Below are 57,671 nucleotides of genomic sequence, written 5' to 3'. Positions count from 1 at the left end.
CACCCCCGGGCCCGCCGACGGCGTCGCCGAGCTGGGCGACGCACTGCTGCGCCAGGTCGCCGGGGACGCCCGGACCATCAGCCACGCCCTGGACGACGCCTGGCGGGCCGCCGACCGGCTCCGCTCGGGGCGACGCCGGGGCGCCGACGGCCGGCCGCGGCGCCGCCCGGTCGCCCGGGACGTGGTCGAGCAGGACGGCGAACTGGTACTCGCCCGGACCGCCATCGGGGCCCGCCCCGACCCGAGCCTGTCGCTGCGGGTCGCCGCCGCCGCGGCCAGCGCCGGGCTGCCGATCGCCCGGGCCACCTGCGAGTGGCTCGCCGCGTACTGCCCGCCGCTGCCGACACCCTGGCCACCGGCGGCCCGGACCGCACTGATCACCCTGCTCGGTGCCGGTCCCGGGCTGGTCGGGACGTGGGAGACCTGTGACCGGTACGGGCTGGTCGACGGCTGGCTGCCGGAGTGGCCCCGGATGCGCAGCCTGCCGCAGCACAACCCGGTGCACCGCTACACGCTCGACCGGCACCTGGTGCAGGCCGCCGCCGAGGCGACCGGGTACGCCCGCGAGGTCGACCGGCCCGACCTGCTGCTGCTCGCCGCCCTCCTGCACGACGTCGGGAAGGGTCTCGGAGGTGACCACAGTGTCGTCGGGGCGCCGATCGCGGCCCGGATCGCGGCCCGGGTCGGACTGCCACCGGCCGAGGTCGCCCTGATCGAGAAGCTGGTCCGGCTGCACCTGCTGCTGCCCGAGGTGGCGACCCGACGGGACCTTGCCGACCCGGTCACCATCGCGGGGGTGGCCGAGGCGGTGCGGGACACCGGCACACTGAGCCTGCTGCACGCGCTGGCCCGGGCCGACGCGGTGGCGACGGGGCCGGCCGCCTGGTCGGACTGGAAGGCCCGGCTGGTCGGCGAACTGGTCCGCCGGGTGCACACCCGGCTCGACAGCGGCCGGCTTCCCGAGCCGCCGACCCCGGACCCGGCGTTGGTGGCGGGGCCGCTGCCGGCCGTACACCTGGAGGGGGACCGGGTGGCGGTGGCCGCGGCGGACCGGCGGGGACTGCTCGCCGCGGTGGCCGGCTGTCTTGCGCTGCACCGGCTGGAGGTGCTCGCCGCCGACGCCAGCATGGTCGAGGAGACCGCCCTGGTCGAGTTCCTGGTCCAGCCCCGCTACGGCACTCCGGCGGACCCGGTGGCGCTCGCCGCGGACCTGCGCCGGGCGGTTGCCGGCGACGTCTCGGTGACCCAGCGGCTGCGCGGACGCGCGCTGGCTGCCCGGGGCGGCGGCTCGCCACCCCGGGTGGTCTGGCATCGGGCCGCCGCCACCGACGCGGTGGTGCTGGAGCTGCGGGCCGCCGACGCGGGCGGGCTGCTCTACCGGGTCACCAGCGCCCTGGACGAGGCCGGCGCCCAGGTGCGGGCGGCCCGGATCTCCACCCTCGGCGGTGACGTCGTCGACGCCTTCTACCTGGTCGGAAGCTGGCCGGACGAGGCCGAGCGGAAACGGGTCGAGGCCGCCGTGCTGGCCGCCGCCGGGTAGCTGCCTACCGGTGGCGGCGTCGAGGTCGCTCCGGTAGCCGTCGAGGAACGGCCCTGGCTGGCAGCCCGAGCGTGCTCAGCACGTGCGGTGCCGGCCGATGCGACTACGTCAGCGGACGTAGTCGGGGCGCCGCTCGCGGGCGGATGGCGGCGAGGGCTCGACGCGGGATCGTCAGGGGTATGACGGAACATCCATCCAGCCCGGCCGGCGGACCGGGTGCCGGGCAGCCGCACCCGGTCGAGGCCCGCGGCCTCACCAAGCGGTACGGCCGGCTCACCGCCGTCGACGCACTCGACCTCACCGTACGCAGTGGTGAGGTGTACGGGTTCCTCGGCCCGAACGGTGCCGGCAAGACCAGTACGCTGCGGATGCTGCTCGGCCTCGTCCGGCCCACCGCCGGCACCGTCCGGCTGTTCGGCCGCCCACCCAGCGCACCCGGCCAACTGGCCCGGGTCGGGGCGCTGATCGAGGGACCGACGTTCTATCCGTACCTGTCGGGTAGGGAGAACCTCCGGGTGCTGGCCCGGTACGCCGGCAACCCACCCTGGCGGATTCGTACCGTACTGGAGATGGTCGGCCTGGCCGACCGGGCCGGTGACCGGTACGTCGGCTACTCGCTCGGGATGAAGCAGCGGCTCGGTGTGGCCGCCGCCCTGTTGAAAGATCCCCGGCTGCTGATCCTGGACGAGCCGACCAACGGGCTCGACCCGGCCGGGATGGTCGACATGCGGGCGCTGATCCGTCGCCTGGCGGCCGGAGGCTGCACCGTACTGCTCTCCAGTCATCTGCTCGGCGAGGTGCAGCAGATCTGCGATCGGGTCGGGGTGATCTCCGGCGGCCGGCTGGTCGCCGAGAGCGGCGTCGCCGAGTTGCGCGGCGCGACCGGTCTGCGGATCGTCGCGGATCCGCTCGCCGCCGCCGCCGAGCGGAGCCGGGCGCTGCTCGGGCCGGAGCGGGTCCGGGAGGTCGACGGTGGGCTGGACCTCGCGGTCGAGCCGGACCGGGCGGCGTGGCTCAACGCCGAGCTGGTCGGCGCCGGAGTCGCGGTACGCGAACTGCGCCCGCTGGAGCGGGACCTGGAGCAGGTGTTCTTCGAACTCACCGAGGCGGGGATGACGCATGTGGCCTAGCTTTGCGGCGGAATCGGTCAAGATGGTCCGTCGACCGGGGACCTGGCTGCTGCTCGCCGTCGCGGTGGTGCTCAGCGTCGTCTTCACCTACCTGGCGCCGTACGCCGCCTACCTCGACGGCTCCGGTGGTGTGCTCAGCGACCGGACGCTCGACCAGATGCTGCCGGAGCGGCTGGTCGGCAACTCGATCAGCGGCCTGCCGGTCTTTCTCGGCGCGATCTGCCTGATTCTGGCGGTGTTGACCGTCGGCGGCGAGTACGCCTGGGGCACCTGGAAGACCCTGCTCACCTCCGGACCGTCGCGGCTGGCGGTGTACCTGGGCAAACTGCTCGTGCTGGCCGCTGCCACGCTGGTGCTTGTGCTGGTGCTCTTCGCGGTCGGCGCGGTGTCCAGTGCGCTGATCGCGGTCACCGAGTCGCAGCCGCTGCACTGGCCCACCCTCGGTGACCTCGGTGTGGGGATCGGCGCTGGCTGGCTGATCGGCATGGTCTGGGCCGGGTTCGGTGTGCTGCTGGCGGTGCTGCTGCGCGGGGTGGCCCTGCCGATCGGTCTCGGCCTGGTCTGGCTGCTCGCCGTGCAGAACCTGCTGGCCGCCGTCGCCGCGCCGATCCTGGACTGGGTGGCGGAGATGCAGAAGGGACTGCCCGGCCCGAACGCGGGATCGTTGGCGGCGGCGTTGGGCGCCACCGCCGACACGCCCGGGATCGGCGCGGTCGTCGGCGCTGGCCAGGCATCAGTCACGCTCGCCGGATACCTGCTCGGGTTCATCCTGCTGGCCGGCGTCCTGCTGGGCCGCCGCGACATCCTCTGAGCATGTGGGACCCTCTGGGAAGATGATGATCCGGGGTCGGGACACGGACGGCGGGCCGCGACCGGTGGACGGGCCGCGCAGCCTCTCCGCCGACGTCGCACTCGCGCTGGGTCTGCTGGTCTTCGGCTATTTCGGGACGATCGCAGCGGCGGACAACTACCCGGGTGCCACCTGGCCGGACGCTCCGGCGTTCATCCTGATCGCGGTGGCGGCGCTGGCGCTGTCCGTACGGCGGCGGTGGCCGCTGGTCACGCTCGCGCTGTCCACCGTGGCGACCTCGGCGTACCTGGTGGCCAACTACCCGTACGGGCCGATCCTGATCTCGTTCTTCGTCGCGGTGTACACGGTCGCCCGTCACCTGCCGATCCGTCGGGCGGTGCTCGGCTGCGCCGCGGCCCTGGCGGCGCTGCTGGTGCACGTCTTCGTGTCCCTGCACGAGCCGGTGGGGCTGCCCGGCCTGCTGCCCGGGTCGGCGTGGGTCGTCGTGCCGTTCGCGGTCGGGGTCACAGTGCGCAACAACCGGGAGGCCGCTGCCCGGGACCGGATCGCCCAGGCCCGCAGGCTGGCCGACGACGAGCGGCTGCGGATCGCCCAGGAGGTACACGACGTGGTCGGGCACGGACTCGCGGCGATCAACATGCAGGCCGAGATCGCCCTGCACCTGCTGGCGAAGCGTCCGGAGCAGGCCGAGACGGCGCTGACCGCGATCAGCCGGACCAGCCGGCAGGCGCTGGACGAGCTGCGGGTCACCCTCTCGATCGTCCGCCGGGACGCCGCCGTCGAGCGCGCCCCGGTGCCCGGGCTGGACCAGGTGGCGGCGCTGGCCGCCCGGCTGCGCCAGACCGGGCTGGCGGTCACCCTGGAGGTGACCGGGGAGCGCCGGGCGCTGCCGGTGGTGGTCGACCTGGCCGCGTACCGGGTGGTGCAGGAGTCGTTGACCAACGTGTTGCGGCACGCTGGCGCCGCCACGGCGACGGTCCGGATCGGCTACCTGCCGGACGGGGTGACGGTCGAGGTGCTCGACACCGGGCACGGCGGGGCGGGGGCGGCCGCGCCGGGGGACGGCCACGGGTTGACCGGGATGCGCGAGCGGGTCGACGCGCTCGGCGGTGTCCTGGAGGTCGGGCCGCGTCCCGGCGGCGGGTTCCGGGTCTTCGCCTGGCTCCCGTCCGGGCAGGCCGGATGAGGGCGGCGGGCCGGATGAGGGGGAGCGGCGATGACCGATGAGCAGAGCGGGATGGCCGGGCGCAGCGAACCGATCGGGGTGCTGATCGCGGACGACCAGGACCTGGTGCGGCTGGGGTTGCGCGCCCTGGTGGAGAGCGAGGCCGACCTGCGGCTGGTCGGTGAGGCGGCCGACGGGCTGGACGCGCTGGCGGTGGCCCGGCGGGAGCGCCCGGACGTGGTGCTGATGGACGTCCGGATGCCGGGGATCGACGGCATCGAGGCGACCCGGCGAATCGTCGCCGACCCGGAGCTGGCCGGTACCCGGGTGGTGGTGCTGACCACCTTCGAACTCGACTCGTACGTCTTCGAGGCGCTCCGGCACGGCGCCAGCGGCTTCCTCACCAAGGACACCAGGCCGGCCGAGCTGCTCCGGGCGATCCGGCTGGTGGCCGGCGGCGAGGCGCTGCTCTCCCCGTCGGTGACCCGGCGGGTGGTCCGGGAGTTCGCCACCCGGCCGTCCCGGGTGCTCCGGCCGCACCCCCGGCTGGACACCCTGACCGAGCGGGAACGGCAGGTCGTAGGGCTGGTCGGCGAGGGGCTGAGCAACGACGAGATCGGCAGCCGGTTGCTGGTCAGCCCGGCGACGGCACGTACCCACGTCAGCCGGGCGATGGTCAAGTTGGGCGCCCGGGACCGGGCCCAGCTGGTGGTGTACGCCTACCAGTCCGGCCTGGTCCAGCCCTGACCGGGCGGTGCCGGAAGAATGACCGGGGCGGGCGAGGGGCGGCGGCGCTTCGGGCTCGCCGAGGCCGGGGCGGGCCGGCCCCGGCTGGGGCGGGGCGGAGGCGGCGGGGGACGTGGGCCGCTACCCTTGCGGTGGCCGGGCACCCGTGTCGCGGTCACGCCATGCTCGGGTAAATACGACAAACGGGATGCTGCGCCGTGTTTGACACTTTGAGTGACCGCCTGTCCGGGATCTTCACCAAGCTGCGTGGCAAGGGTCGCCTCACCGACGCCGACATCGACGCCACCGCCCGGGAGATCCGACTGGCGCTGCTGGAGGCCGACGTTGCCCTGCCGGTGGTCAAGTCCTTCATCGGCAGCGTGAAGGAGCGGGCCCGGGGCGCCGAGGTGTCCCAGGCGCTCAACCCGGCCCAGCAGGTAATCAAGATCGTGCACGAGGAACTCGTCGCCGTGCTCGGCGGCGAGAACCGCCGGTTGCAGTTCGCCAAACAGCCGCCGACCGTGATCATGCTCGCCGGCCTGCAGGGTTCGGGTAAGACCACCCTGGCCGGCAAGCTGGCCGGCTGGCTGAAGGGGCAGGGGCACCAGCCGCTGCTGGTCGCCGCCGACCTCCAGCGGCCGAACGCGGTCAACCAGTTGCAGGTGCTCGGCGGCAGGGCCGGGGTCGAGGTCTTCGCGCCGGAGCCCGGCAACGGGGTCGGCGACCCGGTCCAGGTCGCCAAGGCGTCGATCGAGCACGCCCGGCGGGCCGCCCGGGACATCGTCATCGTCGACACCGCCGGCCGGCTCGGTATCGACGCCGAGATGATGGCGCAGGCCGCCGCGATCCGGGACGCGGTCGACCCGGACGAGATCGTCTTCGTGATCGATGCGATGGTCGGTCAGGACGCGGTACGCACCGCCGAGGCGTTCCGGGACGGCGTCGGGATCACCGGCGTGGTCCTCTCCAAGCTCGACGGTGACGCACGCGGTGGTGCCGCGCTCTCCGTACGGCAGGTCACCGGCCAGCCGATCCTCTTCGCCTCCACCGGCGAGAAGCTCACCGACTTCGACGTCTTCCACCCGGACCGGATGGCCAGCCGGATCCTCGGCATGGGAGACGTGCTCACGCTGATCGAGCAGGCCGAGCAGGCCTTCGATGCCGATCAGAAAGAGAAGATGACCGCCAAGCTGATGGGCGGCGAGCAGTTCACCCTGGAGGACTTCCTCGACCAGCTCATCGCGGTACGCCGGATGGGCCCGATCGCCAACGTCCTGGCCATGATGCCCGGGATGGGGCAGATGAAGGACCAGTTGGCCGAGGTCGACGACAGGCATTTCGACAAGGTCACCGCGATCATCCGATCGATGACGCCCGGCGAGCGGACCAACCCGAAGATCATCAACGGCTCGCGTCGGGCCCGGATCGCGAACGGCTCCGGCGTCACCGTGATGGACGTCAACCAGCTGCTCAACCGCTTCTCCGAGGCGCAGAAGATGATGAAGCAGATGGGCGGCATGATGGGGCTGCCCGGCGGCCGGCGCAAGGCGACCAAGTCGCCGAAGAACAAGCGCAAGGGCACCAAGGGCGGCGGCCGGCCCCGGGCCGGCGGTCCGGTCGGCGGCTTCCCGGGCGGCATGCCACAGTTGCCGCCGGGGCTGGACCCGACCGCGCTCCAGGGCGGCCAGGGCCTGCCGCCCGGCTTCAAGCCGCCGAAGATCGACTTCAACAAGCTCGGCAAGCGTCCGAAGGAGAAGTGACCGCGGGGACGGACAGTATGTCCGTCGTCGGGGACGGCGGGCGATAGCCTAATCGCATAAGGTGACGGCGTCACCGGGAAGGAGTGGTCATGACCGCGGCGCCGATGCTGCCGGAGCGGCAGGAGTGGACGGTTGACGACCTCGGCGAGCTGCCGAAGGACCTTCCGTACGAACTGATCAACGGAAGGTTGATCGTGCCGTCCCCCACCCATCTGCACCAGGACCTCTGTGTTCGTATCCTGCTCGCACTCGAGGCGAACTGCCCGCCGGAGTACGTGGTCAGCATCGACCTGTCGATGCGGGTCGACCGGCGCAACGAACCCCGACCCGACGTGGTGGCGCTGCGCCCCGAACACGTCACCCGCAGCCCGGTCCCGGTGCGGGACGCCATCCTCGCGGTCGAGGTGATCTCCCCCGACTCCACCTTCCGGGACATGTACGACAAGGCGCGGGTCTACGGCCATGCCGGGGTGCCGACCTACTGGGTGGTCGACCCGCTGCACGAGCGGATGACGCTCACCGAGTTCGTGCTCGGCCCGACCGGTGAATACGAGCCGGCGGTGCACACCGACGACGTCTTCACCACCGAGCGCCCCTGGAAGGTGACCGTCGACCTGCCGGCCCTGACCACCCGCTGGGCCGGGCTGCGCGGCCGCGCCGAGTCGTAGGGCTCGGCCGGGTGGGGCCGGTCGCCGGGACGTGATCCGCACCGGGCCGGGCCGGGGGTGCGGCGGGTGGGTCGACCCCGATCGGGTAGGAATGTGCGCATGGCGCTGCACGTGCGAGGGGTCGTGCTCCCGGACGACGAGGTCCGCGACCTGTGGCTGGTCGGTGACCGGGTCACCTTCACCCCGGTGCCCGGGGCGGTGACGGTGGCCGATCGCGGGTTCGTGCTGCCCGGTCTGGTCGACGCGCACTGCCACCCGGGCATCGCCCCGGGTTCGGTGCCCATCACCTCTCTCGACCAGGCCCGGGAACTGGCCCGGATCGACCGGGACGCCGGAGTGCTGGCGATCCGGGACGCCGGCTCGCCGTTTCCCTACCCGGAGCTGGAGGACGAGCCGGATCTGCCGCGACTGGCCCGCGCCGGGCGGCACGTCGCGCCGCCGAAGCGGTATCTGCGGGGCATCGCGGTCGAGGTCGAGCCAGCCGACGTTCCGGCGGCGGTGACCGAGCAGGCCCGGGCCGGCAACGGCTGGGTCAAGCTGGTCGGCGACTGGATCGACCGCAACGTCGGCGACCTGGCGCCCTCCTGGGAGCCGGAGACCGTGGTCGCCGCGGTGGCCGCCGCGCATGCGGCCGGCGCCCGGGCGGCGGTGCACACCTTCTCCGAGGCCGCGGTCGAGGTGATGGTCCGGGCCGGGGTCGACTCGGTCGAACACGGTACCGGCATCAGCCTGGACCTCGTCGACGAGATGGCCCGGCGCGGCACCGCGCTGGTGCCGACGATGATCAACATCGACACCTTCGGCGGGATCGCCGAGCGGGCCGCCGTGAAGTTCCCCGGGTACGCCACGCACATGCTCGCGCTCCGGGACAACTTCCCGGCGGTGGTCGGTGCGGCGTACGAGGCAGGGGTGCCGATCTACGTCGGCACGGACGCGGGCGGCGGGATCGACCACGGGCTGGCCGCCGAGGAGATGCTGCTGCTGCACGAGCGGGCCGGGATGTCCGCGATCGACGTGCTCGCCGCCGCCTCCTGGCGGGCCCGGGACTGGCTCGGCTTCCCGGGCCTGGTCGAGGGCGGCCTCGCCGACCTGGTGGTGTATCCCACCGACCCCCGGACCGACCTGCGGGTGGTGCGCGCACCCCAGCACATCGTGCTGCGCGGCCGGGTGGTGCGCTGATCCGGCCCGTGCGGGCCGCGCCCGGCGAATGTGCCATTAGGCGGGGGCCCTGCTACGACAGAAAACGACAACGCGGGGCCCTTTCTTTCACCCGGGCCGGGCGCGGCGGCTCCGGCGTCGGCGCATAGGATGTGCCCTCATGGCACGCGTGCTCACTCCCCGTGCGGAGGACTTTCCCCGCTGGTACCAGGACCTGATCGCCAAGGCGCAGCTCGCCGACAACGGCCCGGTGCGGGGGACGATGGTCATCCGACCGGCCGGCTACGCCATCTGGGAGCGCATGCAGGCCGAGATGGACGCCCGGATCAAGCTGGCCGGCGCGGAGAACGCGTACTTCCCGCTCTTCATCCCGGAGAGCTACCTGCGCCGGGAGGCGCAGCACGTCGAGGGCTTCTCGCCGGAGTTGGCGGTGGTCACCCACGGTGGCGGCAAGCAGCTCGCCGAGCCGGTCGTGGTCCGGCCGACCAGCGAGACCGTGATCGGCGAGTTCATGGCGAAGTGGATCGACTCCTACCGTGACCTCCCGCTGCTGCTCAACCAGTGGGCCAACGTGGTGCGCTGGGAGCTGCGCCCCCGGGTCTTCCTGCGGACCAGCGAGTTTCTCTGGCAGGAGGGGCACACCGCGCACGCCGACGAGGCCGACGCGCGGGCGTACGCCCGGAAGATCCTGCACGAGGTCTACGAGGACTTCATGGTCGGGGTGCTCGGCATCCCGGTGCTGGTCGGGCTGAAGACCGCCCGGGAGCGGTTCGCCGGTGCCACCCACACCTACACCCTCGAAGGCATGATGGGCGACGGCAAGGCGCTCCAGATGGGCACCTCGCACGAGCTGGGGCAGAACTTCGCCCGCGCCTTCGACATCACCTACACCTCGGCCGAGCGCAGCGTCGAGCACGCCTGGACCACCTCCTGGGGCAGCTCGACCCGGATGCTCGGTGGCCTGATCATGTGCCACGGCGACGACAACGGGCTGCGGGTGCCGCCGAGGCTGGCGCCGGTGCAGGCGTACGTGATGGTGGTTAAGGCGGGCGAGGGGGTCGTCGAGGCCGCCGCCAAGCTCTGCGACGCGCTGCGTGACGCCGGGGTCCGGGTCGCCCTCGACGACCGGGTCGACACCCCGTTCGGCCGCCGGGCCGTCGACGCCGAGCTGAAGGGCTATCCGGTACGCGTCGAGCTCGGTCCCCGCGACCTGGCCGCCGGCAACGCGGTGCTGGTCCGCCGGACCAGCGGCGCCAAGACTCCGGTCCCGGTGTCGGACGTGGTCTCCGGGGTGCTCGCCGCGCTCGCCGCCGACCAGCAGGCGCTCTACGACGAGGCGCTGGCCCGGCGCGAGGCACACACCGTCTCGGTGGAGTCGCTGGCCGACGCGATCGAGGCGTCCGCCACCGGCTGGGCCCGGGTGCCGTGGTCCGCGGTCGGTGCCGAGGGGGAGGCGACGGCGAACGCCCAGGGGGTGACCGTGCGCTGCCTGCGCCGGGCCGACGGTTCGGTGCCGGACTCGGAGGACGAGCCGGAGCTGACCGCCATCCTGGCCCGCTCCTACTGACCCGCCGGACCCGACCGGATGCCCTTGCCCTCGTCGCCCCACTGCGCCCCGATGCGCTTCTCGCCGGGCCGCGTCATCGTGCACCGCAACGTGCGGCGGGGCCGGCTCGGGTGGGTCCGGCCGGCCCGGGTGGTCAGCGACGACGACCGCGGCCTGCTGCTCTGGATCGCCCGGGGCACCCAGGTGGCCAGCGAGGTCACCGCGGACGGCCGTGGCATGCGGGCGATGCCGTTCACCGAGTGGGTGGCCTCGACGTACCGGCTGGGGGTCAGCACCTGGGCCGGACCACCGGTGCTGAAGTTCCTGCCGGCCGGTGCGGCGCACTCGGTCTGGTTCTTCCGGGACGCGGCGGACGGGTTCGCCAACTGGTACGTCAACCTGGAGGAGCACGGCGTCCGCTGGGACGACGGCGACCTGGCCGGGGTCGACATGGTGGACCAGGATCTCGACGTGGTGGTCTGGCCGGACCACACCTGGGAGTGGAAGGACGAGGAGGAGTTCGCCGAGCGGCTCGCCGTCCCGGAGCACTACTGGGTGCCGGATGCGGCGGCGGTACGGGCCGAGGGGGAGCGGGTGATCAAGATTGCCGAGTCGGCCCGGTTCCCGTTCGACGGCACCTGGTGCGACTTCGTTCCCGACCCGGCCTGGACCCCGCCGCAGCTGCCGCCCGGCTGGGACCGCCCACCGGTGCGGTGAACCGTCCGAGCGCTGGCCCGAGCGGCGGCGCGGGCGGGTCGGCGCGGGCCGGTCGCCCCGGATCGCGCGGCGTGCCAGGCCGGCGCGGTGAACTCAGCCGGCCGTCGGCGTCGCGTGGGTGCAGCCGGCCGTCGGCGTCGCGTGGGTGCAGCCGGCCGTCGGCGTGGCGCGGGTTCAGCCGGCCGTCGGCGTCGCGGTGAGGGGGCGTGGCAGGTTGGGCTGGTGGGCGGCGGTGTAGGGGCGACACGACGCCCGGATGACCAGCTCGGTGGGTAGCCGGATGTGCGTGTCGCGCTCGACGCCACCGATCAGGTCGATGAGCAGGCGCAGCGCCTCCGCGCCCATCCGCTGTAACGGTTGCATGATCGTAGTCAACGGCGGGTTGACCAGCGCCGACTCCGGTACGTTGTCGAAGCCGATCACTGAGAGGTCGTCGGGTACCCGCAGACCCATGCTCCGGGCGACGTCGAGGGTGGAGATCGCGGAGAGGTCGTTTCCGGCGAAGACCGCGGTCGGCCGGTCGGGGAGTGCGAGCAGCTCGGCGGCGGTGCCGGCGGCGCTGTCAATCCGGAACCCGCCGACCCGCACCAGCCGCTCGTCCACCGGGACGTCGGCGTCGGCCATCGCCTTGCGGAACCCGGCCTCGCGCAGGCGGGCCGACTCGAGGTCGGAGCGTCCGCTGATGTGCCCGATCCGCCGGTGACCGAGCGAGAGCAGGTAGTTGGTCGCGAGTACGGCACCGGCGAAGTTGTCGGAGTCGACGGTGGGCAGGCCGGAGGGGCCGGTGTGCGGGTCGACGGCCACGACGTGGAAACCCTGGTTGGTCTCGACCACGGTCGGCGTGACGATCACGGCCCCGTCGATGAGCGTTCCGGAGAGCCGGGCCAGGGACCGCCGCTCCCAGCCGATGGAGGTGCGGTTGCCGTCCCCGCCGGAGTAGGCCAGCAGTTGGTAGCCCGTGCCGGCGACCTCCCGGGACGCCCCCTTCAGCAGTTCGGTCGAGAACGGTTCGAACTCGGCGACGAGGATGCCCAGTACGTTCGTGCGGTGACTGCGCAGGCTCTGCGCGCCTAGGCTGGCCTCGTACCCCAGCTGATGGATGACCTGCTGGACGCGTTCCACGGTCGCCTGCGCCACCCCGTAACGGCCATTTACCACCTTGGATACAGTCGCGACGGAGACGCCGGCCGCACGGGCCACGTCCGACATCTTGACACGCTGCGGAAACGCCACGTCGACGATGATAGAGGGCTGGGAGCGCCCCACGACAGGGGAGTCGAAAACGTTATCGACAACGGTTGACACCGCGATACGTGGCTGTAAAACTCGCCGTTCAGGTGAGTACCGCGACTAACTAGTCGAGGAGACATTCGATGGCGATGAAAGGCCGCGCGGGCACCGTCCTTGCGCTGCTTACGACCAGCGCACTCCTTGCTGCCGGATGTAGCGGCGGCGAGAGCGAGGCGCCCGCTGAGGAAGAGCTCTACAAGAACCCGGTGACCCTGACCTGGTGGCACAACGCATCGCAGGACGGGCCTGGCAAGACTTACTGGGAGAAGGTCGCCAAGGACTTCTCCGCGCTCCACCCGACCGTCACGATCGAGATCGAGGCGATCGAGACCAACCAGCTCCAGCGCACCCGGCTCCCCGCCGCGCTGCTGACCACCGACCCGCCAGACATCTTCCAGGCGTGGGGCGGCGGCGAGATGCGTGAGCAGGTGGAGGCCGACTACCTCAAGGACATCACCGAGTCGGCCAAGGCCGAGATCGAGAACATCGGCAGCGCGGCCGAGATCTGGGCGGTCGACGGCAAGCAGTACGGTTTGCCGTACCGGATGGGCATCGAGGGCATCTGGTACAACAAGGACATGTTCGAGAAGGCGGGTATCACCGCCCCTCCGACCACGTTCGAGGAGCTCAACGACGCGGTAACCAAGCTCAAGGCGATCAACGTCGTCCCGATCGCCCTCGGCGCCGGTGACAAGTGGCCGGCCGCGCACTGGTGGTACAACTTCGCCCTGCGTGCCTGCTCGGTCGACACCCTGAAGAAGGCATCCAACGAAACCGTCTTCGACGACCCGTGCTTCGTCAAGGCCGGCCAGGACCTGAAGGCCTTCATCGACACCAACCCGTTCCAGCCGAACTTCATCGCCACCCCGGGCCAGAACGACCCGACCAGCGCCAACGGCATGCTCGCCAACGGCAAGGCCGCGATGGAGCTGATGGGCGACTGGAACAAGGGCACCCTGGAGACCGTCGCCGAGGACAAGGCGGCGCTGGCCAAGTTCCTTGGCTGGTTCCCCGTACCGGCGATCTCCGGTTCCGCCGGTGACCCGAAGGCGGCCCTCGGCGGTGGTGACGGGTTCGCCTGCGCCAAGAACGCCCCGGCCGAGTGCGTCGAGTTCCTCAAGTACATCGTGAGCCCCGAGGTGCAGAAGGGCTACGCCGAGACCGGCACCGGCCTGCCTGTCGCCAAGGGTGCGGAGGGTGGCGTCGCTGACCCCGCCCTCAAGTCCATCCTGGAGGCCACCACCAGCGCGACCTACGTGCAGCTCTGGTTGGACACGGCCTTCGGTAGCACCGTCGGCAACGCGATGAACGACGCGATCGTCGCCATCTTCGCGGGCAGCGGCTCGCCCGAGAAGGTTGTCGAGGCAATGAAGGCGGCCGCACGGAAGTGACCTCCATCAACTCAACCCTGAACCCCGCCGGCGGCGCGTCCGCGCCGCCGGCGGGTGTCCGGCCCGGCCGGAGGCGAGCGTCCTCCCGCGGGGCCGGGAACCGACGCAAGTGGTACGAGATCATCGGGCTCACCACACCAGCGGTGATCGTCTACGTGATGTTCGTACTGGTGCCGATGGGCTTCGCGGTCTACTACAGCCTCTTCCGCTGGCGCGGGGTCGGACCGCCCACCGATTTCGTCGGCCTTGACAACTACGTCTTGGCCTTCCAGGACCCGATCTTCCTCGACGCGCTGCGCAACAACGCGATCATCGTGGTCGGATCCCTGGTGATCCAGGGTCCCATCGCGCTGGGCGTGGCCCTGCTGCTCAACCGTCGCTTTCGCGGGCGCACCATCTTCCGGCTGCTGGTCTTCGTGCCCTACGTGCTCGCCGAGGTCACCGTCGGCATCATGTGGAAGCTGATCCTGACCGACGGCGGGACGGCCGACGCGCTGCTGCGGTCGCTGGGGCTGGGCAACCTGGTGCAGGCGTGGCTCGCCGACCTCGACATCGTCATCTGGACGCTGCTTGCCATCCTCACCTGGAAGTACGTCGGTTTCGCCATCATCCTCCTGCTCGCCGGCCTGTCGAACGTGCCGCACGAGTTGACCGAGGCCGCCGCGATCGACGGCGCGAGCTGGTGGCAGGTCCAGCGGCACATCACGCTCCCGCTGCTCGGCCCGACGATCCGGATCTGGATGTTCCTGTCGATGATCGGTTCGTTGCAGGTCTTCGACGTGATCTGGGTTACCTCGGTGTCCTCGGTGCGGTCGCTCGGCGCGTCGGCCACCATGGCGACGTACATGGTGGACAACGGCTTCTTCGCCCGACTGTGGGGCTACGGCAACGCGGTGGCCGTGATCCTGTTCGCCATCTCCTTCGTCGCGGCGTTGCTGTTCCAGCGCTTCCTCCTCCGTCGCGACATCCAGGGCGCCATCACCACCAGAAGGGTGAACTGACCGTGGCCGCGAACGCTGTCCTGCCCCCACCGTCCAAGCGCCGGCCGGTGTCCTGGGGCAATCCGCTCACCTATGCGCTGGCACTCGCGGTCGCGGCCGTGTCGATCGCGCCGGTCGTCTACGTGATCGTCGGCGGTTTCCGCACCACCCCGCAGATCGTGGCGAACCCGGCGGGGCTGCCCGACCCGTGGGTGTTCGACAACTACGCCAGGGTGCTGACCCAGAGCGACTTCTGGGGGCAGGCGTTCAACAGCGCCGTGATCGCCCTGGGTACGACGCTCGGCGTCGTGGTGCTCGGTGTCTGCGCCGCCTACGTGCTCGCCCGGTACGCCTTCCGGGGGCGCGAGGCGCTCTACACCTTCTTCACGCTCGGCCTGCTCTTCCCGGCCGGCGCGGCGATCCTGCCGCTCTACCTCATGCTGCGCGACCTGAACCTGATCAACTCCTACTTCGCGGTGATCCTGCCGCAGGTCGCGTTCGCGTTGCCGCTCACGATCGTGATCCTGCGTCCCTTCCTGGCCGCCATCCCGCGTGAGCTGGAGGACGCCGCCGCGATCGACGGCACGGGGCGGCTCGGCTTCCTCTGGTTGATCGTGCTGCCGCTGTCGCGGCCCGCGCTCGTCACGGTGGGGATTCTCGCCTTCGTGACGAGTTGGAACGCGTTCCTCCTGCCGCTGCTCGTGCTCGGCGACGTCAGTCTGCACACCCTGCCACTCGGTGTGCAGAACTTCTCAAGCCAGTACACCTCCGACACGGCGGGAATTCTCGCCTTCACCTCGCTGGCGATGCTGCCGGCACTGCTTTTCTTCACCTTCGCCGAGAAGCAGATCGTCGGTGGCCTCCAGGGCGCGGTCAAGGGCTGACCGGAGGCGTACGGGCGGGCACGGAAGAGCCGCAGTCCGATCGAGGTCCGCGAGGCGCGCCCCGGGTGGGCGAAGTTATTCATGATCGACAGATCGTGGTCACCCGGAGCGGGTCTCGTCGGCGTTTTCGCCGGCCGGTGTGAGGTTCCCGGGCCCGGTCTGGCACAATAGGTCGCTGGTATCCGGCGCGCGTCCGGCGCCCTCTAACCCGGGCGTGTCGCCAGTCCATCGAGCAGTCCCCGGCTCAACCCCACTGTGCCGGTCGGCTCTCACCCGCGCACCGCCCGAGTCCGGGACGGTGAGAATCGCAACAGGAGCGAACACACTGTGGCCGTAAAGATCCGGCTCCTGCGGATGGGTAAGATCCGCAACCCGCAGTACCGCATTGTCGTCGCCGACTCGCGCACCAAGCGCGACGGCCGGGCGATCGAGTTCGTCGGGATCTACCAGCCGAAGGAGGACCCTTCGGTGATCCAGGTCAAGTCGGAGCGCGTGCAGTACTGGCTCTCTGTCGGCGCCCAGCCGAGTGAGGCCGTCCAGCGCCTGCTGGAGAAGACCGGCGACTGGCAGAAGTTCAAGGGCCTGCCGGCTCCGCCGCCGCTGCTGGTGGCGCCGGAGCGGGTCGACCGCACGGCGGCCTACGAGGCCGAGGCGAAGGCCGCGGCCGGGCTGACCGAGTCGGCGAAGCCGGCGAAGAAGGCGGCCAAGGCGGCGCCCGCGGAGGCCAAGGCGGCGCCCGCCGAGGCTCCTCGGACCGAGGCCCCCAACACCGAGGAGCAGGCCGGTGCCGTCTCCGGCGAGCAGGGCTGACGTGGCGCTCCGGCCGGCGCTCGAACACCTGGTCAAGGGCATCGTCGACCACCCGGACGACGTACGGGTCCGGATGGTCGACTCCCGGCGCGGCAAGCGCCTGGAGGTGCGGGTGCACCCGGAGGACCTGGGTACGGTGATCGGCCGCTCCGGCCGTACCGCGAAGGCGCTGCGCCAGGTGATCGGGTCGATCGGCGGTCGTGGGGTACGCGTCGACATCGTCGACTCGTACTGATCCGCGGGACCCCGATGCTCCTGATCGTCGGCCGGATCGGCCGTCCGCACGGCATCCGTGGTGAGGTGACCGTGGAGGTGCGGACCGACGATCCCGAGGCACGGTTCGCCGCCGGGGCGGTGCTGCGTACCGGCCCGGCGGCGGCAGCCGGCAGCGGCCCGGCGGCGCCGCCTCCGGTGACCGAGCACGGCGAGCTGGTCCGGGTGCCGGAGCGGCTCACCGTCGAGGCCACCCGGTGGCACCAGGGCAGGCTGCTGGTCACCTTCGACGGGGTTTACGACCGTGACGTCGCCGAGGCGCTGCGTGGCACCCTGCTCTGGGTGGAGAGCGCGGAGCTGCCACCGCCGGCCGACCCGGACGAGTTCAACGATCACCAGTTGATCGGTCTCGCCGTGGTCACCCCGGCCGGTGAGGCGCTCGGCGAGGTGGCACGGATCGACCACGCCCCCGCCTCCGACCTGCTCGTGCTCCGCCGCCCCGAGGGGGGCAGCGCGCTGATCCCGTTCGTCAAGGCGATCGTCCCGGAGGTGGACCTGGCCGCTGGCCGGGTGGTGGTGGACGCCCCGCCCGGCCTGCTGGACCTCTGAGCCGGGGATTTTCTGGTAGGAAGGGCCCCTTCCTACACGAGAAGCGATAAGAGGGGGCCCTTCCTCCCATGCGTGTCGACGTGGTGTCGATCTTTCCGGAGTATCTCGCTCCGCTGGGGCTCTCGCTGATCGGGCGGGCCCGGGCGACCGGCGTACTCGACATCGCCGTGCACGATCTGCGGACCTGGACCCACGACGTGCACCGTACGGTCGACGACACCCCGTACGGTGGCGGGCCCGGCATGGTGATGCGGCCCGAGCCCTGGGGCGAGGCGCTGGACGCCCTGGTGCCGCACGGCCAGGAGTCCGGTGCCCGCCTGGTGGTGCCCAGCCCGGCCGGGATCCGGTTCAGCCAGCCGATGGCGCAGCAGCTGGCCGCCGAGTCGCACCTCGTCTTCGCCTGCGGCCGGTACGAGGGGATCGACCAGCGGGTCCTCGAACACGCCGGCACCCGGATGCCGGTGACCGAGGTCTCGCTCGGCGACTACGTGCTCTTCGGCGGCGAGGTCGCGGTCCTGGTGATCATGGAGGCGGTGACCCGCCTGCTGCCCGGGGTACTCGGCAACGCCGACTCGCTCACCGAGGAGTCGCACGCGCACGGGCTGCTGGAGGCGCCGGTCTACACCAAGCCGCCGAGTTGGCGTGGGCAGGACGTACCGGAGATCCTGCGCTCGGGTGACCACGGCCGGATCGCCCGGTGGCGGCGGGACCAGGCGTTGGTCCGGACGGCCCGGCGCCGACCCGACATGCTCGCCGCGCTGCCGGCGGCGCAGCTGGACAAACAGGACGTAGCCGCCCTGGCGCAGGCCGGATTTCAGCCTCCGGCCGACGATATGGCAAAGTAGGGGGGTTGCCGCAGTCGCCCGTGCCGCGGACGGCTGCGAGGATCTCCGCCGGGGTCGTCGTGCCAGACTCCGCCGTGGAGATCAGAATCACCCATCCGCGCACCGACGACCGGTGCGCCGTGAGTCATCAAGGATGCAGCGATGAACACCCTGGACGCCCTCGACGCCCAGTCGCAGCGGACCGACGTGCCCGACTTCCGGGCCGGTGACACCGTCAAGGTGCACGCCCGAGTCATCGAGGGCAGCCGGTCCCGGGTCCAGATCTTCGAGGGTGTCGTCATCCGGCGCCACGGAGGGGGCCTGCGGGAGACCTTCACCGTACGCAAGATCAGCTTTGGCGTCGGGGTGGAGCGGACGTACCCGGTCAACAGCCCGGGTATCGACCGGATCGAGGTGGTCGTTCGCGGTGACGTGCGCCGGGCCAAGCTCTACTACCTCCGTGAGCTGCGCGGCAAGAAGGCCAAGATCAAGGAGCGGCGCGAGAAGCGGGTCGGCTGACCCCCGGCGGACCGCGCGGACGACGATCGCGGGGTGCCGACCGCGGCCAACGCCGACTACGCTGGCCGCACGGGCAGACGCGAGCCCCGGCGACCCCAGCGACTGCCGGGGTCGCCCGTCACCCCCCGCGCTTCCGCTCGCGGTGCCCGTCACTCAGGCACTGGGTGATGGCGCGGTATATCGGGACCGGGGAGTTGCGTGGTGCGTAGGTTGGACGACGAGAACGATGTCGAACCTTGGCGTCGCCGGCCCCGACGATCCCGCCGCACCCGCAAGCAGATGCCACTGTGGCAGGAGCTTCCGTTACTGCTGATCGTGGCGTTCTGCCTCGCGGTCCTGATCCGGACCTTCCTGCTCCAGGCGTTCTTCATCCCCTCGGGGTCCATGGAGGACACTCTGTTGATCGGTGACCGGGTCCTGGTCAACAAGATCGTGTACGACGTGCGCGACCCGGCCCGCGGCGAGATCGTGGTGTTCCGGGGTACGGCCGCCTGGGCTCCCGAGGTTCGCGAGGAGGTCGACCCGGGGTTCGTGGCCAAGCTGGGCCGCACCGTCGGCGACCTGGTCGGGGTGAGCCGGCCCGGCGAGAAGGACTTCATCAAGCGGGTGGTGGGGCTGCCCGGCGACAGGGTTCAGTGCTGTGACGACCAGGGCCGGGTCACCGTCAACGGAGTCCCGATCGACGAGCCCTACGTGCTGGAGAACTCCCCACTGGACGTTCCGCCCAACCGCCAGGAGTGCCGGTCGCGGCGGTTCGACGAGGTGGTGGTCCCGGCGGGCCAGATCTTCGTGATGGGTGACCACCGGCTGGTGTCGCAGGATGCGCGGTGCCAGGGGCCGGTGCCGATCGAGAACGTGATCGGCCGGGCCTTCGTGGTCGTCTGGCCGTTCGGCCACTGGAGTTCGTTGTCGGTGCCGGACACCTTCGACGACCTACCGAGACCGACCGCGGCCTCCGCACCCGGGGGGCCGCCGCCCTCCGAGACTCCGCAGCACCGCTCAGACACGGGAGAAACCGCCATTGCGATACCAATCTTGGGCTCTCTGCTCGTCACCGCGCGTTCCCGGCGCTCTCGCGGGACCCGGCATCGTAGGCTCCACCCGTGATTGACGAGCAGACGGACAAGCCCAAGCCCCGCAGTTCGTTCTGGCGCGAGCTGCCCATCCTGGTGGGCGTGGCGATCCTGGTCGCGGTACTGGTCCGGGCGTTCGTCCTGCAGACCTTCTACATCCCGTCACCGTCGATGGAGCACACCCTCGACATCTACGACCGGGTGCTCGTCAACAAGCTGGTCTACGACTTCCGGTCGCCGCACCGGGGCGAGGTCATCGTCTTCAAGGCACCCACCCAGTGGACCGGCAACCCGAAGGGTGAGGACTTCATCAAGCGGGTGATCGGGGTCGGCGGGGACCGGGTCGTCTGCTGCGACCCGCAGGACCGACTCATGATCAACGGGCAGTCGCTGGACGAGCCGTACATCTTCACCGAGAACGGGGTCCGGGATCCGGCGGCCGACGAGGAGTTCGACATCACCGTGCCGGAGGGGCGGCTCTGGGTGATGGGCGACCACCGCTCCGCTTCCGGGGACTCGCTGGAGCACTGGCAGCAGAGCCGCAAGGACATCCAGTTGGCGACGATTCCGGAGGAGTCGGTGGTGGGGCGGGCCTTCACCGTCTTCTGGCCGGTCGGCCGGGCCACCTTGCTCTCCGTACCCGATTCCTACGGCGCGATCCCGGATTCGCAGGGCTGACCGGCGCCCCCCCGCGGGTGCGCGCCCCCCCCGCGGGTGCGCGGCCCACGGCGGGTCGGGCGTCGGCGCGGCTAGGCTGACCGGGTGACCGTGTTCACCGCCCGGCAGGCCGCCCGGGTTCTCCTGGTCGACGCCGGCGGCCGGGTGTTGCTGTTCCACGGCTGTGATCCGGCCCGACCCCTCCACCGCTACTGGTTCACCCCGGGCGGGGGTCTGGACCCGGACGAGACGCCGGCGGCCGGTGCCGCCCGGGAACTCGCCGAGGAGACGGGGCTGCGGCTACGTCCGGCCGAGTTCGGCGAGCCGATCTGGCAGGAGATCACCGAGTTCAGTTTCGATGGCCGGTGGTACCGCCAGGAACAGCACTTCTTCGTCGTCCGGGTTTCGGCCTGGGTGGTGGACACGGCCGGGTTCGACGCGGTCGAGCGGGAGACGATCGATCTTCACCGATGGTGGTCGATCGACGAGCTGGACCGGGCCACGGAACGGATCTATCCGACCGACCTGCCCGAGCTGCTGCGCCGGGCTCTGGAAAGCGAGTAGCGGTGCTGAACCCACCCCGTACGGTGATCCGCCGCGAGGGCGGCATCTACGCCATGGAACGGGCACTGCGACGACGCGGCTTCCCGCACGTCGCCGGGGCCGACGAGGCCGGCCGGGGAGCCTGCGCCGGTCCGCTCGTGGCCGCCGCGGCGGTGCTGCCGGACGGCCGGCGCGGTGAGATCGAAGGACTGGCCGACTCGAAGCTGCTCACCCCGGCCACCCGGGAGCGGATCTACGCCGAGGTGGTGGCCCGGGCGCTGGCGTACGCCGTGGTGGTCATCCCGGCCGCGGAGGTGGACACCCGGGGGCTGCACGTCTGCAACCTGGCGGCGATGCGCCGGGCGTTGGCCTCCCTGACCCTCGTACCGGACTACGTGCTGACCGACGGGTTCGGGGTGGACGGGCTCGGCGTGCCGGGGCTGGCCGTCTGGAAGGGCGACCAGGTCGCCGCCTGCGTGGCGGCGGCGAGCGTACTTGCCAAGGTCACCCGGGACCGGATCATGGTGGAGCTGGACGAGCGGCACCCCGGATACGGCTTCGCCGAGCACAAGGGATACATCACCGCCGAGCACAGCGCCGCACTGGAGCGTCACGGTCCGTGCCTGGAACATCGCTTTTCGTACGTCAATGTCGCGACCGTCTCCGGTCGAATCGGTCGGCCGCCCCGCTCCCGGCGCCCCGCGCAGCTCGGTGAGATCGAGTCGATGGCGCAAGGGGGCCGGGCAGGGAGTACCGTCGGCGTGGCGTTGGGCGAGCGGCCTCGGCCGTCAGCGTTGGTGGGGGAAGATGTGGCCATGGAAGGCGGAGTGGGATGAGCGCGGAAGATCTCGAGAAGTACGAGACCGAGATGGAGCTGCAGCTCTATCGGGAGTACCGCGACATCGTTCGTCAGTTCTCCTACGTCGTGGAGACCGAGCGGCGGTTCTATCTGGCGAACCAGGTCGACCTGCACGTCCGCAACTCCGACGGTGAGGTCTACTTCGAGGTGGAGATGCACGACGCCTGGGTTTGGGATATGTATCGGCCAGCGCGATTCGTGAAAAATGTCCGAGTAATGACCTTCAAGGATGTCAACGTCGAAGAACTTGAAAAGCCGGACATCTCCCTTCCCGCTGATTCTGGATTCGGCGGCTGATCATCAGCGGTCACGACCGCCACGCCAAACTAGATCAACTTCGGTGGCCGGGTTCTAGCGGTCGTCGGTGACCACCACCTCCACCCGCTGGACCAGATTGTTCGCGAACCCGCCCCGGTTCCACGGCTGCTCGATCGGCTGGGTACGCCCGCGCGTCGGTGGCCCGCGCGCCGAGCGTGTACCGGCCCGGGGTCGCCGCCCACTCGTACCGCCAGCGGCGCCATGCCCAGCGTTGGTCGACGACCGGTCCGTCCGGAACGGGCTGCGGCGCCGGTCGCCCCGCCGATCCCGGCTCCGAACCGTCGCCCCGCCGCGGCACGACGGTGACCGGATCGAGGGTGGCGGGAGCCCAGCTGACGCCCCCGTCCGTGGTCACCTCGACGGCGGTCACCGGAGCGTATCCGGACCAGGCCCGGCCATCCAGGACGCACGGCCCGGGACGTACCACCCGGGTCCGGGACATGAAGTCCGGAAAGCCGGGCGGTTGAACCAACGCCCGGGGCTCGATCCGGGTCACCGGAGTTCCCGGGTCTTCGGCGGAGGTGCGGAACCGGTAGGCCACCGCGTTCTGGTAGCCGTCGAACTCCCGGTCCAGCACGGTGATCCTGGTCAGCCATTTGACGTGCGCCATGCCGTACCAGCCCGGCACCACAAGGCGCAGCGGTGCGCCGTGCTGGGGGAGCAGCGGGGAGCCGTTCATCTCGTACGCCAGCAGCACCTCCTCGCGCAGCGCATCGGAGACCGGTAGCCCACGCTGGTAGTCCTGCTCGACGCCGCGTTCCACACCGTGGTCGGCACCGGTGAAGACCACGTCGACCGCGTCCGCCGCGAGCCCCGCCTCACGCAGCAGCGGGGCCAGCGGCGTGCCGGTCCATTCGGCGGTGCCGACCGCCTCGGTGAGCCACGGCTGGCTGACCGGCCGGGGCGTCAGCAGGGCCCGACCGTTGCCGGCACACTCCAGGGTGACCCGCCGGGTGACCCTGGGCCGCTCGCGCAGGGCGGCGAGGTCGAGGGTCAGCGGGCGGTCGACCCGGCCGTCGACGACCAACAGGTGCCGATCCGCGTCCAGATCCGGGATGTCGTAGTGGATGAGCAGGTAGTGCAGGCCAGCCGGGGTGACGTCGTAACGGAGCGCCTCCAGCGGCAGCGCGTGGTTACGCGCGGCGAGGGCGAGTTCGTCGGCGCCGATACCCTCGTCGGGATCGGCCACCCGGGACGGCCGGCTGACGTCGTCCACATTGGTCACCGCTGCTCCCTTCGCGCTCATCTCCGCTCCCTTCGCCGCCCGGTGACGGACAGGCCCGCCTCCGGCCGTCCAGCCTAGGGGAGTGCCCTGACCGGATACCGAGCCGGCCCAGGTCACAGCCGGCCGGCCGAGCCTCGACAGGGCCGGCGGCCATGCCGGTTCCGTCCTGCCGCCCGTCCTGCCGCCCGTCCTGCCGCCCGTCCTGTCGCCCGGGTTTGTCGTCCGGTTTCGTGCCCGGGTTGGGCCGGCGGACATAGCAGATCATCGGGGTTTGCGGACGTTTTCCACAGCGGTGGTACTTGTGCACAGGACAGGGCCCGAGGCATTGCCGAGCCCGGCGGGTGTCGTGACACTGCACGACCATGACGAGTAGATGGCGCGGCGGGGGACCGGCGATCCTGCTTCCGATGTTGCTGCTGGTTCTGACGCTGCCATCGGCCCGGTCGGACGCCGCGCTCGACGAGACCGGGCAGGCCGTCGAGGCGGCGGAGATGCGAGAGCCCGGAGGATTCCGGTGGCCGCTGGACGGGGTACCGCGGATCGTCCGCCGGTTCGACCCGCCGCCGCAGCCGTGGGCGGCCGGGCACCGGGGTGTCGACCTGGCCGCCCTGCCCGGCGCCACGGTCCGGGCGGCCGGGCCGGGAGTGGTGTTCTTCGCCGGGATGGTGGCCGGCCGGCCACTGGTCAGCGTCGCCCATGCCAACGGACTACGCACCACCTACGAGCCGGTGCGGCCCGTGCTGTCGGCCGGGGATCCGGTTCGGGCGGGAGATTCTCTCGGTGTGCTCCTGCCGGGCCATCCCGGCTGCCGGGTCGCCGGATCAGCCTGCCTGCACTGGGGCCTGCGCCGGGGTGACGACTACCTCGATCCGCTGCTCCTGCTGGGCCTCGGCCGGGTCCGCCTGCTGCCGGTCGTGGCCAGCCGTCCGGCCGGAGCCGCCGGTCGGGTGCCGCTGCCCCGGACGCGCCGACGGTGCGCACGCCGGCGTCCGTGCTCCCGCCGAAATGCGGCGTCCGTGCGCGCGCTGCCGATCCGATGTCAGTGACGGCGTCCGGGTGCCGGCGTCCGCGGTGCCAACGTCCGGGTGCCGGCGTTCGGTGGGCCGTCCCGTGGTGGCGTCCGGCTTGTCGGTCAGGAGAGCGTCGCGAGCAGCGCGGGTAGGCCCTCGGCGAGGCGGTCGTACTCGTCCGCCCGGTTGTAGATCTGGCCGGACAGCCGCAACCAGCCTCGGTCCTGCCAGGGGTTGACGTTGACCTCCACGCCGAGTTCGTCGCCGATCCGCTGCCGCAGCGCTGTCGCGTCGGGAAAGGTGGTCGCGACGCCGGGCGGCAGGGGAAGGATCCGCATCGACACCGTCGGCCCGCCGGGGGCGATCAGCTCGGCCGGCGCGATCCCGAGAGCCCGGCCGACCACCCACTGCCCGTACCCGGCCAGTTCCGCGTTGTGTGCCCGCACCCGGTCCAGCCCTACCGTACGAAGGGTGAACACGCCCACCGGGGCGGCGAGCCAGGGGGTGTAGTCGAGCGTCGCCTGCCATTCCACCCGGCCGGGAAAGCCGGCCTCCTCCTGCCAGGAGACGGCCAACGGCTCGATCCGTGACCGCCAGCGGGGCGCCACCACCAGCACGGCGCTTCCCCTCGGGGCGTACGCCCACTTGTGCAGGTTGCCGACCCAGAAGTCGGCGCCGATGCTCTGTACCGGTGTCGACAGCATTCCGGGCGCGTGCGCCCCGTCGACCAGTACCGGGACGTCGCGCTCCCGGGCCACCGCGGCGATCGCCGCCGCCGGAAAGAGCCGGGCGGTGGCGGAGGTGAGGTGGTCGACGATGAGCAGTCTGGTGCGGCCAGGGCGGATCCCGGCCCGGACGATCTCGACGATCTCCTCGTCGGTGGCGGTCAGCGGCACGGCCAGGGTGCGCCGGACCGCGCCAGTGCGGCGAGCCTCGCGATCGATGGAGAGGGTGAAGGAGCCGTATCCGTGGTCGGTGTCGACCACCTCGTCGCCGGGCTGCAAGCCGAGCGACTGGAGCACGATGGCGGCTCCGAGGGTGACGTTGCCGACCAGGGCCGTCCCGTCCGGGTCGGCGCCGAGGAACTCGGCCAGGTGTCGACGGGCGTGCGTGATCCGCTCGACGAGTCCCCGGGTGAAGAAGCGCATCGGGTTCGCCTCGGTCTCGTCGCGGAGCCGCTGCTGAGCGCGTTGGACGCTGATCGGGACCGCCCCGTACGAGCCGTGGTTGAGGTGGGCGACGCTGGGATCCAGCGAGAACAGCAGTCGGGCGCCGGGGATCGGCACGGGCGGAGGCGGCCCGGCGGTGCTCATCCGGTGATCGTAGCCCGGTCCCGGGCCGCTCGTGGACAGCTGGGAATCAGGCCCGGGGATGTGCCTGGCGGTACGCCGCCCGCAGCCGTTCCACCGAGACATGGGTGTAGATCTGTGTGCTCGACAACGTGGCGTGTCCGAGAAGCTCCTGCACCGTACGCAGGTCGGCACCCCCCTCCAGCAGATGGGTGGCGGCCGAGTGGCGCAGCCCGTGCGGGCTGATCCGGGGCAGACCTGTCACGCGGGCGTAGTCGGCGACGATCCGGCGTACCACGGTGGGCTGTAGCCGCCCGCCGCGTACGCCGAGCAACAGCGCCGAGCCGCTGGCCGGTCCGGTCAGGCGCGGCCGGCCGGCCCGCAGCCAGTCGTCGAGCGCCCGCTGCGCCGGCAGCCCGTAGGGCACGGTGCGTTCCTTGGCACCCTTGCCCAGGACCCGGACCACCCGCCGGGCCGGGTCGACGTCCCCGAGATCCAGACCGCACAGTTCGCTGACCCGGATGCCGGTGGCGTAGAGGAGTTCGAGCGCCAACCGATCGCGCAGCGCTTCCGGTGAGGTGGCTTCGCCGGGGGCCTCCACGAGTTCGCTCGCCTGGTCGGCCCGGAGCACGGCCGGCAGCTCGCGGTGCGCCCGTGGACTGGCCAACTGTGCGCCCACGTCGGCGTCCAGCAGCCGGGCCCGGTGTGCCCAGGCGGTGAAGGTACGGGCGGAGGCGGCGCGGCGGGCCAGCGAGGCCCGGGCGGCCCCGAGGGTACGCAGCTTGGCCAGCCAACTCCGCAGCACGGTGATGTCCAGATCCCGCGGCTCGGCGCAGCCCATCCGGCCGGCGTGGTCGAGCAGCGAGACGACATCCGCGACGTAGGCCCGGACGGTGTGCGTCGACCGGTTCTCGACCGAGGCGAGGTGTTGGGCGAAGTCGTCGACGCTCTCCCGGAAGGGCGGTGTCAACGCCTCGTGCCGGCTGCGGGTACTGCGACCGGGCTGGCTGCGGGTACTGCGACTGGGCTGGCTCATCACCCGTGACGGTGGACCTCCAGCATCGACCACGTCAAGCTGGCCCGCCGTCGTCGCCCGCTCGTAGCCATCTTCACCGTACGGGCTGGTGCGACGGGCCGTGGCTGGGTCGGGTCGCCGCCGGAGCGAGTACGTACCCCTCGTCGCGGCGGACCACCAGGCGCAGCTGTTCCAGCAGGGAGAGCTTGCGCAGGGCGGTACGCAGGTCCAGGCCGGTCCGGGCGGCGAGGATGTCCGGGCCGATCGGGCCGCGTCGGGGGACCGACTCCAGGATCAACGCCGCCTCGTCGTCGAGCGCATCCTGTGGCCGGTCGGGGCCACGAACCGGCGGGGCGAGGTCGGCACCGATGCGTCCCACCTCCTCAAGCACGTGCGGCACGCCGGTGACCAGTCGCACCTCGGGATATTCCCGGAGCAGTTCGTGCGCCCCGACCGACATGGCGGAGGTGACCGGCCCGGGCACCACCATCGACGGTCGCCCCATCGCGATCGCCCGGCGCAGCGTCTGGGTGGCACCGCTGCGGGCCGCCGCCTCGACGACCAGGGTGCCGGCGGTCGCGGCGGCGATCACCCGGTTGCGGATGAGGAACCGGGGCCGCAGCGGCTCTGCCCCGGGAGGCCATTCGCTGACCAGCAGGCCGACATCGGCGATCCGGTCGAAGAGGGCGGTGTTGCCCACCGGATAGGGCCGGTCCAGCCCGCAGGCGAGTACCGCCACGGTCACGCCACCGGCGTTCAGGGCGCCCCGGTGCGCTGCCGCGTCGATGCCGAACGCACCGCCGGAGACGACGGTCCAGTCGCGTTCGGCCAGACCGAAGGCGATCTCGGTGCCGACGTGCAGCCCGTACGGGGTTGCGGCCCGGGATCCGACCACCGCCACCGATCGTTGCAACGCCGGCCCGAGTGGCCAGGCACCGCGCACCCAGAAGCAGAGCGGCGGTGCCGTCTCCTGGTCGACCCTGCGGCCGGCACCGGGCAGGGGCAGCCGGTCGAGACTCGGCAGCCGGGTAGGCCATTCCGGGTCGGTGGGAGTCACCACGCGCGCGCCGAGCCGCTCGGTCTGCTCGGCGGCGGCGAGCGCGACCTGCCACGGGTCTCCGGCGACCAACCGGGACTCGACCGTTGCCCGCAAGCGGTGGTCCGGAACCTCTCCGGTGAGCAGTCGGCGTAACGCCCCGGCCGCTCCGAACTGCTGTACCAGCCGGAACACCGCCCGGGTGCCGGGCTCGAAGAGCCAGGTCAGGGCGATGCGAGCCAGGCGATCTTCCTCCATTGCCACCCGCGCGTCGAGATCCTGGGCCGAGGTGACCGGGGGCGGGGCATCCATCTGGTCGTCCGGCCCCGGATCGGACCGGGACGGGTCGGTGGACGGGCCGGGGGTTGACAAAGCGGGGCGGGCTGGTCCGGTCATGCGATGCTCCCGGTGCGGAGTTGGGTCGCTTCGTGCACGTCATCGGCGTCGGGGCGTTGCCGACCGTCGAGGTCGGCGATGCTCCAGGCCACCCGGATCACCCGGTCGAAGCCCCGGGCGGAGAGCGCGCCGCTGTCGAGCAGCCGGCGCAGCGCGTACGTGTCGTTCGCCGGTAACCGCCACCGGGGGTGGCGCAGTTGCGGCCCCGGCACCTCGGCGTTGACCCGCCAACCACCGGCGGCCCAACGGTCAGCGGCGGCGGCGCGGGCCCTGCCGACCCGTTCGGCGACCACGGCGGACGATTCGACGGTCTGCTCGGCGGCCATCAGTTCCGCCGCGCGCAGCGGGCTCACCGTGACCTGTACGTCCAGTCTGTCCAGCAGCGGGCCGGAAAGCCGGCCGAGGTAGCGGCGGCGTGCCAACGGCGGGCACTCGCACGAGATGTCCCCGGAGGGTTTCGCGCACGGGCACGGGTTCGCCGCCACCACCAGTTGCACCCGGGCGGGATATTCGGTGCCGCCCCGGGCCCGGGTCAGTACGATCCGACCGCTCTCCAACGGTTGGCGCAGCGCCTCCAGGGCGCCTCGGGCATATTCGGGGGCCTCGTCGAGAAAGAGCACCCCACGATGGGCCAACGACACTGCGCCGGGCCGGGCCAGCCCCGACCCACCACCTACCAGCGAGGCGATCGTCGCCGTGTGGTGCGGGGCCTGGAACGGCGGTCGGCGCAGCAGCCGCCCGTCCGGAGGCAGCAGCCCGGCGATCGAGTGCAATGCGGTCACTTCCAGTGCCGCCTCGTCGTTCAGCTCGGGAAGGATCGAGGGCAGGCGCTCGGCCAGCATGGTCTTGCCGGCGCCGGGTGGGCCGAACAGGGCCAGATGATGACCGCCGGCCGCGGCGATCTCCAACGCGCGTCGGCCGAGCAGCTGTCCGGCGACGTCGGCGAGATCCGGGCCGGGTCGGGACGGCACCGCGGGCGCGGCCGGCGGATCGAGCAGCGGCGTGCCGTCCCGGACGAAGCTCACCAACCGGTGCAGGGTGTCGACCGCCCGGACCCGTACTCCTGGTACGACCGATGCCTCTGCGGCGTTCGCCAGGGGTACGACCACCCGGGTGATGCCGGCTCGGGCGGCGGCCGCGACCATCGGGAGCACGCCCCGGACCGGTCGAACCGTGCCGTCGAGTCCCAACTCGCCGAGCACGGCTACCTCGTCCAGCGGGGCGAGGGGCAGTTCGCCCGAGCCGCCGAGCAGCGCCGCCGCGATGGCGAGATCGAACGCCGAACCGTGCTTGGGTAGCGTCGCCGGCAGGAGGTTGACCGTGATCCGGCGGTTCGGCCAGCGCTGACCGGAGTTGACGATCGCGGCGCGCACCCGATCTCGGGCCTCGTTGAGTGCGGTGTCGGGCAGTCCGGAGAGCACGACGGTGGGCAGGCCGGTGGACAGGTCGGCCTCGACCTCGACGACGTGCCCGGCCACGCCGACCAGTCCCACGCAGAGCACCTTGGCATAACTCATCGATCGGACCTGGGAAAGCGGTCTCGCGGCATCGGCATGGGCTCGACCCTGCCCGGAACGGCCCCGGTGGGCGGGCCCGACAGAGTGGCCTGTGGACAACCGAGGGTCCTGTGGATGTCCGGACGATCAAGCTGCGACTGTGCTATGTGGCCGCCGTCGACGCTAGGTGGCCGCCGTCGGACGGTCACCCCTGATGGCGGCCGCTCTCCGACCGGGTGGTCGGTCGGCAGGCCCGGCTATCCGCCCGGGCCGAGGCGGCTCAGGTCCGCCGTTTTCCGGATGCCCCGGCCCGGTCGAGAAGCTCGTGCAGGAGCGCGACGACCTCGTCCGGGGCGAAGGACATCGCCTGCTCGCCCACCGTGACCTCGAAACTGCACCGTCTCGGGTCGGGGGCGGAGCGTACCCGCGGGAAGAGTTGGACGCCGTGCTCGGCGACCATCTCCGCACCGGCCCGTTCGACGTCCTGGCTCGACGCGGGGAGGTGGACGTGGAAGATCGGTGTCTGGGGCGGATCCGGCCAGGCCAGCGCCGTACCGTCGGTGTTGATCGCGGCGGCGATCGCGATCGCGTGCTCCCGGAACGCCGGCATCCGGGGCAGCAGGTTGTCCAGGCCGGCGAGACCGGTCAGCGCCAGTGGCCAGGCATCGTGGATCGCCCCACCCAGCCGGCTCCGCCACACCGCTGCCTCGGCGAGGGTTTCGGCGTCGGAGGCGAGTACGGCACCCCGGACGCCGAGCAGGGCCTTGTAGAGGGAGGTGTAGACGGTGTCGAACAGGCCGGCGATCTCCGCGAACGGCCGGCGGTAGTAGGTCTGCGCCTCCCAGATCCGGGCGCCGTCCAGATGCGCCGCCGCACCTCGGGCCCGGACAGCCGTGACCTGCTCCCGCAGCTCGTCCCACTCGGGTAGTTGCCCGCCGATGTCCCGCTGCGGCAGCTCCCAGACCACCGCGGCCAGCGGTTCCCCGATCGCCGCCAGAGCGGCGCCGGTCATCAGCCGGTGCCGGTCCCCGACGGGATGGAACCGCAGCCCGTGCACCGCGTGGTAGCCCCGCTGCTCCCAGACGTCCAGGTGGCTCTGCGGATGTGCGGCGAACGCGTGCCGGCCGCGACGCTCGGCATGGATCCGCAGCGCCACCTGCTGCGCCATCGTGCCGGTCGGGAAGAAGAGCGCCGACTCCGTGCCGAACAGGTCGGCGATCCGCCGCTCGAGCCGGGCGACCGGGGCGTCGGGGCCGCCCGGTGGGGTGTCGTCGTCGACCTGGTCGAGCATCTGCCGCAGCACCGCCCGGGGCATCCGGCGGATCGGTGCGTGCAGGAACAGGGACCGTCGGATCGACGCGGCGGGGCCGGCGTGCGGGTGGGACTCGGGTGGGGGCATGGAGCGAGTCTCGCCTTGTTGCCAATATCTTGCAATAAGGAGATCGTCGTACTCAGAACGCCGCCCGCAGGTGCTCGACGCGGGCGGGTCCGCTGCGCGCCGGGTACACCTCGACGACGTCGAACCGGATCTGCTCCGGATGCACCCCGCTGGTCCGCAGCCACTCGGCGGCCAACCGGCGCACCCGGCGTGACTTCCTGCCCACCACCGCCTCGGCGGGCGTGCCGAACGTGTCGCCCCGTCGGGTCTTGACCTCGCAGAAGGCGAGGACGTCGCCGTCCCAGGCGATGATGTCGATCTCGCCGTGGCCACACCGCCAGTTGCGGGCCACCACCCGCAGCCCTGCCTCGACCAGGTGCCGTACCGCGCATCGTTCGCCGTACGCGCCGATCGCCTGTCTCGCCGCTGTCATGACCGGACCCTGGCTCCCGCGGGCAACCGGGACAACCCGGAGGTGCCCGGGCTGTGGATATCCGAGGGTGCTGTGGATGGTCGGACGATCAAGCCCCTTGGCTGCTATGTCCACCTGGTGAGGACGGGAGCGGGCGAAAACGAGATCGCCAGGGGTGCCATCGAGCGGCGGAGTAACGCGGCCCGCCAGCGCCGGCCCCGGCCCGCCAACCGCATCGGCAGACGTCAGCGGCGACCGGCCGGCGGGCATCCCGCCGTCGACCGGCGGCGGACCGGCCGACTGGCGGACACCCCGGCAGGCCACATACGGTGCGTGGCCGTGGAGCAGCAACGCAACTTTCCGGAAGAGCAGACCTCCGGCTGGCGGGCCGACGACCATGGCTACCCCGACCAGCGCTGGCACGGCCTCGGCGAGGACCGTTACGCCGACGACGAACAGCCGGCAGCGCCGCCCCAGCGCGGTGGTCCGGCACCGGACGGCCGCTACGACCGATCCTTCGACGCCAGCACCGACCGGTACGCCGATCCAGCCCGGTACGGGGCATCGTCGCGTCCCACCGGTCCGGAACCGTACGCGGCGCCGGACCCGCGCGGCGGGAACCCACTGGACGGCGGCGGATACCCCGGCTTCGTACCGACGGGTGGCCCTGATCCCGCCCGGCCATCCCTGGACGTCCCGTTGCCGAGCTTCGGCGCCACCCCGACCGGCACCGGATCGGGGTATCCGCCCAGCCCCTGGGCTGCGGATCCGTCCGGGCAGCAGGCCGGCGCCACGGCACCCGGTGCGGCCGACGTCACCGGTCGGCACGATGCCGGCCCGTCCGGCCCGGACCAGGGTTGGGGCGGCGGCCGGCATGGCGCCGGGCCGGCCGGCCCGGCGCGGCCGGCTGGCGAGGTCGCCGATCCGGGAGGGCCGCCCAGGAGCGCCGACCATGGCCCCTCGCCGTTGACCGGCTACCCGATCGTCCAGCCGAGCCGCAGCGCCGATCCCGTCGCGTCGGTTCGCAGCAGCGCCGATCCCGTCCAGCCCGTCCGTGGCGCCGATCCGGTCCAGTCCGTCAGTGGCGGCGCTCCCGCCCAGTCCGTCGGTGGCGGCGCTCCCGCCCAGTCCGTCGGTGGCGGCGCTCCCGCCCAGTCCGTCGGTGGCGGCGCCCATGCCCAGTCCGGTGGTGGCGGTGAGGGCTGGCGGTCGGGCCCCGGCGGTGATCCCGCCCTCTCCGGCAGTGGTCATGAGGGCGGGCAACCGGGTCGTGGCGCCGACCAGACCGGCGTGCTGGACCAGCCGACGAACCTGGTGCCGCAGATCGACCCGCGTGCCGGCGTGGGTGGCGTACCGGGCGGTGCCGACCCGGGCCAGCGCGCCGAGGCGATCGACCCGGCGGGGCCGTACCGGTCGAGCACCGCCGGCGCCCCCGGCCAGCCGGCACCGGGGCTGCCCGGCGGACTCGGCCTCCCGCCCGGCGACGGCGTGTACCGGACCCGTCGGCCGGCACTGGCCGTGATCCTGGTGCTTCTCGTGGTGATTTTCGAGGTGCCGGCGGTACGCCTGCTTCTCGACGGAGCACTCGGTGATCCGGTCCTGCCGTCAGCGCTGCTCTCCGGGACCTTCCTGGTGCTGGGACTGCCGATTTTCGCCGTCGGCCTGTACGGTCTCGCCACCAGCGCCGCCGTCCTGGCCGATCCGGCTCGCGGATGGCTTCGCCCGCCGACCGGCTATCTCAGTATCGGCCTGGTGCTCTTCGTGGCGGCGGCGCTCGCGGCCGGCTGACGCCCGCCCGGCGGTGGGACGAGGAACAGGCGGGGCGTCGAAGGGGCGGGACGCGGAACGGGCGGGGCGTCGAAGGGGCGGGACGCGGAACGGGCGGAACGTCGAAGGGGCGGGACGCGGAACGGGTGCGACGCGGACTGGGCGTCGAGGCGGCTGGCCGCATCGCCCGGACCGGGGGTGACGACCGGGGCATTCGGGGACAGCGTGCCCGGATGAGGCCGCCCACCTGGGCATCCGCCGGTCAGGTTGACCGGATCTGGCGGTGAGCGATGGCGGGTGGGGGTTTGTGCGCTGGTGGGCGCGGCGGGGCGTACACTTGGCGATTGGCGACCGCCTCGCGCGGTCGACCTCGCGTGCCCTCTCCACGGTTCGTCCGTGGGGCGACGGCCCCCTGGTCCCGATTTCCCATCGGGTCCGCCATGGCCGGCGATCAGGCGCCAGGACGCCAGGCCGCCGGCCCGGCGTGACAACCAGGGACAACCGAGGAGTACCCCACCATGGCCGTCGTGACCATGCGTCAGCTGCTGGAGAGCGGTGTCCACTTCGGGCACCAGACCCGGCGCTGGAACCCGAAGATGAAGCGCTTCATCTTCACCGAGCGTAACGGCATCTACATCATCGACCTGCGGCAGACTCTCGACTACATCGAGAAGGCGTACGACTTCGTGCGCGGGACCGTCGCCGAGGGCGGCAGCATCCTCTTCGTGGGTACCAAGAAGCAGGCCCAGGAGGCGATCGCCGAGCAGGCGACCCGGGTCGGCCAGCCGTACGTGAACCACCGCTGGCTGGGTGGCATGCTTACCAACTTCCAGACGGTCTACAAGCGGCTGCAGCGGATGAAGGAGCTGGAGGCTCTCGGCGACCTGTCGGGCACCGCGCAGGGCTACACCAAGAAGGAGACCCTGCAGCTCTCCCGCGAGAAGGACAAGCTGTCGCGCACCCTCGGTGGTCTGCGGGACATGCAGAAGGTCCCGGCCGCGATCTGGGTGGTCGACACCAAGAAGGAGCACATCGCCGTCGACGAGGCCCGTAAGCTGGGCATTCCGGTCATCGCCGTCCTCGACACCAACTGCGACCCGGACGAGGTCGACTTCCCGATCCCGGGCAACGACGACGCGATCCGCTCCGCCGAGCTGCTGACCAAGGTGATCGCGGCGGCCGTCGGTGACGGGCTGATCGCCCGTTCCGGCAAGCGCCGGGGGACCGACGAGAAGCCCGAGCCGGGTGTGGTCGGCGCTGGCGAGCCGCTCGCCGAGTGGGAGCGCGAGCTGATCGAGGACAACGAGAAGAAGGCGTCCGGCGAGGCGGAGCGGAAGGCCGGCGAGCCGGCGGGCGTCGCCGCCGCCGAGTGATCTTCGTGTCGGGAACCGCCGGCTGATCGTCGCAGCCGGCGGGTCCCGAACCGCTACGAGTCACGGCGCGGATACGTACCGATCGGGGTAGTCCGCAGAAGCAAGTCCGCAGAAGCACCACGAATCAGCCGCGTTACACACCGAAGAGAGAGTCATGTCCAACTTCACCGCCGCGGACGTCAAGAAGCTCCGGGACCTCACCGGCGCCGGCATGATGGACTGCAAGAAGGCCCTCACCGAGGCCGAGGGCGACTTCGACAAGGCCGTCGAGATTCTGCGCGTCAAGGGCGTCAAGGACGTCGGCAAGCGGGCCGGCCGGACGGCCGCCAATGGCCTGGTGGCGCACTCCGGCAAGGCGCTGCTCGAACTCAACTGCGAAACGGACTTCGTCGCCAAGAACGCCGACTTCATCGCGTTCGCCCAGCTCCTGGTGGAGCACGGCGCGCAGGCCGGGGTCGCCGACGCCGAGGCGCTGCTCGGCAGCACGCTGCCCGACGGCCGGACCGTCGCCGACGCCGTGCAGGAGCAGTCGGCCAAGATCGGTGAGAAGCTGGTGCTCAACCGCTTCGCCGTCCTGGACGGGACCGTCGCGGTGTACCTGCACCGCAAGGCGCAGGACCTGCCGCCGCAGGTCGGCGTGCTGGTGGAGTACAGCGGCAAGGCCGACGAGGCGGGCGACGCCGACGCGCGCGCCGTCGCTATGCAGATCGCCGCGATGCGTCCCAAGTACCTGACCCGGGACGAGGTGCCGGCCGAGACCGTCGCCTCCGAGCGGCACATCGCCGAGCAGACCGCCCGGGAGGAGGGCAAGCCCGAGGCCGCCCTGGCGAAGATCGTCGAGGGTCGGGTGAACGCCTTCTTCAAGGACTACGTCCTGACCGAGCAGGCCTCGGTCGCCGACAACAAGAAGTCGGTCAAGCAGGTGCTGGCCGAGGCCGGCATCGAGGTGACCCGGTTCGTCCGCTTCGAGGTGGGTCAGGCCTGAGTCGTTACCGTGGGCCCGGGTCGCCGTGACCGGACCTGCGGTGGGAGTCGACACGGACGGGAGGCCGCAGGTGTACGTGACGGACACCGCGGCCTCCTCGTCACGTAGGGTCAGCAGCGGCAGGATGGCTGAACTGGGCGCCGGCGTACCGGTGTGGGAAGGCGGGTCGGATGACGCAGGTTGTGAGTGACCGGACCCTGGCGGCGGACGACCCGACGGCACCGCCTCCCGGGCGGCCCCGCCGGGTGGTACTCAAACTCTCCGGTGAGGTTTTCGGCGGTGGGGCGATCGGCGTCGATCCGGACGTCGTCCAGGCCATCGCGCGGCAGATCGCAACCGTGGTACGCCGGGGCGTGCAGGTCTCGGTGGTGGTCGGCGGCGGGAACTTCTTCCGTGGCGCGGAGTTGCAGAAGCGTGGCATGGACCGGGCCCGGGCCGACTACATGGGCATGCTCGGTACCGTGATGAACTGCCTCGCCCTCCAGGACTTCCTGGAGAAGGAGGAGATTGAGACCCGGGTGCAGAGTGCGATCACGATGGCCCAGGTCGCCGAGCCGTACATCCCGCTGCGCGCCATCCGGCACCTGGAGAAGGGCCGAGTGGTGATCTTCGGCGCGGGTGCCGGGATGCCGTACTTCTCCACCGACACCGTCGCGGCGCAGCGGGCGCTGGAGATCCGCGCCGACGTGGTACTGATGAGCAAGAACGGGGTGGACGGCGTCTATACCGCCGATCCGCGTACCGATCCCGGTGCCAGCAAGCTTGACAAGATCACCTTCTCCGAGGTGCTGCGTCGCGGTCTCCGGGTCGCCGACGCCGCCGCGTTCAGTCTGTGCGAGGAGAATGGCCTACCGATGCTGGTGTTCGGCGCGGAGGGCGACGACACCATCATCCGAGCGGTAGCCGGCGAGCCGATCGGTACGTTGATCACGACGTGAGTCGGGCAGGTTCCCGGGCCGGCGGTGGGGGCCCGGGTGGAGATTTCGGGAGCAGTAGCCAGCAGAGGGAGGCGAAGGAGCAGGTGATCGACGACACCCTCCTCGAGGCCGAGGAGAAGATGGAGCGCGCGGTCGAGCACGCCAAGGAGGAGTTTGGCGCAATCCGTACCGGGCGGGCCACTCCGGCGATGTTCTCCAAGATCATAATCGACTACTACGGCAGCCCCACCCCGCTGACCCAGATGGCCTCGGTCGGGGTGCCCGAGCCGCGGATGGCGATCATCAAGCCGTACGACGCGTCGCAGCTGCACGCCATGGAGAAGGCGATCCGCGACTCCGACCTCGGCGTGAACCCGAACAACGAGGGCACCCAGCTGCGCATCCTGCTGCCGCAGATGACCGAGGAACGGCGCCGGGACATGATCAAGGTGGCCCGGCACAAGGGCGAGGAAGCCAAGGTGGCGATCCGGAACGTCCGTCGGCGTGCCAAGGAGGAACTCGACCGCATCGTCAAGGACGGCGAGGCGGGCGAGGACGACGGGCGGCGTGCCGAGAAGGAGCTGGACGACCTCACCCACAGGTACGTCTCGCACGTGGACGAGTTGGTGAAACACAAGGAAACCGAGTTGCTCGAGGTCTGATGTCCCACGTCGACCCCTACGGCGGTACCGCGGAGCAGCGTGGCCGGCAGCGGCCGGAGCAACCACGTGGCCCGGAATGGTCCCGTGGCCCGGGGCAGCAGGACGGACCGTCGGGCCGACAGCGAGCGGCCGGCGACGACGACACCTGGGCTCGGGCGCGGCACGGCGGTGCCGCGCCCGACCCCTATGCGGTCGCGCCCGACCCCTATTCGGCACCGACGGACGCGTACCCGGCCGTGCCGAACGGTTATCCGGGTGCGGCGGAGACCCATCCCGCGGTGCCCCAGGGCAGTCCGGGGGCGGTCGACGGCTACCCCGGGGCCGGTCGGCGGGCGGGCGGGCCAGCCGGGCAGCGCGCCGACCGGCTGGCCGAGGGCGTACCGGACCCGTCGCTGGCCGAGGGCGTCGGTCCGGCCGGTCGGCCGGGCAGGCGCGGGAGTTGGCACGGCAGACCGGATCCGACGGTGGAGCGGCCGCCTCCCGGGCCGGCTGGTGGACCGGCGCGTTCCGAGGCCGGCCGGGCGACCTACCGCGACAGGCCCGACCGGCCCGATTGGCTCGACCTGTCCGACCGGCCTGACAGGCCGGACGAGGCCTGGGTCGGCGCCGAGCCGGCGGCGGACGCCCCGACCAACCCGGTCGGCTGGCCGTTGGTCGATCCGGTTCCGCAACCGGATCCCGAACCTGCACCCGAACCCGTGCCGCCGGTCCGAGCCGGCCGAGGGCGGCGTCGGGCGACCCGGTCCGGCAAGCCTGCCGGGCAGTCCCGGGCGGGCCGGAACCTGCCGGCCGCGATCGGTGTGGGGCTGGCGCTCGGTGCGGCGATCGTCGTGCCGCTCTTCCTGTTCCGGCCGGCGTTCCTGCTCGTGGTGGCGCTCGCGGTCAGCGTCGGCATCTGGGAGATGACCCAGGCGGTACGCCCCGCCGGGATGCGACCGCCGCTCGTGCCGCTGGTCGCCGGTGGGCTGCTGATGGTCGGACTCGCCTGGTGGGCCGGTCCCGACGCGCTCAGCCTCGGGCTGCTGGTGACCGTACTCGCCACCATGGTCTGGCGACTCGGGGACGGGCCGGCCGGCTACCAGCGGGACATGACCGCCGCCGCTCTCATCGCGGTCTACGTGCCGTTCCTCGGCGGGTTCGCGGCGCTGCTCGCCGCCGAGCCGGCCGACGGTGACCTGCGGATACTTGCCACCCTGGTCGCGGTGGTCCTCTCCGACACCGGTGGGTACGCCGCCGGAGTCGCCTTCGGCAAGCATCCGATGGCTCCCTCGGTGAGCCCGAAGAAGTCCTGGGAGGGCTTCGCCGGCTCGGTGCTGGCGGCCGCGGTGGGCAGCTCCCTGCTCCTGGCGTACCTGCTCGACGTGCAGCTGTGGTGGGGTGCCCTCTTCGGGGTGGCGGTCTCGGTCGCGGCCGTCCTGGGCGATCTCGCCGAATCCATGATCAAGCGGGACCTGAAGGTCAAGGACATGAGCAACCTGCTACCGGGGCACGGTGGACTGATGGACCGGCTGGACTCGATCCTCTTCGCGGTGCCCACCGCCTACCTGCTGCTGGCGATCTTCGCTCCGGCCGGTTGAGAGGTGAGATGAGCCTGCACATCCGCGCGCCGAGGGCCTGGTCAGGGGTTCGGCACCTCCGGCCAGGTGCGTTGTCGCGCGGACGTGGGAGACTGGACAGGCCATGACGAGCCTGCCCTTGATCCAGATTGCGCCGGACGATCCGACCCGGTCCCCGTCGCGTCGCGCGGCGATGCCGCCCCGACACCTCGCCGACCTCGATCTGCCCGGCCGGCAGGCGGCCGTCGCCGAGCTGGGGGAGCCCGCGTTCCGGGCCCGGCAGATCTCCACGCACTACTTCGGGCGGCTTGTCCGTGACCCGGCGCGGATGACCGACCTGCCCGCCGCGGTACGGGACCGGATCGCGGCCGACCTGCTGCCGAACCTGCTCACCTCGGTACGCGAGGTCGCCACCGACGATGGCGCGACCCGCAAGGCGTTGTGGCGGTTGCACGACGGCTCGCTGGTGGAGAGCGTGCTGATGGGTTACCCGGACCGGGTCACCGTCTGCATCTCCAGCCAGGCCGGCTGCGGCATGGCCTGTCCGTTCTGCGCCACCGGCCAGGCCGGGCTGACCCGCAACCTCTCCACCGCCGAGATCGTGGACCAGGCCGTGCAGCTCGCCGGGGTGGCCGCGTCCGGCGTGATCGCCGGGGCACCGTCCCGGCTGTCCCACGTGGTCTTCATGGGCATGGGCGAGCCGCTCGCCAACTACGCGCGGGTGGTTGCCGCCGTCCGGCGGTTGACCGAGCCCGCCCCGGAGGGGCTCGGCCTCTCACAGCGGCACATCACCGTCTCCACGGTCGGCCTGGTCCCCGCGATGCGGCGGCTGGCCGAGGAGGGACTCTCGGTGACTCTTGCGTTGTCGCTGCATGCGCCCGATGATGAGCTGCGCGACGAACTGGTTCCGGTTAACCAGCGGTGGAAGGTTGCCGAGGTGCTGGACGCCGCATGGCACTACGCGGAGCGCACAGGGCGTCGGGTGTCCATTGAATACGCGATGATCAGAGATGTGAACGACCAGCCATGGCGGGCCGACCTTCTCGGTCGGCTGCTGGCCGGCCGACTGACCCACGTCAACCTGATCCCGCTCAACCCGACTCCGGGAAGCCGATGGGACGCGAGCCCCAAGCCGGTGGAGCGGGAGTTCGTCCGGCGGCTCCGGGCGGCCGGTGTCTCGACGACCGTCCGGGACACCCGGGGGCGCGAGATCGACGGGGCGTGCGGCCAGCTGGCCGCCGCGGCGGTGACGCAGTGAGCGACCGGGTCGACAGGCTTAGTAGTGCCGATTGCGGCGCCGACGCGCGTGGCGGGGCGGCGGCGTGAGCGAGCGAAGCGAGCGAGCGAACCAGGAGACATAGTGGCGAGTCAGGGTCAGCGTTTCCGGCGCAAGGCGCTCCGGCGGGGCTACAAGGTCGATGAGGTGGACACGTTCCTGGATCGTGTCGAGGCCACGCTCGCCGGTGAGTCGCTGGGCGCGCCCGTTGCCGCCCAGGAGGTGCACGACGTCGTCTTCCGGGTGCGCTTCGGCGGGTACGACGAGTGGCAGGTGGACCTGCACCTCGACCGGGTGGAGCGGCAGATCGCCGAGCTGGAGGAGCGCGGCGGCGGTCGGGGCGGCGGCCCGCGGCTGACCGACCGAGGAGCCCCGGACCGGATGGGCCCGCCCGACCGGATGGGCCCGCCGATGCGTGACGACCGAGGGCTCCCGCCCGGCCAGCTTCCGCCGCGGCCGATGCCGGCCCAGGCAGGCCCGCCCAACGATCCCTACGGTCAGTACGACGAGCCGACCGGCACCTTCAGCGGCGGCTTCGGCGGCCAGCGGGGTGGGTTTGATCCGCAGCGTGCCGGGGCGGAGCCGCCGTCGCGTGGTGGTTTCGATCCTCAGCGGGGTGGGTTTGATCCGCAGCGTGCCGGGATGGAGCCGCCGTCGCGTGGTGGTTTCGATCCTCAGCGGGGTGGGTTTGATCCGCAGCGTGCCGGGATGGAGCCGCCGTCGCGTGGTGGTTTCGATCCTCAGCGGGGTGGGTTTGATCCGCAGCGTGCCGGGGCGGAGCCGCCGTCGCGTGGTGGTTTCGATCCTCAGCGGGGTGGGTTTGATCCGCAGCGTGCCGGGGCGGAGCCGCCGTCGCGTGGTGGTTTCGATCCTCAGCGGGGTGGTCCGCCGGAGCCTCAGCGGGGTGGGTTCGACCCGCAGCGGGGTGGGTTCGACCCGCAGCGCGGCCCGGGGGCAGCACTTCCTCCGCGCGCACCCGGCGGCCCGGCTGCTCCGGGTGGTCCCCCCGGCGGCTTCGGGCCGGACGAGCGCTTCGACGGTTTCGACACGGGTCGGCCCGGCCGGGCCGACATGACGGCCGAGATTCGGATGCCGGACCGGGACCAACGTGGTCCGGGGCGCGGCATGGGCGATGCCCTACCGCCGATGCCGGGGCCGGCCGGCGGGCCGCCGATGGGAGGGCCACCGGCGGGCGGCCCGGGGCTCGGCGGTCCGCCGATGATGGGTCCGCCCGGTAGCGACATGGCCCGGATCGATCACATCCGGCGCTCTTTCCAGGTACGCCGGTTCGGCAGCGGCTACGACCCGGACCAGGTCGACCGGTTGTTCGAGGGGATCCTCGGCAGCATGGCGGGGCGGGGCCCGATGCCGGTCAACCCGGCCGACCTCGACACCACCCGGTTCGGGCTGGTGCCGGGCGGCTATTTCGAGGCCGAGGTCGACGCCGCGCTCAAGGAGGTCAAGGACCTGCTACTGGGCCAGTGATCCGCCTCGGCGGCCAGTCGCGCATCCGGCCGGGGTCAGGAACGCAGGCCGTTGCGGCGCAGGATCGCGTCGCCGACGACGGCTAGGACCAGGGCGGCGGCGATCGCTCCGAGCCAGATCTTCGCGATGCCGCTGACCTCGTTGTTGTTGAACATCATCGACACCAGCACCGCCGCGGAGAGGATCGCGCCGATCCGGCCCGCCCTGCGGTGTCCCGGCTTGCGTTGGTCGGGTGACGTCACCGGCTCGCTTCCAGCCACTTTCCGGTCCTTCCTCACGATCGGATGCTGGTAAGTCTGGCATGTGCCGCCGGGGACACGGCGCACGGGCCGGCCCTTCCGGCACGCTTCGGCTCCGGCCGGGAGGCTCCGGCGCGATCGGGTGGCGCAACCCGGCGTCGCGGGTAGACCGGTACGGGGCCTCCGGTAGCGTTTGGGCGTAGGCCTTCGATCGCCGGTGGCGAGGGATGGGATTGTCGATGTCTAGGGGGACTGTGCGGTGCGTTTGACCGGTACGGGACACGCGAGTATGCGGATCGACACCGGTGCGGGCAGCATCCTGTGCGACCCGTGGGTCAACCCTGCCTACTTCGCCTCATGGTTCCCTTTCCCGGACAATTCACAGCTTGACTGGGAGACCCTCGGCGACGTCGACTACCTCTACGTCTCCCACCTGCACCGGGACCACTTCGACGCGGCGCACCTCAAGCGTTTCGTCTCGAAGAAGGCCACCGTCCTGCTGCCGGAGTACCCGACCTCGGAGCTGGAGGACGAGCTGCGGGAGCTGGGCTTCACCAGCTTCCTGCGGACGAAGAGCGACGAGGTCGTCGAGCTGGACGGCGGCCTGAAAGTGATGATCCAGGCGCTGACCAGTCCCACCGACGGCCCGATCGGTGACTCCTCGCTCTGGGTGGAGTACGACGGCGTACGCCTGTTGAACCAGAACGACGCCCGCCCCACCGACCTCGGGGTCTTCGCCGAGCTGGGGCACGTGCACGCGCACCTGCTCCAGTTCTCCGGCGCGATCTGGTACCCGATGGTCTACGAGCTGCCCAGCGCCGCGAAGACCGCGTTCGGCAAGCAGAAGCGGGACCGGCAGATGGACCGGACGATCCGCTACATCGACGACCTCAAGGCGTCCTGGGTGTTCCCGATCGCCGGGCCGCCGTGCTTCCTCGACGACGAGCTGTGGCAGTTCAACGACATCCACGGCGACGAGGGGAACATCTTCCCCGACCAGCAGGTCTTCCTCGACCACTACACCGGGCTCGGCTACGACAACGGGGTGATCCTGCTCCCCGGCACCGTCTCCGAGATCGGTACGGACAGCGTGCACACCACCCACCCGGTGCCGGACGTGCGGGAGTTCTTCGCGGGTAAGGAGGAGCACCTGCGGGCGTACCAGGAACGGTCCCGGCCGGTGATCGAGGCGGCGAAGGCGTCCTGGCGGCACCCCGAGATCGACGTTCTGGCCGAGATGAAGCGCCGGATCGAGCCGCTGCTGGACGAGTCGATCTACCTCGCCAAGGGTGTCGGCGGGCCGGTCCGGTTCGACCTGGTGGGCTACGACGGGGAGAGCGTCGAGTCGATCCTGGTGGACTTCCCGGGCAAGGAGGTCCGGCCGTACGCGGACGAGAAGGTGCGCTACCGGTTCCGTACCGAGCGGGCGCTGATCGAGCATCTGCTGCACATCGAGGAGGTGGACTGGGTCAACTCGCTCTTCCTCTCCTGCCGGTTCTCGGCGGCCCGGATCGGCCAGTACAACGAGTTCGTCTACGCCTTCTTCAAGTGCCTCTCCGAGGAGCGCCTCCAGTACGCCGAGGGCTGGTACGACGAGCACGAGCGGGCCACCGACGCCGAGGATGTCACCATCGGCGACTGGGTGGTGCAGCGGCGCTGCCCGCACCTGAAGGCGGACCTGACCCGGTTCGGCATCGTCGAGGACGGCCAGCTCACCTGTCAGTTGCACGGTTGGCGGTTCGACCTGGCCAGTGGGCGCTGCCTGACCAGCGTCGGGCACTCGATCCGGGCGCACCGGGTCGACGACTGAGCCAGGTGTTGGCAGGGGGCCCTCTACAACGGAAAGCGCCCAGTGCGGGCGCCCTTCCTTACAGCCGGCCGAGGTCGGTGAGGATGCGGCGGGCCGCGTTGTGCCCGGCCGCGCCGATCACGCTGCCGGCGGGGTGGCATCCTGCGCTGCCGGCGTAGAGCCCGTCGATCCCGGTGGCGTAGGGCATCCGGTCGGTGAACGAGACGGTGTTGTCGACGTGGTGGATGTGCCCGCCGGTGATTCCGAAGTGCGCCTCGATGCCGGGTGGGGTCAGCGGCACCGCGTCGGCGACCAGTGCACTGGTGCCGGGGGCGTACCGGTCGCAGATCTCCAGTAGCCGGGTCACGTATCCGGGTAGCAACTCGTCCCAGGAACCGTCGGACGGGGCGTACGGGACGGACTGCACGAAGAGCGCCGACGAGTGGTGCCCGGCCGGGTCGCGCAGCGACGGATCGACGGTGGTGTGCAGGTACCACTCGATGGTCGGCTCGTCCGGCAGCCGTCCCGCCCGCACGTCCGCCCACATGCCGCGCAGCGCCGCCATCGGCGAGCCGGTCGAGCCAGCCGACGAGCCGGTCGAGCCGGTCGAGCCAGCTGGCGGGCCGGTCGACAAGGCCGACGAGCCGGTCGGGGCGGGCAGGAGCGCTGCCGAGCCGGGCAGGAGGTGGATGGTGGCGCCGAACGGGCTCGGCGCACCCTCGGGCAGGCAGGAGAAGTCCGGCAGCCCGGCGAGCGCCAGGTTGACCTTGAGGGTGCTGCCGGTGCGCCGGACCGCCGCCATCCGCTCGGTGAGCGCGGCCGGCAGCGCGCCGTCGGGCACCAGCGCCATCAGCCGGTACGGATCGCCGGCGCCGAGCACCACCCCGGCGGCGACGCTCCGGCCGTCGTCGAGCACGACACCGCTGGCCGCGCCGCCGTCCAGGGTGATCGCGGCGACCGGGGTACCGCCGAACAGCTTCGCCCCGGCGGCCCGGGCGGCGTCGGCGAGGGTCTGGCTGACGGTGCCCATGCCACCGGCCACGATCATCCAGGTGCCGCCCGCGCCGGGCAGCCGGCACATGTTGTGGGCCAGGAAGTTGTGGCCGGTGCCCGGGTCGTCCGGTCCGGCGTTCAGCCCGGAGAGGCCGTCGGTTACCGCGTACATCGAGACCAGCAGCTCGGAGCGGAAGTCGAACCGGGCGAGGTAGTCGGCGACCGAGCCGCGTACCAGGTCTTCGAAGACCTGGCGCAGCGCGGGCCGGATGTAGCGGTCGGCGGTCTCCGGCACCGGCAGCGGCTCGGCCAGCCAGGCCGGCGCGAGGTCGTCGCGGAGCGCGGCGAGTTCGGCCTGCATCGCGTCGTCGGCCGCCACGTCGGCCCGGGAGAAGAACCGTTCCATCTGCTGCCGGGTCGTCTCCCGGTCGGCGCCGAAGAGCAGGTACGGCGAGCCGGGGCCGCCCGGGGTGGGCAGGAAGTAGTGCGGGTCCCGGCGCAGCACCGGCAGCTTCACGTCGAGCAGCCGGATCAGCTCCGGCGGCATCAGGCCGAGCAGGTACGAGCCGGTGGAGTGCCGCAGCTCGGGCACCTTCGGAAACGGGTTCTCGGTGCGGGCGGCTCCGCCGAGTGTCTCGGCGGCCTCCAGCACCACCACGTCGAGGCCGGCCCGGGCCAGCAGGATCGCGGACACCAGGCCGTTGTGGCCGGCACCGACGATCACGACGTCGGCGCTGCGGGGTAGCTCGGCGGTCATGCTCCGGAAGCCTAGTTCGGCCGGGCAGCCCCGGGTGCGGGCTTGGCCGGTGTCGGTGTGCGGGTTCCAGGGCGGGGAAGTACCGCGGTGGGCATGGTGAACGATGTTCACCGGAGAGGCACTGCTACGGCCGAGACCTCGGCGGCTGACAGGGAGCGGCGATGTTCGGGTGGTGGGGTGGGACGGTGGTCCGGCTCCGGTGGGCGGTGCTCGCCGCCGGCCTGGTGCTGGTCGCGGTCGGGGCGACCTGGGGGACCGGGGTGTTCGGTTCGCTGACCGGCGGCGGCTTCGAGGACCCTGGCAGCGAGTCGGTCCGTACCGACCGGCGGATCACCGCCGAACTCGGCAACCAGGGCGCGGACCTGCTGGTGCTCTACTCCAGCCCGGAGCGCACCGTCGATCAGCCGGCGTTCCGGGACCCGGTCACCGGTACCCTCGACCGGCTCCGCCAGCATCCCGAGGTCGCCAGCGTGACGAGTTGGTACGAGACCCGGGCGCCGGCCCTGCTCGCCGCGGACCGGCACGCCACCTACGCGGCGGTGCGGTTGCGGGCGACCGACCCGGACAGGCAGTCGGAGGTGTACCGGCAACTGCGGCCGACCCTGAGCGCACCCGGGGTCAGCACCGAGGTCGGCGGTACCGTCGCCTTCCTGGTCGAGGCGAACGAGCAGACCACCGAGGACATCACCCGGGCGGAGATGTTCTCCCTGCCGATCCTGCTGGTGCTGCTCATCCTGATCTTCCGTGGGCTGGTCGCCGCCGCGACGCCGTTGCTGGTCGGCGGGCTGGCCATCCTCGGCGGCTTCGTCGCCGTCCGGCTGCTCGGCATGGTCACCGACGTCTCCGTCTTCGCCATCAACATCATCACGTTGATCGGCCTCGGCATGGCCGTCGACTACGCGCTCTTCATCGTCAGCCGGTTCCGGGAGGAACTCGCCGCCGGCCGTCCGAGCACCGAGGCGATCCGGCGCACCATGGGCACCGCCGGCCGGACGGTGATGGTCTCCGGGCTCACCATCGCGACCGCGCTGGCCAGCCTGCTGATCTTCCCGCAGTCGTTCCTCCGCTCCATGGGGTTCGGCGGGATCGCCGCCGTCCTGGTCGCGATGCTCGCCTCGTTGACCGTACTGCCGGCCCTGCTCGCGGTGCTCGGGTCGCGGATCAACGCGCTCGCCGTACGCCTGCCGTGGCGGCGCCGGCCGGACGGTGCCGACCGGGTCGGCACGGCGGGTGTCGGCGGTTCCGGTGCCTGGGCCCGGCTGGCCCGCAGCGTGATGCGCCGACCGGTGCGCTACCTGCTCGGCGTGCTCGCGGTGCTGGTCGTCCTCGCCGCCCCCTCCGTACGGATGGAGGCCGGCGGCTTCGACGAGCGGGTGCTGCCGGCCGACGCGGTGCCCCGGATGGTGGCCGAGCGGATCGAGTCCGACTTCCCGGGCGGCAGCGTCGGCCCGGTCGAGGTGCTCGTCTCCGGTGCGTCGGCGGCGCAGGCGCAGCGGTTCGCCGACGAGGTGCGCCGGGTCCCCGGGGTGACCGGGGTGCAGGTGACCGCTAACAGGGGCGAGCACACCCTGCTGTCGGTGACCTATCCCGGCGAGCCGACCGGCCCGGTGGCGGAGCGGGTGGTCCGGCTCGTCCGGGACCTCCCGGCACCGGCCGGCGCGGAGGTACTCGTCGGTGGCCGGCCCGCCTTCGACGTGGACCTGCTGGAGAGCCTCACCTCGCGGCTGCCGTTGATGGCCCTGATCATGGCGTCTGCAACCCTGGTGCTGCTCTTCCTCGCCTTCGGGTCGGTGCTGCTGCCGATCAAGGCGGTGTTGATGAACCTGGTCTCGATCGGCGCGTCGTTCGGCGTGGTGGTCTGGATCTTCCAGGATGGACATTTCGCCGGCTGGCTCGACTTCACCCCGACCGGATTCATCGAACCGAGCAATCCGATCCTGATGCTGGCGGTGCTCTTCGGGCTCGCCACCGACTACGAGGTCTTCCTGCTCTCCCGGGTGCGTGAGGAGTGGGACGCCACCGGCGACAACACCGCCTCGGTGGCGGCCGGTCTCCAGCACACCGGGCGGATCATCACCGCCGCCGCGCTGCTGCTGATCGTCGTGGTCGCCGGGTTCGCCACCGGTGGCGTGGTCTTCGTCAAGCTGATCGGGGTCGGGATGATCGTGGCGATCGTGGTCGACGCGACCCTGGTGCGGGCGCTGCTGGTGCCGGCCACGATGCGGCTGCTGGGGCGGTGGAACTGGTGGGCGCCGGGTCCGCTGGCCCGGGTCTACCGCCGGTACGGCATCCGCGAGTCGTGGCCGGCTCCGCCGGCGGGCCCGACCGAGGAACTCGGCTCCACCCGGACGGCCACGACCGGCCCGACCGCCTGACAACGCCGGGCCCCGATCGCAACTCCGGCCGGAGCCCTCGGCCGAAACCCCGGTCGAAACTACCGGTCGGCGTCCGAAAGTACCGGTTGAAAAACCTCGAGGTTTCTGCCAGCCTGAAAGCCATCGATAAGTGTGAACGCTCACATGATCTTTCCAGTCGCTGGAGGCGCCTCACGGGAGACCACCATCAGGCCCAGTCACCTGCCAGGTGAGCACGTCCACCACCTGGAGAACCCAGCGCCCGCTGCCACTTCCGGCGGGCGATCGGGGCTATTTCATCGCAACCTCCTACCTGGTCAGGTAGTCAGAGTCGCCTCGCCTCCGGCCGGACCCCTGACGTGCCGACCGGGCGGACTCAGCATCGTCGCCGCCATCTGAGCGGGACCTCCCACCCGAACAGCGACAGCGATTCCCCTATCCCCATCGCTGGAGGAAACAGCATGATTTTCCGGACTCATCCCCTTACCCGAGCCCGACAACGAACACTCCTCCTTTCCGGAACCGCCGCGATAGTTGCGGCCCTCGTGGTGGCGTTGCTGCCCAATCTCGCCCAGGCCGCCGAGACGACCCTCGGGGCCGCCGCGGCCCAGTCCGGCCGGTACTTCGGCGCCGCCGTCGCCGGTGGAAGGCTCGGCGACAGCGCGTACACCTCGATCCTGAACCGCGAGTTCAACAGCGTCACCGCCGAGAACGAAATGAAGATCGACGCGACCGAGCCGCAGCAGAACAACTTCACCTTCGGCAACGCCGACCGGATCGTGAACCACGCCCTCAGCCGTGGTTGGCAGGTGCGCGGTCACACCCTGGCCTGGCACTCGCAGCAGCCGGACTGGATGCGGAGCATGGAGGGCACCGCACTACGACAGGCGATGCTGAACCACGTCACCCGGGTGGCCAGCTACTACCGGGGCAAGGTAGTGGCCTGGGACGTGGTGAACGAGGCGTTCGACGACGGCAACAGCGGCGCCCGCCGCAACTCCAACCTGCAACGCACCGGCAACGACTGGATCGAGGCCGCGTTCCGGGCCGCCGACGCGGCGGACCCGAACGCGAAGCTCTGCTACAACGACTACAACACCGACAACTGGACCTGGGCCAAGACCCAGGCCGTCTACAACATGGTGCGCGACTTCAAGCAGCGTGGCGTGCCGATCGACTGCGTCGGCTTCCAGTCGCACTTCAACGCCAACTCGCCGTACAACAGCAACTACCGCACCACGCTGTCCAGCTTCGCCGCGCTCGGCGTGGACGTGCAGATCACCGAGCTGGACATCGAGGGCTCCGGCACCACCCAGGCCAACACCTACCGCAACGTGGTCAACGACTGCCTCGCGGTTCCCCGCTGCAACGGCATCACCGTGTGGGGTGTGCGGGACTGCGACTCGTGGCGCTCCAGCGGCACCCCGCTGCTCTTCGACTGCAACGGCAACAAGAAGGCCGCGTACAACTCCACCCTGGAGGCGTTGAACAGCGCCACCCCCGTACCGACCACACCGGGGCCGACTCCCAGCACGCCTGGGCCGACCCCCACCACACCGGCACCGTCGGGACCGATCGATCCGAGCGCGTGGTACGAGGTGTTGAACCGCAACAGCGGCAAGGCGTTGGACGTGTGTGGCGTGTCGACGGCCGACAACGCCTGCATCCAGCAGTACGCCCGCTCCGGCGGGGAGAACCAGCAGTGGCAGTTCGTCGACTCCGGTGACGGCTACTACCTGGTGCGGGCACGGCACTCGGGCAAGGTGCTGGACGTCTCCAACTACTCGACCGCGGATGGCGCCGCGATCGTGCAGTACGCCGAGCACGGTGGGACGAACCAGCAGTTCCGGGCGGTCGACGCCGGCGGCTACATCCGGCTGATCGGACGGGCCAGTGGTAAGGCGGTGGAGGTGCAGAACGCGTCCACCGCGGACAGTGCCCGCGTCGTGCAGTACACCGACCACGGCGGGACGAACCAGCAGTGGCAGTTGGTCCGGGTCGGCGCGCCGCCCGCCACCACCCCGCCGGGGCCGACACCGACGGCCAGCACCACGCCGACGCCGACACAGGGCGCCCACTGCCCCCTTCCGTCGTCGTACCGGTGGTCGTCGACGGGTGCGTTGGCGCAGCCGAGGTCGGGTTGGGTGTCGTTGAAGGACTTCACCTACGCGCCGTACAACGGGCAGCATCTGGTGTACGCGACGACGCACGATACCGGTACGACGTGGGGCTCGATGAACTTCGGTCTCTTCTCGGACTGGTCCCAGATGGGGTCGGCCAGCCAGAACGCGATGTCGTCGGCGACGGTTGCGCCGTCGTTGTTCTACTTCGCGCCGCGTAACATCTGGGTGCTGGCCTACCAGTGGGGTGGGACCGCCTTCTCCTACCGGACGTCGAGTAACCCGACGAACGCGAACGGGTGGTCTGCGCAGCAGACGCTGTTCACCGGGAGTATCTCCAACTCCAACACGGGTCCGATCGATCAGGCGCTGATCGGTGACAGCTCGAACATGTATCTCTTCTTTGCCGGGGACAACGGTCGGATCTACCGGGCGAGTATGCCGATCGGGAACTTCCCGGGCAGTTTCGGTTCGAACTACACGACGATCATGACTGACTCGACGAACAACCTGTTCGAGGGTGTGCAGGTGTACAAGTTGCAGGGTGAGAACCGGTACCTGATGCTCGTGGAGGCGATCGGTTCGCAGGGTCGGTACTTCCGGTCGTTCACCGCGACGAGTCTGGGTGGGTCGTGGACGCCGCAGGCGACGAGTGAGAGCAATCCGTTCGCTGGTAAGGCCAACAGTGGGGCGACCTGGACCAACGACATCAGTCACGGTGAGCTGATCCGGACCAACGCGGATCAGACGATGACGGTCGACGCCTGCAATCTGCAGTTGCTCTACCAGGGGCGATCGCCCAGTTCGGGTGGCGACTACGGTCTGCTGCCGTACCGGCCGGGCCTGCTGACACTGCAGCGCTGATCAGGACCGGATGACGACGGGGACGGGCGGGCTCGGCGCGGACCGAGCCCGCCCGGCAACCGGACTGCGCAATGCACGCCGGTAATCCACCACCACCTGAGAAGGACCACCACCACCACAAGGAGGAACCGACAGTGCGACAGCACGCAATTGATCCCACACCCTCGGAGGGTGTCGGGGCTGATCGCCGGTCCCCTGGCCTGCGGAGCTGGCTGCTCAGCCTCGCCGCGGCCGGAATCGCGCTCACCCTCGGGCTGTTCACCATGGCGGTGACGACCGGGTCGGCGTCGGCCGCCGACAACCCGTACCAGCGGGGGCCGGATCCCACCCGGGCCAGCGTCGCGTCCGTGAACGGGCCCTTCGCCACCGCCCAGACCAGCGTCCCCGGCGGGTACGGCTTTGCCGGTGGCATGATCTACTACCCGACCGACACCAGTCAGGGAACCTTCGGCGGGATCGCCATCTCGCCCGGCTACACTGCCCTGTTCTCCGCCGAGCTGGCCTGGATGGGGCCGTGGCTGGCGTCCCACGGGTTCGTCGTGATCGGCATCGAGACCAACAGCCGGAACGACTTCGACGAGGCCCGGGGCACCCAACTGCTCGCCGCACTGGACTACCTCACCCAGCAGAGTCCGGTACGCACCCGGGTCGACCCGAACCGGCTGGCGGTGTCCGGTCACTCCATGGGCGGCGGCGGTGCGCTGAACGCGGCCATCCGGCGTCCGTCGTTGAAGGCCACGGTCGGGATCGCGCCGTTCCTGCCCTCGTCGAACCTGGCCAACGACCGGGTGCCCACGATGGTGTTCGCGGGGCAGGCGGACACCGTGGTGAGCCCCTCCTCGGTCCTCAACCAGTACAACAGCCTTCCGGCCACGACGGAGAGCGTCTACCTGGAGGTCGCCGGTGCGGATCACGGGTTCATGGTCGGCCGGCCCAACAACGTGATGATTCGGACCATGCTGCCGTTCCTGAAGATGTTCGTCGACAACGACAGCCGCTACAGCCAGTTCCTCTGCCCGCTGCTGGACTCCAGCGGCGTGGTCACCTATCGCAGCACCTGCCCGCTGCTGCCCCCGGCGCCGACCACCCCGCCGGCCACCGGTAACCCGACGAATCCGCCGACCACGCCTCCGGTGACTCCGACCGTGTCGCCGACCGTGCCGCCGGGTTCGGCGTCCGAGATTCGTGGTGCGCAGTCGGGTCGGTGTGTGGATGTGCCGAACGCGTCGCGGAGCAACGGTACCCGGGTGCAGCTCTACGACTGCAACCGGCAGACGAACCAGTCGTGGACGTACACCTCGGACAGGCAGTTGCGGGTGTACGGCGATATGTGTCTGGATGCGGCGGGTTCCGGTAACGGTGCGGCGGTGCAGATCTACGGTTGTCATGGTCAGGCCAACCAGCAGTGGAATGTCAACTCCAACGGGACGATCAGTGGGGTGCAGTCCGGGCGGTGTCTGGATGCGTGGAGTACGGCCAACGGGGCGCAGATCCAGTTGTACGACTGTCACGGACAGACCAACCAGCGGTTCAGCCTTACGCCTGTCGGGTGACGGGTTGATGGAGTACCTCTGAGACAGGCTGGCCGGACGGGCGGGCTCGGCGTCACGCCGGGCCCGCCCAATTCGCTGGCCGACCGGGTACCGGGTGACTACTATCCGGCCGCGTGACGACGATCTACGAGACCGAGCGGCTGGTGGTCCGCGACTGGACGTTGGAGCCCGACGACCTGGCCCGGGTCTTCGACATGTACTCCCGGCCGGAGGTGGTCCGGTTCTTCAACCGGTCCACCTTGCCGCTACGGGAGCCGGCCGGCGCCGAAGAAGGGGTTCGCCAGTGGCACGCCCGCAACGCCGAGTTTCCGGCAGGGTACGGCATCTGGGCGGTGCAGCGCCGGGAGGACGGCCGGGTCGTCGGCACGGTGATGCTGAAGCCACTCCCCGGACGCGACGAGGCGAAGCTGACCGACGACATCGAGGTCGGCTGGCACCTGCACCCCGACTCGTGGGGGCACGGCTACGCCACCGAGGCGGCCCGGGGCGCGATCGAGCGGGGCTTCGCCGCCGGGGTTCCGGAGATCTACGCCGTGGTGGCCCCCGGCAACGAGGCGTCGATGGCGGTCGCCCGGCGGCTCGGCATGACCTCGATCGGCCGACGCACCGACTGGTACGGCGGCGAGGAGTTGGAGACGTTCCGGCTCAGCCGCCCGTGACCGGTTCCGGTCCGACCGGGACGGGGATCGGTCCGCCGGGGCTGGAGCCGGTCGGTCCGGGACCGGTTCGGGTCGGCCCAGTCGGCGGGGAGCGGCCGGGCCGGGTTGGGCCTGGCCGGGGTCAGCTTCGGCGTGGCCGGCACCAGCCGAGGAACCGGGCGAACAGGGCTGCGGGGTCGGGGCCGGGGTGGGGATTGAGCCGGTACAGGTCGGCGGTGGCGGCAAAGAGCGCCGCACCGAGGTACACGTGCAGCCCGACCCGGTCCTCGCGGTAGTCGACCAGCAGCGTCAGACGCGCCACCGCACACGGCCATGGCTGGCCGCAGGTCCGGCACAGCCACAACGGACGTAACGGCAGGTGCGGTCGAGGTGACGGCGGCCGAGGTGACGGTGGGCGGTTCGCCGGGTTCACGTTCGCAACCGCGCTGGCCGAGCCAACGCCGGGTCGGCGCCGGGCCGGTAGCGCTCGGCGACGTCGGTGTCGATCCGGACCCGATCGAACCTCCGGAGCGGCCCCCGGTTCGTCGGCCGCTCGCGGGGAGGCGGGGGCGACAGGTTCGCGCCGATCCGAGGCCCCGACGGGTACGGCGGGACCAGCGGCGGCGGGTTGAACCGGTCCGGGCACGGCCACCGGTCACCGCAACGACAGTGCCGCCACCAGAGGCGGCGCCAGTTTCGCCGGTGCACCGGGGCGTACCGGACGGGTTCGGGTTGGCGCCGCAACGGTGACCACATCGGACCGCGACCTCCTCCTCGGGCTGGGAACCCGGGGACCGGCTCGGGCAAGGACGAGTTGCGGGCCGGTCCCCGGGGGCGGGGCGCCCACCGGGCCGATCCCCGGGGCGGGGGGCCTACCGGGTCGGGTTCCGGTCTGCCGTCGGGCGCGTCTCCCAGGTTCCAGTCTGGTGATCAGGTGACTACTCTCGGAAGTGTCGATCCGAGCACCCGGTCCGTTGTCCGGGCTGCACAATCCGCAGGTAAGGAGCCTGTCCGTGGCTGAAGCTGGCACACCCACCACACTCGGTCTGTTCGCCGGAGAGTTACGCCGCTTTCGCGGCGTGGCCGGACTCTCCCAGGACGGCCTGGCACACCGGATCAACTTCTCCTCCGCGCTGGTGGCGAAGATCGAGCTGTGTCAGCGCCGCCCGACCCGGGAGTTCGCCAAGCGCTGCGACGGCGTGCTCGACACCGGTGGCCTGCTGGAACGCATCCAGGCGGTGCTCGGCCCGGGGCTGGTGATGCCGTGGTTCCGGCACTGGGTGGTCGCCGAACAGGAGGCCACCGACATCCGGTGCTTCGAATTGTCGGTGATTCCGGGTCTGTTGCAGACCGAGGCGTACGCCCGGGCGCTGCTGGCCAGCGGCGGGCTGCTCACCGCCGAGCAGGTGGAGGAGCAGGTGGCGACGAGGCTGGCCCGGCAGGAGATCCTGACCCGACCCGATCCGCCGATGTTCACCGCCGTGATGGACGAACGGGTGCTGCACCAGCCGGTCGGCGGCGCCGAGGTGATGCGCGAGCAACTCCGGCACATCGGCAGGCTCTGCGCCGAGCAGCCCCGGGTCCGGGTGCAGGTCGTCCCGACCAGCGTCGGCGCGTACGCTGGGCTGAACGGTCCTTTCGTGCTCGTGACCCACCCCGGCGGCGACGACGTCGGCTACCTCGACGACCAGCTCGACGGCCGGTTCGTCGAGCGGGTCGAGGACGTCAAGACCGTCCAGCAGCTCTGGGACTCGGTCCGGGCCGAGGCGCTGTCCCATCAGCAGTCGATCGAGATGATCAGGGAAGTGGCGGAGTCATGGAACTGAACGGTGCGCTCTGGCGCAAGAGCAGCCGCAGCAACGGCCACGGCGGCAACTGCGTGGAGGTGGCGGGGAACCTGCCGGGCGTGGTCGGGGTGCGGGACAGCAAGGACCCGGCCGGCCCGGTGTTGGCCTTCACCCCACCGGCCTGGCGCTCCTTCGTGCGTACCCTCCGGGCCCGCTGACCGGGTGAGCACGGCGTGATGCCGCCGAGTCAGCTCGATGACTCGGCGGCATCCCCACCGTTACAGGTATGTCCGCTGGACCAGCCGGGTTCTACCACCGCGCGGATCTCAGGAGTCCACTCCGGCCTGGGCCTTGCTGCACGCGGTGTCGGCCTGGCGCAGTGCCGAGCTCAGCCTGCTCTCGTTCCGGTCCCGGGCAGCGTCGAACATGTCCTGTGCCCGGCGCATGCACGGCAGAAGGACGTCGCGTTCCTTGGTGACGTTGGAGAGGTTCTCCTTGGTGGTGTCCAGTTCGGTGGTGAGGTCGCTGACCTTCTGCTCGGTCTCGGCGATCTTCTGGTCCCGCTGCGTGACGATGTCGCGCTGCTCCTGTAGCTGGTTGTTGAGGTCGGATCGGGTCTCCCGGAGTTCGCCGCGCTCGTTGAGGTACAGGCCGAAGCCGACACCGCCGAGGGCGAGGAGCAGGACCGACAGGATCGCCAGGAGCAGGGTGGCACGCCCGCCGAGCGCGGGTCGCGGCCCCGGCGGGTAGGACTGCGGCTGGGTCTCCGCGGCAGCCATGCCCGGGGCGTACGGCGTACCCGGGGCATACGGCTGCTGGGCGGGAAAAGCCTGCGTCGGCGGTGCGGACGTGGGTGGCGCGGACGTCGGCGGGCCGGATGTGGGCGGCGCCGACGCGGGCGACACCGATGGCGCCGGAGGGACCGGGGCTGCCGGAGGCACCGGGGCCGCAGGTGCCTGGGGGTAGGCGGTGGCCGGGTGGGCGGTGGCCGGGTGGGGCTGGTGGGGCGCGGCTGGAGGGCGGTACTGGGTGTCCTCCGGCCCGTACGACGGGTACGACATTGGTTCCTCCGGGTTTTGGCTCAGCAGACGTGGAAGGTGGCGCAGGCGGTCTGGATCGGTACGGCGAGCCCGATGCCCTCCGCGTCCCGGGCCTTTGCGTCGGCGATTCCCACGACCTCCCGACGGGTGTTGACGACCGGTCCCCCGGAGTTGCCGGGGTTGACGGGCGCATCGAACTGGATCATCGACCCGGGTCCGTCGGTGCGCTCCCGAACCGCGCTGACCACGCCGGTCGTGACGGTGTGGGAGAGGCCGAGCGGCGTGCCGACCACCAGGACGTTCTCGCCGGGATCGGGGTCCTCGGCGGCAGCCGACAGGCCGGTGAACACGGTGTCGACCCGCAGCAGGGCGATGTCCCGCGACTGGTCGACATCAGCTATCAGGGCGGTGTACCGCTTGCCGCCGCGCTCGAGCCGCACCGATTTGCCGTTGCGCGACCAGACCGCCTCGATCACGTGAAAGGCGGTCAACACGTTGGTACGGCCGGTCGCGCTGGCCTTTCCGACGGCGAACGCGCTGCCGGTGAACTCGTCCGCGATCACCTGGAAGACGCTCGGCAACACGGCGGCCGCGACCCCCTGCGGGTCGAAGACCTGATCGTTCTGCTTCTCGGCCGCGGCGAGCCGGCCGTCCAAACTGTCCAGTCGCTGGTCGGTCCCGTTCGCGGCGGCCTCCGCATCGCGTTGTGCCCTGGCCACGTCGCTGCGCAACTGATCGATCTGTCCCGCCTGAACGACGACGACCACCCCGAGCGCGATCAGGACGGCGGTGGCTCCCACCCCGGCGGCCCAGCGCAGCCCGCTCGCCCACCGAAACGGCCTCGACCGCCGGGGCGGAACCGGGGCGGCCGGGTACGGCACCCCTCCCACCATGGCACCCCCATTTGACTACACAGCGCTTCACCTGCGTCATTCAGCGTATCGATCGGGTTGGGTGGGTGGTGGTGGTTGTTCGACCCCCATCGGTACCCGAAACGTGGCATCGCGGCGCTACCGTGACCCTGTGCCGGGCGCGGTGGAACAGAGACTTCTCCGTCAGGGGCTCGGTTACGCACTCGGTCTTCGCATCGTCGTGATCGGCCTGTCCGGTGCGGCCTACCTGGCGCTCGCTCCGGTGCCCGACCGGATGGTCGCCGTGGCGGTGGTGGTCGGCTTCAACGGCTGGAGCCTCTGCTACGCCGCCGCCATGCTGCGGGGCTCCCGGTCGGTCCGCCGCTGGCTGCCGCTCGCCGACGTCGCGGCGGTCTGCGGCGCCTGCCTGACGCAGTCCTGGACCGTCACCTCCGACCCGCGCGGGGGTTCGACCTGGCTCTTCGTCGCGGTGAACCTGGTCGTGGTCACCTACCCCTGGCAGGTCGACTGGCGGCTGCTCGCCGGGGGCACGCTCACGATCGTGACCGCCTACTACGTCGGCGCGACGATGGCCGATCCGGGCGGCTGGCTCGTCGACCCGTCGATCGGGCCCTGGACGGCGGCGGAGGCAGCGCTCTCGTGGGGGCTCTACCGGTTCGTCCGGCGTGGTGCCCGCGCCGCGGACCGGACGATCGCACGCGCCGCCGAGCTGCGCCACGCCGCGGCGGTCGCGGCGGCCCGGCGGCGCGACGAGCGGGAGTACCTCGCGGCGCTGCACGACACCGCGGCAGCCACGCTGCTGATGGTGGGCAGCGGTGTGGTCGACCGGACCGAGCCGTGGCTCGTCGAGCAGGCCCGCCGCGACCTGCGGGAACTACAGCGCTCCGAGGATGTGCTCCACGGCGAGGCCGACCTGGTCCCGCTGCTGCACGAGGTCGCCGACAACGCTCTGCCGCAGATCGCCTGGCGCACTCCCGATTCCCTGCCGCTGCCGGCCGCGGACGCCGTCGCGCTCACCCGCGGCGTGCGCGAGGCGTTGACCAACGTCGTCAGGCACGCCGGCACAGACCGGGCCGAGATCCGGGTCGACCACGACGCCGAGCGGGTCACCGTGCAGATCATCGACAGGGGCCTCGGCTTCGACCCGACCCGCGTCGACAGCCAGCGGTACGGGGTGACCCGATCGCTGACGGAGC

The 57,671-nt window shown here is 71.3% G+C and carries 53 protein-coding genes (2 of these 53 cut by a window edge); 40 read left to right on the top strand and 13 right to left on the bottom strand.

Annotation, left to right across the window (positions count from 1 at the left end; translation table 11 throughout):
• From EV371_RS25815 to EV371_RS25770, 10 genes are all read left to right on the top strand, one after another.
• Positions 1 to 1,540 carry the 3' portion of a [protein-PII] uridylyltransferase gene (locus EV371_RS25815; protein ID WP_349338720.1) on the top strand. Its footprint begins 947 nt before the window's first position, so only the last 1,540 of its 2,487 coding nucleotides appear in the window; its start codon lies off the left edge, out of view; the stop codon is at positions 1,538 to 1,540.
• 179 nt (positions 1,541 to 1,719) lie between these two features.
• Positions 1,720 to 2,670: an ABC transporter ATP-binding protein gene (locus EV371_RS25810; RefSeq protein ID WP_130464340.1), complete on the top strand. Its 951-nt coding sequence runs from the start codon at positions 1,720 to 1,722 to the stop codon at positions 2,668 to 2,670.
• The gene (locus tag EV371_RS25805; protein WP_130464339.1) at positions 2,660 to 3,481 is read left to right on the top strand and encodes an ABC transporter permease; all 822 of its coding nucleotides are present in this window, start codon (positions 2,660 to 2,662) and stop codon (positions 3,479 to 3,481) included. Before EV371_RS25810 ends, EV371_RS25805 begins: the two co-directional genes overlap by 11 nt.
• Positions 3,482 to 3,503: 22 nt before the next feature.
• Entirely contained in the window at positions 3,504 to 4,667 is a 1,164-nt protein-coding gene (locus tag EV371_RS25800; RefSeq protein ID WP_486484789.1) for a sensor histidine kinase, read from the top strand.
• Positions 4,668 to 4,697: 30 nt separating this feature from the next.
• Entirely contained in the window at positions 4,698 to 5,393 is a 696-nt protein-coding gene (locus tag EV371_RS25795; RefSeq protein WP_349338717.1) for a response regulator transcription factor, read from the top strand.
• A gap of 197 nt (positions 5,394 to 5,590) precedes the next feature.
• On the top strand, positions 5,591 to 7,132 hold the full coding sequence (ffh, locus tag EV371_RS25790) for a signal recognition particle protein (RefSeq protein ID WP_130464338.1): 1,542 nt from the start codon (positions 5,591 to 5,593) through the stop codon (positions 7,130 to 7,132).
• An 89-nt stretch (positions 7,133 to 7,221) separates the two neighbouring features.
• Entirely contained in the window at positions 7,222 to 7,800 is a 579-nt protein-coding gene (locus EV371_RS25785) for a Uma2 family endonuclease (RefSeq protein WP_130464337.1), read from the top strand.
• A gap of 99 nt (positions 7,801 to 7,899) precedes the next feature.
• Positions 7,900 to 8,979: an amidohydrolase family protein gene (locus EV371_RS25780; protein WP_130464336.1), complete on the top strand. Its 1,080-nt coding sequence runs from the start codon at positions 7,900 to 7,902 to the stop codon at positions 8,977 to 8,979.
• Between the two features lie 139 nt (positions 8,980 to 9,118).
• Positions 9,119 to 10,525 carry a proline--tRNA ligase gene (gene proS, locus EV371_RS25775; RefSeq protein WP_130464335.1) on the top strand — a complete coding sequence of 469 codons (1,407 nt, stop codon included), beginning with the start codon at positions 9,119 to 9,121 and terminating at the stop codon, positions 10,523 to 10,525.
• A 51-nt stretch (positions 10,526 to 10,576) separates the two neighbouring features.
• Positions 10,577 to 11,221 (top strand): DUF402 domain-containing protein, encoded by a 645-nt coding sequence (locus tag EV371_RS25770; RefSeq protein WP_130464334.1) that lies wholly within the window; start codon positions 10,577 to 10,579, stop codon positions 11,219 to 11,221.
• A 174-nt stretch (positions 11,222 to 11,395) separates the two neighbouring features.
• On the opposite strand, the gene EV371_RS25765 is transcribed toward EV371_RS25770, so the two are convergent.
• Positions 11,396 to 12,454: a LacI family DNA-binding transcriptional regulator gene (locus tag EV371_RS25765; RefSeq protein WP_349338713.1), complete on the bottom strand. Its 1,059-nt coding sequence runs from the start codon at positions 12,452 to 12,454 to the stop codon at positions 11,396 to 11,398.
• A gap of 140 nt (positions 12,455 to 12,594) precedes the next feature.
• On the opposite strand from EV371_RS25765, the gene EV371_RS25760 reads away from it, so the two are divergent.
• From EV371_RS25760 to EV371_RS25700, 13 genes are all read left to right on the top strand, one after another.
• Positions 12,595 to 13,902, top strand: coding sequence for an extracellular solute-binding protein (locus tag EV371_RS25760; protein WP_130464333.1), 1,308 nt, complete (start codon positions 12,595 to 12,597; stop codon positions 13,900 to 13,902).
• Between the two features lie 143 nt (positions 13,903 to 14,045).
• Positions 14,046 to 14,903, top strand: coding sequence for a carbohydrate ABC transporter permease (locus tag EV371_RS25755; protein WP_349338712.1), 858 nt, complete (start codon positions 14,046 to 14,048; stop codon positions 14,901 to 14,903).
• Entirely contained in the window at positions 14,900 to 15,766 is an 867-nt protein-coding gene (locus EV371_RS25750) for an ABC transporter permease subunit (RefSeq protein WP_130466217.1), read from the top strand. The genes EV371_RS25755 and EV371_RS25750 overlap by 4 nt, the downstream gene beginning before the upstream one ends.
• Before the next feature lie 327 nt (positions 15,767 to 16,093).
• The gene (gene rpsP / locus EV371_RS25745) at positions 16,094 to 16,576 is read left to right on the top strand and encodes a 30S ribosomal protein S16 (RefSeq protein WP_130464331.1); all 483 of its coding nucleotides are present in this window, start codon (positions 16,094 to 16,096) and stop codon (positions 16,574 to 16,576) included.
• A complete protein-coding gene (locus tag EV371_RS25740) occupies positions 16,551 to 16,811 on the top strand; it encodes an RNA-binding protein (protein ID WP_130464330.1) in 261 nt (86 codons plus the stop codon). Before rpsP ends, EV371_RS25740 begins: the two co-directional genes overlap by 26 nt.
• A 14-nt stretch (positions 16,812 to 16,825) precedes the next feature.
• Entirely contained in the window at positions 16,826 to 17,398 is a 573-nt protein-coding gene (gene rimM, locus EV371_RS25735) for a ribosome maturation factor RimM (RefSeq protein WP_130464329.1), read from the top strand.
• A 68-nt stretch (positions 17,399 to 17,466) separates the two neighbouring features.
• Complete coding sequence (trmD, locus tag EV371_RS25730) at positions 17,467 to 18,243, top strand: tRNA (guanosine(37)-N1)-methyltransferase TrmD (protein WP_130464328.1); 777 nt, start codon at positions 17,467 to 17,469, stop codon at positions 18,241 to 18,243.
• Positions 18,244 to 18,384: 141 nt separating this feature from the next.
• Entirely contained in the window at positions 18,385 to 18,741 is a 357-nt protein-coding gene (rplS, locus tag EV371_RS25725) for a 50S ribosomal protein L19 (RefSeq protein WP_130464327.1), read from the top strand.
• Between the two features lie 198 nt (positions 18,742 to 18,939).
• On the top strand, positions 18,940 to 19,848 hold the full coding sequence (lepB, locus tag EV371_RS25720; RefSeq protein WP_349338708.1) for a signal peptidase I: 909 nt from the start codon (positions 18,940 to 18,942) through the stop codon (positions 19,846 to 19,848).
• Positions 19,845 to 20,492, top strand: a complete 648-nt coding sequence (lepB, locus tag EV371_RS25715; RefSeq protein WP_130464325.1) for a signal peptidase I — start codon at positions 19,845 to 19,847, stop codon at positions 20,490 to 20,492. The genes lepB (EV371_RS25720) and lepB (EV371_RS25715) overlap by 4 nt, the downstream gene beginning before the upstream one ends.
• An 84-nt stretch (positions 20,493 to 20,576) precedes the next feature.
• A complete protein-coding gene (locus EV371_RS25710; RefSeq protein ID WP_130464324.1) occupies positions 20,577 to 21,035 on the top strand; it encodes an NUDIX domain-containing protein in 459 nt (152 codons plus the stop codon).
• A gap of 2 nt (positions 21,036 to 21,037) precedes the next feature.
• Positions 21,038 to 21,850 carry a ribonuclease HII gene (locus tag EV371_RS25705; protein WP_130464323.1) on the top strand — a complete coding sequence of 271 codons (813 nt, stop codon included), beginning with the start codon at positions 21,038 to 21,040 and terminating at the stop codon, positions 21,848 to 21,850.
• Positions 21,847 to 22,170 carry a DUF2469 domain-containing protein gene (locus EV371_RS25700; protein ID WP_007075222.1) on the top strand — a complete coding sequence of 108 codons (324 nt, stop codon included), beginning with the start codon at positions 21,847 to 21,849 and terminating at the stop codon, positions 22,168 to 22,170. The genes EV371_RS25705 and EV371_RS25700 overlap by 4 nt, the downstream gene beginning before the upstream one ends.
• 34 nt (positions 22,171 to 22,204) lie before the next feature.
• On the opposite strand, the gene EV371_RS25695 is transcribed toward EV371_RS25700, so the two are convergent.
• A complete protein-coding gene (locus tag EV371_RS25695) occupies positions 22,205 to 23,437 on the bottom strand; it encodes a sulfite oxidase (protein ID WP_349338707.1) in 1,233 nt (410 codons plus the stop codon).
• A gap of 341 nt (positions 23,438 to 23,778) precedes the next feature.
• On the opposite strand from EV371_RS25695, the gene EV371_RS25690 reads away from it, so the two are divergent.
• Complete coding sequence (locus tag EV371_RS25690) at positions 23,779 to 24,462, top strand: M23 family metallopeptidase (protein WP_130464322.1); 684 nt, start codon at positions 23,779 to 23,781, stop codon at positions 24,460 to 24,462.
• A gap of 86 nt (positions 24,463 to 24,548) precedes the next feature.
• Here EV371_RS25690 and EV371_RS25685 read toward each other — a convergent pair whose 3' ends face one another.
• From EV371_RS25685 to EV371_RS25660, 6 genes are all read right to left on the bottom strand, one after another.
• A complete protein-coding gene (locus tag EV371_RS25685) occupies positions 24,549 to 25,739 on the bottom strand; it encodes an aminotransferase class V-fold PLP-dependent enzyme (protein ID WP_130464321.1) in 1,191 nt (396 codons plus the stop codon).
• Between the two features lie 46 nt (positions 25,740 to 25,785).
• The gene (locus EV371_RS25680) at positions 25,786 to 26,751 is read right to left on the bottom strand and encodes a tyrosine recombinase XerC (RefSeq protein ID WP_130464320.1); all 966 of its coding nucleotides are present in this window, start codon (positions 26,749 to 26,751) and stop codon (positions 25,786 to 25,788) included.
• Between the two features lie 73 nt (positions 26,752 to 26,824).
• Positions 26,825 to 28,078 (bottom strand): DNA-processing protein DprA, encoded by a 1,254-nt coding sequence (locus EV371_RS25675; RefSeq protein ID WP_130466216.1) that lies wholly within the window; start codon positions 28,076 to 28,078, stop codon positions 26,825 to 26,827.
• Between the two features lie 80 nt (positions 28,079 to 28,158).
• A complete protein-coding gene (locus EV371_RS25670; protein ID WP_130464319.1) occupies positions 28,159 to 29,679 on the bottom strand; it encodes a YifB family Mg chelatase-like AAA ATPase in 1,521 nt (506 codons plus the stop codon).
• Positions 29,680 to 29,938: 259 nt separating this feature from the next.
• Positions 29,939 to 31,057 (bottom strand): beta-eliminating lyase-related protein, encoded by a 1,119-nt coding sequence (locus tag EV371_RS25665; protein WP_130464318.1) that lies wholly within the window; start codon positions 31,055 to 31,057, stop codon positions 29,939 to 29,941.
• Between the two features lie 52 nt (positions 31,058 to 31,109).
• Positions 31,110 to 31,469 carry a YraN family protein gene (locus tag EV371_RS25660; protein WP_130464317.1) on the bottom strand — a complete coding sequence of 120 codons (360 nt, stop codon included), beginning with the start codon at positions 31,467 to 31,469 and terminating at the stop codon, positions 31,110 to 31,112.
• A gap of 318 nt (positions 31,470 to 31,787) precedes the next feature.
• Between EV371_RS25660 and EV371_RS25655 the strand changes: the two genes are divergently transcribed.
• The 8 genes from EV371_RS25655 (at position 31,788) to EV371_RS25620 (ending at position 41,469) form a co-directional block, all read left to right on the top strand.
• Entirely contained in the window at positions 31,788 to 33,236 is a 1,449-nt protein-coding gene (locus EV371_RS25655; RefSeq protein ID WP_130464316.1) for a hypothetical protein, read from the top strand.
• Between the two features lie 497 nt (positions 33,237 to 33,733).
• On the top strand, positions 33,734 to 34,588 hold the full coding sequence (rpsB, locus tag EV371_RS25650; RefSeq protein WP_130464315.1) for a 30S ribosomal protein S2: 855 nt from the start codon (positions 33,734 to 33,736) through the stop codon (positions 34,586 to 34,588).
• A gap of 154 nt (positions 34,589 to 34,742) precedes the next feature.
• Positions 34,743 to 35,573, top strand: coding sequence for a translation elongation factor Ts (tsf, locus tag EV371_RS25645; protein ID WP_130464314.1), 831 nt, complete (start codon positions 34,743 to 34,745; stop codon positions 35,571 to 35,573).
• Between the two features lie 170 nt (positions 35,574 to 35,743).
• Positions 35,744 to 36,511: a UMP kinase gene (pyrH, locus tag EV371_RS25640; protein WP_130464313.1), complete on the top strand. Its 768-nt coding sequence runs from the start codon at positions 35,744 to 35,746 to the stop codon at positions 36,509 to 36,511.
• 83 nt (positions 36,512 to 36,594) lie between these two features.
• Positions 36,595 to 37,152 (top strand): ribosome recycling factor, encoded by a 558-nt coding sequence (frr, locus tag EV371_RS25635; RefSeq protein ID WP_130464312.1) that lies wholly within the window; start codon positions 36,595 to 36,597, stop codon positions 37,150 to 37,152.
• Entirely contained in the window at positions 37,152 to 38,729 is a 1,578-nt protein-coding gene (locus EV371_RS34640; protein WP_486484788.1) for a phosphatidate cytidylyltransferase, read from the top strand. The genes frr and EV371_RS34640 overlap by 1 nt, the downstream gene beginning before the upstream one ends.
• Positions 38,730 to 38,832: 103 nt before the next feature.
• Entirely contained in the window at positions 38,833 to 39,966 is a 1,134-nt protein-coding gene (gene rlmN / locus EV371_RS25625; protein ID WP_130464311.1) for a dual-specificity RNA methyltransferase RlmN, read from the top strand.
• 102 nt (positions 39,967 to 40,068) lie between these two features.
• Entirely contained in the window at positions 40,069 to 41,469 is a 1,401-nt protein-coding gene (locus tag EV371_RS25620; protein ID WP_130464310.1) for a DivIVA domain-containing protein, read from the top strand.
• 35 nt (positions 41,470 to 41,504) lie between these two features.
• Here EV371_RS25620 and EV371_RS25615 read toward each other — a convergent pair whose 3' ends face one another.
• Positions 41,505 to 41,729, bottom strand: coding sequence for a hypothetical protein (locus EV371_RS25615; protein ID WP_130464309.1), 225 nt, complete (start codon positions 41,727 to 41,729; stop codon positions 41,505 to 41,507).
• Between the two features lie 238 nt (positions 41,730 to 41,967).
• Here EV371_RS25615 and EV371_RS25610 point away from each other — a divergent pair, with 238 nt between their 5' ends.
• Positions 41,968 to 43,518 carry a Rieske 2Fe-2S domain-containing protein gene (locus EV371_RS25610; protein ID WP_130464308.1) on the top strand — a complete coding sequence of 517 codons (1,551 nt, stop codon included), beginning with the start codon at positions 41,968 to 41,970 and terminating at the stop codon, positions 43,516 to 43,518.
• Positions 43,519 to 43,576: 58 nt separating this feature from the next.
• Here the strand turns inward: EV371_RS25610 and EV371_RS25605 are convergent, their stop codons facing one another.
• On the bottom strand, positions 43,577 to 45,247 hold the full coding sequence (locus EV371_RS25605) for a phytoene desaturase family protein (RefSeq protein ID WP_130464307.1): 1,671 nt from the start codon (positions 45,245 to 45,247) through the stop codon (positions 43,577 to 43,579).
• Positions 45,248 to 45,408: 161 nt separating this feature from the next.
• Here EV371_RS25605 and EV371_RS25600 point away from each other — a divergent pair, with 161 nt between their 5' ends.
• From EV371_RS25600 to EV371_RS25585, 4 genes are all read left to right on the top strand, one after another.
• On the top strand, positions 45,409 to 47,622 hold the full coding sequence (locus EV371_RS25600; RefSeq protein WP_130464306.1) for an MMPL family transporter: 2,214 nt from the start codon (positions 45,409 to 45,411) through the stop codon (positions 47,620 to 47,622).
• Positions 47,623 to 48,155: 533 nt separating this feature from the next.
• Positions 48,156 to 50,585 carry a non-reducing end alpha-L-arabinofuranosidase family hydrolase gene (locus tag EV371_RS25595; protein ID WP_486484971.1) on the top strand — a complete coding sequence of 810 codons (2,430 nt, stop codon included), beginning with the start codon at positions 48,156 to 48,158 and terminating at the stop codon, positions 50,583 to 50,585.
• 134 nt (positions 50,586 to 50,719) lie between these two features.
• Positions 50,720 to 52,138: a poly(ethylene terephthalate) hydrolase family protein gene (locus EV371_RS25590; RefSeq protein ID WP_130464304.1), complete on the top strand. Its 1,419-nt coding sequence runs from the start codon at positions 50,720 to 50,722 to the stop codon at positions 52,136 to 52,138.
• A 113-nt stretch (positions 52,139 to 52,251) separates the two neighbouring features.
• Positions 52,252 to 52,797 carry a GNAT family N-acetyltransferase gene (locus tag EV371_RS25585; RefSeq protein ID WP_130464303.1) on the top strand — a complete coding sequence of 182 codons (546 nt, stop codon included), beginning with the start codon at positions 52,252 to 52,254 and terminating at the stop codon, positions 52,795 to 52,797.
• A 121-nt stretch (positions 52,798 to 52,918) separates the two neighbouring features.
• Here the strand turns inward: EV371_RS25585 and EV371_RS34635 are convergent, their stop codons facing one another.
• Positions 52,919 to 53,098: a hypothetical protein gene (locus EV371_RS34635; protein ID WP_349340533.1), complete on the bottom strand. Its 180-nt coding sequence runs from the start codon at positions 53,096 to 53,098 to the stop codon at positions 52,919 to 52,921.
• Between the two features lie 691 nt (positions 53,099 to 53,789).
• Between EV371_RS34635 and EV371_RS25575 the strand changes: the two genes are divergently transcribed.
• Entirely contained in the window at positions 53,790 to 54,602 is an 813-nt protein-coding gene (locus EV371_RS25575; RefSeq protein WP_486484787.1) for a helix-turn-helix domain-containing protein, read from the top strand.
• Positions 54,593 to 54,781, top strand: a complete 189-nt coding sequence (locus tag EV371_RS25570; RefSeq protein WP_130464301.1) for a DUF397 domain-containing protein — start codon at positions 54,593 to 54,595, stop codon at positions 54,779 to 54,781. Before EV371_RS25575 ends, EV371_RS25570 begins: the two co-directional genes overlap by 10 nt.
• 108 nt (positions 54,782 to 54,889) lie before the next feature.
• Here the strand turns inward: EV371_RS25570 and EV371_RS25565 are convergent, their stop codons facing one another.
• Positions 54,890 to 55,342, bottom strand: a complete 453-nt coding sequence (locus tag EV371_RS25565; protein ID WP_130464300.1) for a hypothetical protein — start codon at positions 55,340 to 55,342, stop codon at positions 54,890 to 54,892.
• Positions 55,343 to 55,644: 302 nt separating this feature from the next.
• Complete coding sequence (locus EV371_RS25560) at positions 55,645 to 56,484, bottom strand: S1C family serine protease (RefSeq protein WP_349340529.1); 840 nt, start codon at positions 56,482 to 56,484, stop codon at positions 55,645 to 55,647.
• 142 nt (positions 56,485 to 56,626) lie between these two features.
• Here EV371_RS25560 and EV371_RS25555 point away from each other — a divergent pair, with 142 nt between their 5' ends.
• Positions 56,627 to 57,671 carry the 5' end (the start) of an ATP-binding protein gene (locus tag EV371_RS25555; protein ID WP_165436833.1) on the top strand. 1,193 nt of this gene lie beyond the right edge of the window, so only the first 1,045 of its 2,238 coding nucleotides appear in the window; the start codon lies at positions 56,627 to 56,629; its stop codon lies off the right edge, out of view.

Source organism: Plantactinospora sp. CNZ321, from assembly GCF_004217235.1.
Note: the sequence above shows the minus strand (reverse complement) of the source record. Positions and strands in the feature narration are given on the sequence as shown.

Coding starts and splice junctions, on each gene's coding strand:
- EV371_RS25810 (WP_130464340.1), top strand. CDS start 1,720: ATGACGGAACATCCATCCAGCCCGGCCGGCGGACCGGGTGCCGGGCAG.
- EV371_RS25805 (WP_130464339.1), top strand. CDS start 2,660: ATGTGGCCTAGCTTTGCGGCGGAATCGGTCAAGATGGTCCGTCGACCG.
- EV371_RS25800 (WP_486484789.1), top strand. CDS start 3,504: ATGATGATCCGGGGTCGGGACACGGACGGCGGGCCGCGACCGGTGGAC.
- EV371_RS25795 (WP_349338717.1), top strand. CDS start 4,698: ATGACCGATGAGCAGAGCGGGATGGCCGGGCGCAGCGAACCGATCGGG.
- EV371_RS25785 (WP_130464337.1), top strand. CDS start 7,222: ATGACCGCGGCGCCGATGCTGCCGGAGCGGCAGGAGTGGACGGTTGAC.
- EV371_RS25780 (WP_130464336.1), top strand. CDS start 7,900: ATGGCGCTGCACGTGCGAGGGGTCGTGCTCCCGGACGACGAGGTCCGC.
- proS (WP_130464335.1), top strand. CDS start 9,119: ATGGCACGCGTGCTCACTCCCCGTGCGGAGGACTTTCCCCGCTGGTAC.
- EV371_RS25770 (WP_130464334.1), top strand. CDS start 10,577: ATGCGCTTCTCGCCGGGCCGCGTCATCGTGCACCGCAACGTGCGGCGG.
- EV371_RS25760 (WP_130464333.1), top strand. CDS start 12,595: ATGGCGATGAAAGGCCGCGCGGGCACCGTCCTTGCGCTGCTTACGACC.
- rimM (WP_130464329.1), top strand. CDS start 16,826: ATGCTCCTGATCGTCGGCCGGATCGGCCGTCCGCACGGCATCCGTGGT.
- trmD (WP_130464328.1), top strand. CDS start 17,467: ATGCGTGTCGACGTGGTGTCGATCTTTCCGGAGTATCTCGCTCCGCTG.
- rplS (WP_130464327.1), top strand. CDS start 18,385: ATGAACACCCTGGACGCCCTCGACGCCCAGTCGCAGCGGACCGACGTG.
- EV371_RS25700 (WP_007075222.1), top strand. CDS start 21,847: ATGAGCGCGGAAGATCTCGAGAAGTACGAGACCGAGATGGAGCTGCAG.
- EV371_RS25695 (WP_349338707.1), bottom strand. CDS start 23,437: ATGAGCGCGAAGGGAGCAGCGGTGACCAATGTGGACGACGTCAGCCGG.
- EV371_RS25690 (WP_130464322.1), top strand. CDS start 23,779: ATGACGAGTAGATGGCGCGGCGGGGGACCGGCGATCCTGCTTCCGATG.
- EV371_RS25685 (WP_130464321.1), bottom strand. CDS start 25,739: ATGAGCACCGCCGGGCCGCCTCCGCCCGTGCCGATCCCCGGCGCCCGA.
- EV371_RS25680 (WP_130464320.1), bottom strand. CDS start 26,751: ATGAGCCAGCCCAGTCGCAGTACCCGCAGCCAGCCCGGTCGCAGTACC.
- EV371_RS25675 (WP_130466216.1), bottom strand. CDS start 28,078: ATGGATGCCCCGCCCCCGGTCACCTCGGCCCAGGATCTCGACGCGCGG.
- EV371_RS25670 (WP_130464319.1), bottom strand. CDS start 29,679: ATGAGTTATGCCAAGGTGCTCTGCGTGGGACTGGTCGGCGTGGCCGGG.
- EV371_RS25665 (WP_130464318.1), bottom strand. CDS start 31,057: ATGCCCCCACCCGAGTCCCACCCGCACGCCGGCCCCGCCGCGTCGATC.
- EV371_RS25660 (WP_130464317.1), bottom strand. CDS start 31,469: ATGACAGCGGCGAGACAGGCGATCGGCGCGTACGGCGAACGATGCGCG.
- rpsB (WP_130464315.1), top strand. CDS start 33,734: ATGGCCGTCGTGACCATGCGTCAGCTGCTGGAGAGCGGTGTCCACTTC.
- tsf (WP_130464314.1), top strand. CDS start 34,743: ATGTCCAACTTCACCGCCGCGGACGTCAAGAAGCTCCGGGACCTCACC.
- pyrH (WP_130464313.1), top strand. CDS start 35,744: ATGACGCAGGTTGTGAGTGACCGGACCCTGGCGGCGGACGACCCGACG.
- EV371_RS34640 (WP_486484788.1), top strand. CDS start 37,152: ATGTCCCACGTCGACCCCTACGGCGGTACCGCGGAGCAGCGTGGCCGG.
- rlmN (WP_130464311.1), top strand. CDS start 38,833: ATGACGAGCCTGCCCTTGATCCAGATTGCGCCGGACGATCCGACCCGG.
- EV371_RS25605 (WP_130464307.1), bottom strand. CDS start 45,247: ATGACCGCCGAGCTACCCCGCAGCGCCGACGTCGTGATCGTCGGTGCC.
- EV371_RS25600 (WP_130464306.1), top strand. CDS start 45,409: ATGTTCGGGTGGTGGGGTGGGACGGTGGTCCGGCTCCGGTGGGCGGTG.
- EV371_RS25570 (WP_130464301.1), top strand. CDS start 54,593: ATGGAACTGAACGGTGCGCTCTGGCGCAAGAGCAGCCGCAGCAACGGC.
- EV371_RS25565 (WP_130464300.1), bottom strand. CDS start 55,342: ATGGCTGCCGCGGAGACCCAGCCGCAGTCCTACCCGCCGGGGCCGCGA.